34 protein-coding genes and 3 rRNA genes (2 of these 37 only partly in view) are annotated in these 57,671 nt (G+C 62.0%); 25 read left to right on the top strand and 12 right to left on the bottom strand.

Annotated elements, in window-relative coordinates; all coding sequences use genetic code 11:
- A protein-coding gene (gene ppk1, locus HU719_RS12970; protein ID WP_186520859.1) for a polyphosphate kinase 1 crosses the window boundary here: on the bottom strand, window positions 1-1,165 show its 5' portion. It extends 1,067 nt beyond the left edge of the window; only the first 1,165 of its 2,232 coding nucleotides appear in the window; the start codon lies at window positions 1,163-1,165; its stop codon lies beyond the left edge, outside the window.
- Window positions 1,166-1,186: 21 nt separating this feature from the next.
- Window positions 1,187-2,197 carry a porphobilinogen synthase gene (gene hemB / locus HU719_RS12965; RefSeq protein ID WP_186537387.1) on the bottom strand — a complete coding sequence of 337 codons (1,011 nt, stop codon included), beginning with the start codon at window positions 2,195-2,197 and terminating at the stop codon, window positions 1,187-1,189.
- A 208-nt stretch (window positions 2,198-2,405) separates the two neighbouring features.
- Between hemB and HU719_RS12960 the strand changes: the two genes are divergently transcribed.
- Together HU719_RS12960 and elbB are read left to right on the top strand one after the other, a co-directional pair.
- Window positions 2,406-3,041, top strand: a complete 636-nt coding sequence (locus tag HU719_RS12960) for a DedA family protein (RefSeq protein WP_186537386.1) — start codon at window positions 2,406-2,408, stop codon at window positions 3,039-3,041.
- A 143-nt stretch (window positions 3,042-3,184) separates the two neighbouring features.
- A complete protein-coding gene (elbB, locus tag HU719_RS12955; RefSeq protein WP_186520862.1) occupies window positions 3,185-3,850 on the top strand; it encodes an isoprenoid biosynthesis glyoxalase ElbB in 666 nt (221 codons plus the stop codon).
- Window positions 3,851-3,868: 18 nt separating this feature from the next.
- On the opposite strand, the gene HU719_RS12950 is transcribed toward elbB, so the two are convergent.
- Both HU719_RS12950 and HU719_RS12945 read right to left on the bottom strand, forming a co-directional pair.
- Complete coding sequence (locus tag HU719_RS12950) at window positions 3,869-4,351, bottom strand: YaiI/YqxD family protein (protein WP_186537385.1); 483 nt, start codon at window positions 4,349-4,351, stop codon at window positions 3,869-3,871.
- Window positions 4,352-4,645: 294 nt separating this feature from the next.
- Window positions 4,646-6,586 carry a cytochrome c/FTR1 family iron permease gene (locus HU719_RS12945; protein WP_186537384.1) on the bottom strand — a complete coding sequence of 647 codons (1,941 nt, stop codon included), beginning with the start codon at window positions 6,584-6,586 and terminating at the stop codon, window positions 4,646-4,648.
- 269 nt (window positions 6,587-6,855) lie between these two features.
- On the opposite strand from HU719_RS12945, the gene HU719_RS12940 reads away from it, so the two are divergent.
- Genes HU719_RS12940 through HU719_RS12925 form a run of 4 tightly spaced genes read left to right on the top strand, consistent with a single transcriptional unit; the run spans window position 6,856 to window position 9,990 of the window.
- Entirely contained in the window at window positions 6,856-8,247 is a 1,392-nt protein-coding gene (locus HU719_RS12940; RefSeq protein WP_186537383.1) for a COG3014 family protein, read from the top strand.
- Between the two features lie 15 nt (window positions 8,248-8,262).
- Window positions 8,263-8,634 carry a YcfL family putative periplasmic lipoprotein gene (locus HU719_RS12935; protein ID WP_186520866.1) on the top strand — a complete coding sequence of 124 codons (372 nt, stop codon included), beginning with the start codon at window positions 8,263-8,265 and terminating at the stop codon, window positions 8,632-8,634.
- A gap of 21 nt (window positions 8,635-8,655) precedes the next feature.
- Window positions 8,656-9,243, top strand: coding sequence for a penicillin-binding protein activator LpoB (gene lpoB / locus HU719_RS12930; RefSeq protein ID WP_186537382.1), 588 nt, complete (start codon window positions 8,656-8,658; stop codon window positions 9,241-9,243).
- 3 nt (window positions 9,244-9,246) lie between these two features.
- Window positions 9,247-9,990, top strand: coding sequence for a penicillin-binding protein activator LpoB (locus HU719_RS12925; protein ID WP_186520868.1), 744 nt, complete (start codon window positions 9,247-9,249; stop codon window positions 9,988-9,990).
- Window positions 9,991-10,148: 158 nt separating this feature from the next.
- Here the strand turns inward: HU719_RS12925 and HU719_RS12920 are convergent, their stop codons facing one another.
- Together HU719_RS12920 and HU719_RS12915 are read right to left on the bottom strand one after the other, a co-directional pair.
- Window positions 10,149-10,490 (bottom strand): tryptophan synthase subunit beta, encoded by a 342-nt coding sequence (locus HU719_RS12920; protein WP_186520870.1) that lies wholly within the window; start codon window positions 10,488-10,490, stop codon window positions 10,149-10,151.
- Window positions 10,491-10,650: 160 nt separating this feature from the next.
- Window positions 10,651-29,550, bottom strand: a complete 18,900-nt coding sequence (locus tag HU719_RS12915) for a retention module-containing protein (protein WP_217843716.1) — start codon at window positions 29,548-29,550, stop codon at window positions 10,651-10,653.
- Window positions 29,551-29,902: 352 nt separating this feature from the next.
- Between HU719_RS12915 and HU719_RS12910 the strand changes: the two genes are divergently transcribed.
- The 7 genes from HU719_RS12910 (at window position 29,903) to HU719_RS12880 (ending at window position 38,879) form a co-directional block, all read left to right on the top strand.
- Window positions 29,903-31,240 (top strand): TolC family outer membrane protein, encoded by a 1,338-nt coding sequence (locus HU719_RS12910; RefSeq protein ID WP_186521028.1) that lies wholly within the window; start codon window positions 29,903-29,905, stop codon window positions 31,238-31,240.
- A 45-nt stretch (window positions 31,241-31,285) separates the two neighbouring features.
- Window positions 31,286-33,442, top strand: coding sequence for a type I secretion system permease/ATPase (locus tag HU719_RS12905; protein ID WP_186521029.1), 2,157 nt, complete (start codon window positions 31,286-31,288; stop codon window positions 33,440-33,442).
- Window positions 33,432-34,808: an HlyD family type I secretion periplasmic adaptor subunit gene (locus HU719_RS12900; RefSeq protein WP_186536725.1), complete on the top strand. Its 1,377-nt coding sequence runs from the start codon at window positions 33,432-33,434 to the stop codon at window positions 34,806-34,808. Before HU719_RS12905 ends, HU719_RS12900 begins: the two co-directional genes overlap by 11 nt.
- Window positions 34,809-35,187: 379 nt before the next feature.
- Entirely contained in the window at window positions 35,188-36,087 is a 900-nt protein-coding gene (locus HU719_RS12895; RefSeq protein ID WP_186536726.1) for a TauD/TfdA dioxygenase family protein, read from the top strand.
- Window positions 36,088-36,112: 25 nt separating this feature from the next.
- Complete coding sequence (locus HU719_RS12890) at window positions 36,113-37,132, top strand: ABC transporter substrate-binding protein (RefSeq protein ID WP_186521031.1); 1,020 nt, start codon at window positions 36,113-36,115, stop codon at window positions 37,130-37,132.
- A gap of 6 nt (window positions 37,133-37,138) precedes the next feature.
- Window positions 37,139-38,002, top strand: coding sequence for an ABC transporter ATP-binding protein (locus HU719_RS12885; RefSeq protein ID WP_186536727.1), 864 nt, complete (start codon window positions 37,139-37,141; stop codon window positions 38,000-38,002).
- 13 nt (window positions 38,003-38,015) lie between these two features.
- Complete coding sequence (locus HU719_RS12880; RefSeq protein ID WP_186536728.1) at window positions 38,016-38,879, top strand: ABC transporter permease; 864 nt, start codon at window positions 38,016-38,018, stop codon at window positions 38,877-38,879.
- Window positions 38,880-39,045: 166 nt separating this feature from the next.
- On the opposite strand, the gene HU719_RS12875 is transcribed toward HU719_RS12880, so the two are convergent.
- Window positions 39,046-39,603: a WCX domain-containing protein gene (locus HU719_RS12875; RefSeq protein ID WP_186521034.1), complete on the bottom strand. Its 558-nt coding sequence runs from the start codon at window positions 39,601-39,603 to the stop codon at window positions 39,046-39,048.
- Window positions 39,604-39,806: 203 nt separating this feature from the next.
- Here HU719_RS12875 and HU719_RS12870 point away from each other — a divergent pair, with 203 nt between their 5' ends.
- The 6 genes from HU719_RS12870 to HU719_RS12845 all read left to right on the top strand — a co-directional run bounded on the left by HU719_RS12870 (window position 39,807) and on the right by HU719_RS12845 (window position 45,886).
- Entirely contained in the window at window positions 39,807-40,616 is an 810-nt protein-coding gene (locus tag HU719_RS12870) for a tetratricopeptide repeat protein (protein ID WP_186536729.1), read from the top strand.
- A gap of 252 nt (window positions 40,617-40,868) precedes the next feature.
- On the top strand, window positions 40,869-41,306 hold the full coding sequence (locus HU719_RS12865; protein WP_186536730.1) for a MarR family winged helix-turn-helix transcriptional regulator: 438 nt from the start codon (window positions 40,869-40,871) through the stop codon (window positions 41,304-41,306).
- Window positions 41,303-43,390 carry an FUSC family protein gene (locus HU719_RS12860; protein ID WP_186536731.1) on the top strand — a complete coding sequence of 696 codons (2,088 nt, stop codon included), beginning with the start codon at window positions 41,303-41,305 and terminating at the stop codon, window positions 43,388-43,390. Before HU719_RS12865 ends, HU719_RS12860 begins: the two co-directional genes overlap by 4 nt.
- On the top strand, window positions 43,387-43,599 hold the full coding sequence (locus HU719_RS12855) for a DUF1656 domain-containing protein (protein WP_186521038.1): 213 nt from the start codon (window positions 43,387-43,389) through the stop codon (window positions 43,597-43,599). Before HU719_RS12860 ends, HU719_RS12855 begins: the two co-directional genes overlap by 4 nt.
- Window positions 43,596-44,471 carry an efflux RND transporter periplasmic adaptor subunit gene (locus HU719_RS12850; RefSeq protein WP_186521039.1) on the top strand — a complete coding sequence of 292 codons (876 nt, stop codon included), beginning with the start codon at window positions 43,596-43,598 and terminating at the stop codon, window positions 44,469-44,471. The genes HU719_RS12855 and HU719_RS12850 overlap by 4 nt, the downstream gene beginning before the upstream one ends.
- Entirely contained in the window at window positions 44,468-45,886 is a 1,419-nt protein-coding gene (locus HU719_RS12845) for an efflux transporter outer membrane subunit (RefSeq protein WP_186536732.1), read from the top strand. The genes HU719_RS12850 and HU719_RS12845 overlap by 4 nt, the downstream gene beginning before the upstream one ends.
- A gap of 327 nt (window positions 45,887-46,213) precedes the next feature.
- Here the strand turns inward: HU719_RS12845 and lapD are convergent, their stop codons facing one another.
- Complete coding sequence (gene lapD, locus HU719_RS12840; protein ID WP_186536733.1) at window positions 46,214-48,160, bottom strand: cyclic di-GMP receptor LapD; 1,947 nt, start codon at window positions 48,158-48,160, stop codon at window positions 46,214-46,216.
- Between the two features lie 10 nt (window positions 48,161-48,170).
- Window positions 48,171-48,944 carry a cysteine protease LapG gene (lapG, locus tag HU719_RS12835; protein ID WP_189659955.1) on the bottom strand — a complete coding sequence of 258 codons (774 nt, stop codon included), beginning with the start codon at window positions 48,942-48,944 and terminating at the stop codon, window positions 48,171-48,173.
- Between the two features lie 190 nt (window positions 48,945-49,134).
- Here lapG and HU719_RS12830 point away from each other — a divergent pair, with 190 nt between their 5' ends.
- The 6 genes from HU719_RS12830 to HU719_RS12805 all read left to right on the top strand — a co-directional run bounded on the left by HU719_RS12830 (window position 49,135) and on the right by HU719_RS12805 (window position 56,634).
- Window positions 49,135-49,827: a GntR family transcriptional regulator gene (locus HU719_RS12830; RefSeq protein ID WP_186521042.1), complete on the top strand. Its 693-nt coding sequence runs from the start codon at window positions 49,135-49,137 to the stop codon at window positions 49,825-49,827.
- A gap of 39 nt (window positions 49,828-49,866) precedes the next feature.
- Window positions 49,867-50,418, top strand: coding sequence for a thioesterase domain-containing protein (locus HU719_RS12825; RefSeq protein ID WP_186521043.1), 552 nt, complete (start codon window positions 49,867-49,869; stop codon window positions 50,416-50,418).
- A gap of 586 nt (window positions 50,419-51,004) precedes the next feature.
- On the top strand, window positions 51,005-51,781 hold the full coding sequence (locus HU719_RS12820) for a DUF3050 domain-containing protein (RefSeq protein WP_186536735.1): 777 nt from the start codon (window positions 51,005-51,007) through the stop codon (window positions 51,779-51,781).
- Window positions 51,778-52,707 (top strand): diiron oxygenase, encoded by a 930-nt coding sequence (locus HU719_RS12815; RefSeq protein WP_186521045.1) that lies wholly within the window; start codon window positions 51,778-51,780, stop codon window positions 52,705-52,707. Before HU719_RS12820 ends, HU719_RS12815 begins: the two co-directional genes overlap by 4 nt.
- A gap of 10 nt (window positions 52,708-52,717) precedes the next feature.
- Window positions 52,718-56,137, top strand: coding sequence for an amino acid adenylation domain-containing protein (locus HU719_RS12810; protein WP_186536736.1), 3,420 nt, complete (start codon window positions 52,718-52,720; stop codon window positions 56,135-56,137).
- Window positions 56,138-56,166: 29 nt separating this feature from the next.
- A complete protein-coding gene (locus HU719_RS12805) occupies window positions 56,167-56,634 on the top strand; it encodes an SRPBCC family protein (protein WP_186536737.1) in 468 nt (155 codons plus the stop codon).
- Between the two features lie 110 nt (window positions 56,635-56,744).
- On the opposite strand, the gene rrf (HU719_RS12800) is transcribed toward HU719_RS12805, so the two are convergent.
- The 3 genes from rrf (HU719_RS12800) to HU719_RS12790 form a co-directional block, all read right to left on the bottom strand.
- A 5S ribosomal RNA gene (gene rrf, locus HU719_RS12800) occupies window positions 56,745-56,860 on the bottom strand.
- 109 nt (window positions 56,861-56,969) lie between these two features.
- Window positions 56,970-57,085: ribosomal RNA gene (gene rrf / locus HU719_RS12795) — 5S ribosomal RNA — on the bottom strand.
- 133 nt (window positions 57,086-57,218) lie between these two features.
- A 23S ribosomal RNA gene (locus tag HU719_RS12790) occupies window positions 57,219-57,671 on the bottom strand (it continues 2,441 nt past the right edge of the window).

The following is a 57,671-nucleotide window of genomic DNA, read 5'->3' as shown; positions in this document are numbered from 1 at the left end:
TCACGCTGAAGATGTTGTCGGCGTTTTGCAGCAGCTTGGGGATCGCCGGGGTGAATGGCGTGTATTGCAGCTCTGGGTGGCTGTCCAGGCCGGTGATGCTGAACAGCCGCGTCAGGTTGACCGGGCCGTTGACCTGATACAGCTCGCTCTCGCTCAGGCTGAACTGCTTGAGCAGGTAGTCCGACAGGGTTTTCGGGCAGGTATCGGCCACCTCAAGGCGCACCGCATCGCCGTAGCGCCGCGAGAACAGCTCGCCGCGCAGCGCGCGGGCCAGGTCGTCAACCTCTTCGGAGTCCAGCGCAAGGTCGGCGTTACGGGTCAGGCGGAACTGGTAGCAGCCCTTGACCTTCATGCCCTGGAACAGGTCATCGGCGTGGGCGTGGATCATCGATGACAGGAACACGTAGTTGGCACCCGGGCCGCCGACGTCTTCCGGCACCCGAATGACCCGTGGCAGCAGGCGCGGCGCCGGGATGATCGCCAGGCCCGAGTCGCGACCGAAGGCATCGACGCCTTCGAGCTCGACGATGAAGTTCAGACTCTTGTTCACCAGCAACGGGAACGGGTGGGTCGGGTCGAGGCCGATCGGGGTGATGATCGGCGCAATTTCGTCGCGGAAATACCGGCGCACCCAGCTTTTCAGCTTGGGCGTCCAGTGGCGGCGGCGAATGAAGCGAATGTGGTGTTTCTCCAGCTCCGGCAACAGCACATCGTTGAGGATCGCGTACTGGCGATCCACCTCGTAGTGCACCAGTTCGCTGATCCGCGCCAACGCCTGGTGCGGCTGCAAGCCGTCGGCGTCGGCCTGTTCGCGGGCAAAATTGATCTGTTTCTTCAGGCCCGCCACGCGGATCTCGAAGAACTCATCCAGGTTGCTGGAGAAGATCAACAGGAACTTCAAGCGCTCAAGCAGCGGGTAGGACTCATCCAGCGCCTGTTCCAGCACGCGGATGTTGAACTGCAGCTGCGAAAGCTCGCGATGAATGTACAGGCTGCTGTCGTCCAGGCTCGGCACGACAATCGCGGGCGCAGGGGCCGGAGCCGGGGCTTCGACCACAGGCTCAGGCGCCGCGGCGGCTGGCAGGTCTGGCGGGGTCTGCAGCATTTCTTCAGGCACCACCAGGGCATCCTTGCTCGCGACCGGGGTTGGCACTTCGTTATTCATCTGACGTTCCTGTTGAGGGCGTTACTGCCCTCTCATCAATTGAGCGGCACGCACGGCGAAATAGGTCAGGATGCCATCGGCGCCTGCCCTTTTGAATGCGGTAAGGGATTCGAGGATCACAGCCTCGCTGAGCCAGCCATTCTGGATGGCGGCCATGTGCATGGCGTATTCGCCACTGACCTGGTAGACGAAGGTCGGCACTTTGAACTCGGTTTTGACGCGGTAGAGGATGTCCAGGTACGGCATGCCCGGCTTGACCATGACCATGTCGGCGCCTTCGGCGAGGTCGGTGGCCACTTCGTGCAGGGCTTCATCGCTGTTGGCCGGGTCCATCTGGTAGGAGGCCTTGTTGGCCTTGCCCAGGTTCAACGCCGAGCCCACCGCATCGCGGAACGGGCCGTAGTAGGCGCTGGCATACTTGGCCGAATAGGCCATGATGCGCACGTTGACGTGGCCTGCCACTTCCAGAGCTTCGCGGATCGCGCCCAGGCGGCCGTCCATCATGTCCGAAGGGGCTACCACCTGGGCGCCAGCTTCGGCGTGCGACAGCGCCTGGCGGACCAGTGCATCGACGGTGATGTCGTTCTGAACGTAACCCTCTTCATCGAGGATCCCGTCCTGTCCGTGGGTGGTGAACGGGTCGAGGGCGACGTCGGTGATCACGCCCAGCTCCGGGAAGCGCGCGCGCAACGCGCGGGTGGCGCGCTGGGCAATGCCGTCGGGGTTCCAGGCTTCAGCGCCATCCAGGGATTTCTTTTCAACCGGGGTGACCGGGAACAGCGCCAGCGCCGGGATGCCCAGCTCGACCCAACCCTGTGCAGCTTCGAGCAGCAGGTCGATGGACAGGCGCTCGACGCCTGGCATGGACGGGATTTCTTCACGGCGGTATTCGCCATCGAGGACGAATACCGGAAGAATCAGGTCATCGACAGTCAGGGTGTTTTCGCGAACCAGGCGACGGGAGAATTCATCCCGGCGGTTGCGACGCAAACGGGTAGCAGGAAACATACGGTTGGCGGGGGTAAAGCTCACGGCAGACTCCTGAGCCCGCGCAGGCGGGCTAGCGCGACAGTTATAAGCGGCCATTATGACGCCTGTGTTACACCCTGAGGCAACCCTGCGACGTGTAGCCGCAGTCATTCTCCTTGTAGGAATTGTTCACGTCGAGACACATTTCGACACTTTCCCCAACGCCCGCGAAGGGGTAGGCTGCGCGTTCATTTCGCCAGCACGCCTGAAAATGCTTCAACAATTCCTGAACGATTTCGGCTACTTTGCCCTTTTTCTCGGCACGTTCTTCGAAGGCGAGACCATCCTGGTACTGGCCGGTTTTCTTGCGTTCCGCGAATACATGGACATCAAGCTGGTGGTAGCAGTCGCCTTCTGCGGCAGCTATGCCGGTGACCAGTTGTGGTACTTCATGGGCCGCCGCCACGGGCGCAAGATCCTTGCCCGCAAGCCGCGCTGGCAAGCCATGGGCGACCGCGCCCTCGAGCACATTCGCCGCCACCCGGACATCTGGGTGCTGAGCTTCCGCTTCGTCTACGGCCTGCGCACGGTAATGCCGGTCGCCATCGGCCTGTCGGGCTACCCGCCGCGCCGCTATCTGCTGCTCAACGGTATCGGTGCTGCAGTCTGGGCGCTGGCCTTGGGCCTTGCCGCCTATCACTTTGGCGCCATCCTCGAAGGCATGCTCGGCAGCATCAAGAAGTACGAGCTGTGGGTGCTGGGCGCGCTGCTGGTGCTGGGCCTCGGCCTGTGGCTGCGCCGCCGCTACCGCAACAGCCGCGCCGAGCGCCTGGCAGCCGAGCAAAGCCTGGCCGAACAGGCGGCAGCCGAGCAGCAAGACACGCCCCAAGGCCGCGACCCGCAATAAGCCGCGCCACTCCCCTGCCGGCTGTCGCAGGCAAACTCTGAACACGTCGCGCTGCTTGCGTTCCAAGCAGCATGGGCACGCGTTACGCGGCCACCTCTGCCAAACTGAAGGCCATTGAGTGCCTCGCCCCGGGAGTAACGAGCATGAAGAAAAAAGTTGCGGTGATTCTGTCCGGCTGCGGCGTGTACGACGGCGCCGAAATCCATGAAAGCGTGATTACCCTGCTGCGCCTCGACCAGCGCGGCGCCGAGGTGCAGTGCTTTGCGCCGAACATCGCGCAGAAGCATGTGATCAACCACCTGACCGGCGAAGAAATGCCAGAATCGCGCAACGTGCTGGTTGAGTCGGCGCGCATCGCACGCGGCCAGGTGCAGGACATCCGCGAGGCCAAGGCCGACGATTTCGATGCGCTGATCGTGCCTGGGGGCTTTGGCGCGGCGAAGAACCTGTCGGATTTCGCCGAAAAGGGCGCCGACTGCACGGTCAACCCCGACGTTTTGGCCCTGGCCGAGGCGTTCGCCGCTGACTGCAAGCCGGTCGGCATGATGTGCATCTCGCCGGCGCTGGCCGCGAAGATCTACGGCCCGGGGGTGGTCTGCACCATCGGTACTGATGCCGACACCGCCGGCGCGGTGGTGAAGATGGGCGGCACCCACGAAGAGTGCGACGTGCACGACATCGTCGAGGACGTGCCGCGCAAGCTGGTGACCACCCCGGCCTACATGACCGCTCAATCGATCAGCGATGCCGCGGGCGGTATCTACAAGCTGGTCGACCGGGTGCTGGAACTGACCCACGAGAACGACTGACACACACGGGCTTGCCGCCTACTCCGGCGAGCCCGACGTTGTGGTGGGGTATTGCTGCGACAGGCGTGTCAGAATCCGGTCCAGCGAGTTGGCGAAGGCCTGCTTCTCGCGCTCGCCGTAGGGCGGCTGCCCGCCCCCCACCTGGCCTTGCTCGCGCAGGTCGGTGAACAGGTTACGCACGGCCAGCCGGTCGCCCATGTTGCGCTCGTCGAACTCGCGACCACGCGGGTCGAGCGCCGCCACACCGTTTTTTACCAGCCGATCGGCCAAGGGCACGTCGCTGCAGATCACAAGCTCGCCGGGGATGGCGTTTTCTACCAGATAGTCATCGGCTGCATCCATGCCGCTGGGGACCACGATCAGCCGCACGCAGGCGAAGGCCGGCTTTATCTGCGGCTGGCCGGCGACCATCACCACTTCGAGCTTGCGCTTGAGGGCGAACTTGACGATCAGTTCCTTGGCCGCCTTGGGGCAGGCGTCGGCATCGATCCATATACGCATTGGGCATGTTCCGCTTTTCAAATCACAGGGCACTAGTGTCTGGCCTGGCCACGTTGCGGGCAAGCCCGCCGTGCAGCGCGCTAGCGTCAGGGCAGCCAACTTGGCTCGGCCTGCTGGCCTCTTCGCGGGGCAAGCCCGCTCCTACAGACCTCGCCAAGCCCTCTATCGATGCCGTTTACGCGTCCGTGTAGGAGCGGCCTTGTGTCGCGATGGGCTGCGCAGCAGCCCCAGGATCTGAGCACCCTGCAGAATTGCTGGGGCTGCTGCGCAGCCCATCGCGACACAAGGCCGCTCCTACGCAAGACCGCGGCGCTTCTCGGCCAGCCAGCTACGCCCGTACAGCACCACAATCGCCAGCAACGCCAGCGCTTGTGCACTGAGCGAATAGGCATCGGCATGAATCCCCAGCCAGTCGAACTCAAAGAACGCCAGCGGCCGCGTGCCCAACACCCCGGCCTCTTGCAGCGCCTTGATGCCGTGCCCGGCGAACACCACCGACAACGCACACAGCAACGCGGCGTTGATGCTGAAGAACAGCGACAACGGCAGTTTCGCCGAGCCGCGCAGAATCACCCAGGCCAGGCCCACCAGCAGCACCAGCGCCGTGGCACCACCGGCAAGCACCGCCTGGTGGCCGGCAGGCCCTGCCTGCAACCACAGGGTTTCGTAGAACAGGATCACCTCGAACAACTCGCGGTACACCGAGAAGAACGCCAGCATGGCAAAGCCGAAGCGCCCGCCACCGCTGACCAGGCTGCTCTTGATGTAATCCTGCCAGGCCGCCGCATGGCGCCGGTCGTGCATCCACACCCCCAGCCACAGCACCATCACCGCCGCAAACAGCGCGGTGCAGCCTTCCAGCAGCTCGCGCTGGGCGCCACCCACGTTGATCACATAGGCAGCCAGCGCCCAAGTGGCGAAACCTGCGACCAGCGCCAGGCCCCAGCCGATGTTGACGCTGCGCACCGCCGACTGCTGCCCGGTGTTGCGCAGGAACGCCAGGATTGCCGCCAGCACCAGAATCGCCTCAAGGCCCTCACGCAGCAGAATCAGCAAGCCTGAGATGTAGCTCAGCGACCAGCTCAAGCCGTCGCTGCCAAGCAACTTGGCGGCCTCTTCGAGCTTGGCCTTGGCCACGGCCAGGCGCTGTTCGGCCTGGGCGACGGGCAAACCATCCTGTAGCGCCTGGCGGTAGGCCATCAGGGTCTTTTCGGTGTCTCTGCGGGCCTGGGTGTCGATGTTGTCGAGTGAGCTTTCAACCAGCTCGAAGCCCTCCAGATACGCCGCCACCGACAGATCATACGCCTGGTCGTGATCACCGCTGCGGTAAGCCGCCAGGCTCTTGTCCAGGGTGCTGGCGGTGTAGTCGAGCAGTTGCGCCGGGCCACGCTGCACCTGCGGCGGTTGCGCGCGCTGGGCACGGAATGCAGCCAGGCTGGCGGTGCCTTCGCTGGCGGCCACCTCGGCCGGCGTCTGCCGGGCCAGCTCGGCGATGTTCCAGGTTTTCTCACCTTTGGCGGCCTGCGGGTCTGCAGTGAAGCTGGCGATGTAGGCCGCCACGTCCCAGCGCTGGCGCTCGTCGAGCTGGTCGGCAAACGACGGCATCTCGGTGCCTTCGATGCCCAGCCCAAGGGTGTTGTACAGGTCGAACAGGCTCAGCTGGTCGAGGCGCTCGGCGTTGCGCAGGTTAGCCGGTGCCGGCTCAAGGCCAACACCCGCCGGGCCATCGCCAAGCCCGCTGTCGCCGTGGCAGATCGAGCAGTTCTGCGCATACAACGCAGCGCCCCGCGCCGGGTCCGGGGTAATCACCGGCGCCTGGCTGACTTCATAGGCCACCGCCAGGCGTGCGCCCAGTTGACGGGCCTGGCGGGCAACCTGCGGCCCGTCCTGGCGTTGCTCGATGGCTTGGCGCAAGTGCTGCACCCCTTGCTCGAGCGCTGCACGCTCGGCGTGGGCCGGCAGGCCCTGGACCAGCTCGGCAAGCACCGCGCTGAACTCGACCTGCTCACGGTACTCGCCGGCATCCAGCACCTTGCCGCCAGCCACCGTCGGCGGGTAGTCGGCGCCGATGTAATCGAGCAGGTGCAAAGCCTTGGTAGCGTCGGCCGGCGCTTCGGCCTGGGCCAAGGTGCTGCACAGCGCCAGCACCGGGCCAAGCAGCAAAGCATGCAGCCACGTGCGCAGACGGAAACGGAATTTCATGGCGAGTCTCGATGCAGATACGAAAGTGAACATTGTTCACTTAGGTTCATGGCCACTCAAGGTTCGCCCGCGGGATTTCATGAAAAATCTTGAGACAAATTTCATTCCTTGGAATGGCGGATGTTTCCTACTCGGATTTCGGAAGCGACTGGCCATCTCAATGCCATCACTTTAGGTATACTCCGCCCCGCCGAAATAGCCCGTAGCGATCAAGGCCCCTCCAACGAGAGGTTCTGGTAATAACCAGAGGGACTGCCGCCCCGCCCCCGTGGCTCTACCGATTCAGGGAATGATGAAGTCCGATGGTATCCCGTGCTCTGACCCTGGCGACTCTGCTCGCCGCCGTGCAGCTGTCTGGCTGTTCGGTATTGCGCAGCTACGACAGCGAACTGCAGGAAACCAACCAGCAGCTCGCTGCGGGCAATATCGACGCCGCCCTGGCCTTGCTCGAAAGCAACAACAAGGGTGAGCAGAAAGACCTGCTCTACTACTTCGAGAAGGGCGAACTGCTGCGCTCCAAGGGCGACCTTGTCGGCAGCCAGCTGGCCTGGCTTTCCGCCGACAGCGTAGTGCTGCAGTGGGAAGACGCGGTCAAGCTCGACACCGGCAAGTACCTGAGCCAGTTCGGCAGCTACCTGGTCAACGACAAGGTGCGCCGCTACGAAGGCTACGACTACGAAAAAGTCATGCTCAGCACGCAAATGGCGCTGAACCTGCTGGCGCAGAACGATTTCGACGGTGCGCGTACCGAAATCAAGAAGACCCACGAGCGTGAAGCGGTCATCGCCGAGCTGCGCGACAAGGAATACCTCAAGCGCGAAGAAGACGCCGAGCGCCAAGGCATCAAGACCGAATACAAAGACCTGCAGGGTTACCCGGTCGCCAGCCTCGACGCCCCTGAAGTGGTCAGCCTGAAAAACAGCTACCAGAGCGCCTTCAGCCATTACCTGTCCGGTTTCGTCTACGAAGCCCTTGGCGAAAAAGGCCTGGCTGCGCCGGGCTACCGCAAGGCCGCCGAGCTGCGCCCGAACACCCCGTTGCTGGACCAGGCCCTGCTGGCGCTGGATAAAAACAGCGCCAAGCCCGGCGAAAGCGACGTGCTGGTCGTGGTGCAAAGCGGCCTGGCGCCCGCCCGCGATTCCATCCGCGTACCGCTCCCACTGCCCATCGACAACCAACTGGTGATCGTGCCGTTGTCGTTCCCGATCATCCGCGACGACACCTCCACCGCCCCGCTGAGCGAAATCTACCTGGACGACAAAGCCCTGGCCCTGACCTTGCTCAACAGCACCAACGCCATGTCGCGCCGCGCGCTGCGTGACGACATGCCGGGCATCATCCTGCGCACCAGCGTGCGCGGCATCAGCCGTGGCGTGGCGCAGCACAACCTGAACAAGACCAACCCCATGGCTGGCCTGGTGCTGGGCCTGGCCTCGGCCGTGGTCGAAGGTGCCGACACCCGCACCTGGCGCACCCTGCCCGACCAGACCCAGGTCGTACGCCTGCGCCTGGCGCCCGGCGAGCATCAGCTAAGCCTGCCGACCCGCCTCGGCGGCGCCCAAGTGAAGGTGAAGATCGACCGCCCGTACCAGGTGGTCAGCCTGCGCGTTGTCGGCAACCGTGTATTCGCTGGCGGCCCGGCTGTCGAAGTCGCTCCGCAAGCCCCGGCCCAGGCCGTGGCCGCACTCAAATAACCTCAAGGAACGAACATGCGCAGAACATGCCTCGCCCTGGCAGCCGCCGCCCTTCTGGCCGGCTGCGCCACCCCGCCGCCGCCTGCCCCTGGCAGCGCCGCCAGCAAGGTGGTGACCATGGGCCAGCTCGATGACATTGAAATCGGCCAGATGCGTGTGGCCCGCGAAAACGGGTTTCTGACCGTCAACGTGGCGCTGACCAACACCAGCCGCAGCAACCAGACCCTGTTCTACCGCTTCGCCTGGGTGGGCGATGACGGCTTCCCGGTCGCCGACGAAGAAAGCTGGAAGGCCCTGCCGCTGTATGGCAAGCAGGCCAAGTTCCTGCCGGCTATCGCGCCGACGCCTCAAGCCACTGACTTCCGCCTCGAAGTCCACACCCGGTAAACCCATTCAGGAGCAAGACCCATGTTTGCACGCATTTCCCTCGCCGCCATCGCCATTGCCCTGGTCAGCGGTTGCAGCACCCCGTCGCCGGTACTGGGCGGCAAGAACATCAGCTACGGCGACAACAAGGCCGTAGAGCTGGTCACCAACGAGTTCGGTTCGACCGACCTGCAGATGATCGCCGAGAGCATGACCCGCTCGCTGGCTCAGTCCGGCGTGCTCAGCGGCCGTCCGGTGGTGCAGGTGTACGACGTCAAGAACAAGACCAGCGAGTACATCGATACCCGCGAAATCACCACCTCGATCAAGACCCAACTGATGAAGAGCGGCGTCGCCCGCTTTGCCAGCGACAACAACGCCATGCAGAGCCAGGTCGACCAGCTGAAGCTGCAAAACCAGAGCGGCCTGTACAAGAAAAACACTGTGGCCAAGACCGGCAACATGATCGCCGCGCAATACCGACTGGAAGGCTCGATCAGCTCCATCGTCAAGCGCAGCAGCGACTACAAGGACGTGTTCTACAAGTTCAGCCTGCAGCTGATCGACGTCGAAAGCGGCTTGGCCGAGTGGATGGACGAGAAAGAAATCCGCAAGACCACGGAGCGCTGATCAATGCGTGCATGGATGGCAGTCATTGGCCTGGCTTGCGCGTTCGGCGCGCAGGCGGCCCCGAAGGTGGCGGTGACCGACCTCGCCTACCAGGCGCAGGTGGAGGAGTACATCCACACCGTCAATGCCCAGAACAGCTCGCAGTCGAGCCTGTATCACGGCAGCAGCCAGGCGAGCTACAGCGAGTACGAAAGCCTCAACAGCTATATCGAACAGACCGAGCTGCGCAAGTTTGGCGGTGATATCAAGGGCGAGATCCTCAAGACCGGCATGTTCCAGCTGGTGCAGGGCCGCCCTTATACCGCAGCCTCCAAGGAAGACGTCTACGACGTGATCCGCCGTATCAAGAACGGCGCGTTCCCCGGTGCCGACTATGTGCTGTTCGGCACGCTGTCGGATATCGACTTCCAGCAGGACACCAACGCGCTGGACCACACCGACAGTTATTCGGCGGTGCTGGGCCTGACCGTGGTGGCCGATTTCAGCCTGATCAACACCCGCACGTACGAAATCACCTCGGCGTTCACCGCCATGGGTGAAGGGCAGGACACCAAGCTGGTGAATGGCCAGGACCGCCGCGTGACGTTGAACCGTCCGCGCGTGGTGCGTGAAGTGTCGAAAGCGCTGGGTGAGGATGTTGCGCAGCAGCTGGCTGATCAGTTGGGTGGCTCGGTGCCGGGCAAGCCGCAGCGCCCGCGTGGGCACAGCAACCTGCCGCCGGATGAGCCGGCGCGGGTGTTGAACTGAGCTAAAACCTCACGCGATCCCGTGTAGGAGCGGCCTTGCGTCGCGAAAGGGCTGCGAAGCAGCCCCAGCTATGTTGCATGATGCAAAGATCTAGGGGCTGCTTCGCAGCCCTTTCGCGACGCAAGGCCGCTCCTACACGGGGTGTGGTGACTTTGGCCTCAGATCAACCCTTGCTCGTCTTCTTCTTCGATCAGATTGGTCAAACTGCCCAGCGCCTTACGCGCTGTGGAGCGGTTGAGCAGCTTGGACTGCGCACCAGCTGGCAAATCCGTGATGCTGATCACCCCTTTGGTGGTCAGCACCTCGATCAAGTCTTCAAGCACCCGGATCATGTCCAGGTCGCTCTGCTTTAGCTGACGAAGGCTGTTCTCGACCACATCGTCGGCAAACCACTCCTGAATTTCAGCGTGATCGGCTGGCAACGTCTCGGTACTTTCGTCAAAAGCAGCGGCTTCTACTCGCAGCAACCCGCCCTCGGCGTCGCGTTGCACGTAGAACATGGCCTCGTCCCTCGTCACGGTGATTCCTTCTTGGTAGTCAGCAGCATAGGCGAAGTTCCCGGGCACGCAGCCCCGGCGCGCGAGTATGCGCGTCAAGCGATGAGCGGGAAAGCCCAACGCCCCGCTGGCGGCCGGTAAAGGCCGCCAGCGGGAACGAGGGTCAGTTGTTGTCGATCTTGATGGTCGGGTCGGCACCGCTGATCAACGAGTTGATCGTGGTGTTGGACCAGTTGACCCCTTCAAGCTTGATGGTCACGTCGGCATTGCCAAGGCCGCCAGCGGCGTTTAGCTTGCCTTCAGTGCTCACCTGCAGGGTCGATTCGCCATTGACCGTGGTGATCTTCAGGTAGTTGTCGATGGTGCTGGCCTTCTCGCCCTGCAGCAGGTCGCTGAGGTCGAGGCGGTCGCCTTCCTTGACGTTGAAGTCCTTGATCACGTCGTTGCCCAGGTCACCGGCCTTCCACACGAAGGTATCGGCGCCGCTGCCACCGGCCATGATGTCGTTGCCTTTGCCGCCGATCAGGGTGTCGTTGCCGGCACCGCCAAACAGCAGGTCATTGCCTTCGCCACCGATGAGGATGTCGTTGCCGCTACCGCCCAGCAGGATGTCGTTGCCCTTGCCACCATCGATGTAGTCGTTGCCGCCCTGGCCAAAGATGATGTCGTCGCCAGCACCGCCAAGCAGGGTGTCGGCACCGTCATTGGTGCGCGACACGTCGAACTCGGTGTAGTGCTCGCTGACGTACTTGTGCATCGCCCGCGCATCGACATCGCCCGCGTCCACGCCCAGCTTGCCCGCCACATAGGCCTGGATAGCTTCTACGCCAGTACCGGCGATGCCATCGAAGGTCACCAGGTCGCCGAAGATGATGTCATTGCCATCACCGCCGCTGACCGTGTCGTTACCCGGCAGCGTGGCTTCGGTGTGGCCGAGGATGGCCTCGGCCAGTTTGCTCGGGTCGATGTTGGTCTGGGTCACGCCATCGGAGTCGTACGGCTTCAGGTCGCTGGCCTTGACGTCGCCGTTCAGCCCGATAGCCTCGACGTTGGACAGCCCCGAGAGCAGCTTGAAGCTGTCCAGAGAGTTGCTCAGCGTTGCCGAGTCAGTGCTGCTGCCAGTGCCGGCCAAGGTCGACACCTCGAAACCACCATTGCCTTCGGAGTGGATGACCCCAGAGCCGAAGTTGTACCAGCTGTTGCCATACTTGTACTCAACCTTCAAGTTGCCGTTGGCATCGATGGTAGCGCGGGTATAGGCGTCCACCGCACCGCGGTAGACGGTATCACCCAGCTTGTAGTTGATCGACGACAGGTAGCCGTCCAGCGTCGAGCCGTTGTAGCCCAGGGCCGGGTTGGTGGACTCGTTGGCCTGGTAGTAGGTCGGCTGGCCGTCGGTGATGAAGAACGTCTGGTTCTTGCCGGTGCTGCCGGAGTTCTGCAGGTTCTGGAACCAGTTGGCCGTGGTCTTGAAGGCGTCCTCGTAGTTGGTACCGCCGCCGGAGGTGAGTTTGCCGAGCGCATCGATCAGCGTCTGCAAGCCACCGTTGTTGAGGTTGACCGAGATGGACGTCTTGACCTGGGTGGCGAAGTCCACCAGCAGGATGTTCACGGTACCCGACTGGTCGCCCTTGACGCTGGCGGCCAGGGTCTTGAACACCGACTCCAGGGATTTCTTCGCCGCATCCACACCGCTCGAACCCATGCTGCCGGAGGTGTCGACGATGAACGCCAGGTTGTAGTCCTTGCCCGGTACCACGTGCAGGCCATTGACGTCGGCGACGACGATATCGTTGCCGTCGGTGCCGCTGAAGTTGTCGGAACCCGAGGTCAGGTTGCTGGTGGTGTAGGTTTGCGGGTAGACGGTGACCTTGATGCTGCCTTCAGTGGTGGCGGTGCTGCCGCCAACGCTTTCGGTGGCAGTCGAGGTGACCTTCACATCGAACTGGCCAGCGTAGTAGGCCGGCGGCTTGATGGTCAGGCTGCCCAGGTTCCAGCCAGTCACGTCCACAGCGGCGGTGCCGACGGTGAAGGTGTGGCCAGCGTTGTCAGCCACCACCGAGCCTGCCGGGATGCCGCTGAGCTTGACGCCCAGGGTCTCGGAGCCGTCGGTGTCGGTCAGGTTGGTGCTGATGCCCACCAGCTTGACCGGCGCGCCGTTCTCGCCGCCTTCGTTCATCTTGTAGCCGTCGTAGTAGCCCGTGCCGTTGCTGCCGTGCAGGTCGGAAACGGTCACACCGGCGTTGGCCAGCGCGGTGACGTTCGGGTACATCGGGATGTTGGCGCTGCTCAGGTCGGTGACCGGGCCGTTGCCTACCTTGATGTTGACGTCCAGGCTGCCAGGGCCGCTCTGGTTGGCGTTGTAGATTTCCAGGGTGTAGTAGCCGCTGGTGGTCGGCGTAAAGCTGCCGCTGATGGCACCGCTGTTCGAGCCCCAGGTGGCGCCGGCGACGTTCTTGCCACCCACGACGATCTGCAGGCTGTCATCGGCGGTGCCGCTGAAGGCGTAGGTCTTGCCCGCTTCCAGGTAGATCAGGCCGGAGGTTTTCGAGCCGGTACCGGCGGTCACGGAGGACGCGCTGTCGACGGTGGTGACCTGCTCGGTCTTGCCGGCGCTGCCGGAGTTGGCAAACACGTTTTTCAGGGTGTCGCCGGTGATGCCATTGCCGTTGGTACCCAGGCCGTTGAGGCTGGTCCAGGTTTCCTTGGTCAGGCCCAGCGAATTGACGTTGTTGTTGCCAATGCTCAGGTCTGGCTTGTCGGCCACCGGGGTGATGTCGACTTTCAAGGTCGACTCGCTACCGGCGTCCTTGCCATCGGTTGGCTTGTACTTGATCTGCGCGTAGTCGGCCTGCTTGTTGCCCACACCGGTGCCGCCATAGGCATCGACGCCAGACTGGTTGGCCAGCGGCACGAACTTGAGCTTGCCGGCAGCGATGTCGGCCTGGCTGATGGTCTGGCCCGCCTTGACGTCCACCCAGGTGTTGCCGCTGAGCAGCTTCAGCGTGCCAGCGCCTGGCAGTTGCGTGATGGTGACACCCAGGCTGCTGACCGGCGAATCGACGTCGCTGACGTTGAAGTTGCTCCAGTTCAGCACCAGGTCGGTGTCTTCGACGCCGGTCACGGCACCGCCAGTGCTGGTCGGTGCATCGTTGACCGCGATCACGTTGACCGTGGTGGTGGCGGTGTTCGAGGTGTTGACGCCATCGGTCACCGTCACCGTGATGATCCGCGGCGTAGTGCTCGGGTCTTCGCTGGTGTTGATGAAGGTGATGTTCTTGATCGCCTGGATGTAGTCAGCCAGCGACGCGGTGCCGCTGAGCACCAGGACCACTTTGCCTTCAGTGCTGTTGGCGTTGATGCTGATGCCATTGACGCTGTTGCCCAGGTTCAGCGCATCACCCGGCTGGCGGTTGGTGAGGATCACCGTGGCGCCAGTCAGTTGCGAGCTGTCGAAGTCGGTGATGGTCACATCGACGTCGCCGATCGACACACCGCTACCCGGCTGGTTCTCGGTGAAGGTGGTCTGGTAGTCGGCGCCGGTCTTGCCGCTGGAATCGTTGGCGTCCAGATCCAGCACCGGGGCTGGTTCGAAGATCTGCGTAGTGACGCTGCCGGCACTGCCGCTGACGTCGAGCTTCTCGAAGTTGCCACCGGTCGCCGAGTCGATCTTGACGGTGAAGTGCTCGGTGCCTTCGGTGATGTTGTCCTTGATCGTCGGGATGCTGAACTCGGCCTTGTCGCTGCCGGCCTTGATCACAACGGTGGCCACACCGGTGTAGTCCGCGCCATTGGTGGCGGTGCCGGAGTAGCTCAGCTTAACGGTCACATCGGTTTGAGCCTTGCTGGTCAAGGTCAGGGTGTAGGTGGCATTGCCGCCTTCAGCCACAGCAGTGGTGCCACCGATGCTCAGGGTGGTCGGGTTGATGGTGTCGGTCACCGCCGTTACTGCCGGGGTGCTGCTGACCACCAGGTTCTCGAAGTTGCCACCGGTGGTGCCGGTGATCTTCGCCGAAACATCCCCGGCATCGATGTACACATCATCCGCGGGCGCCGGCACGGTTATGGAACCTGTGGTCTTGCCCGCCTCGATGTTGATGACCGCGCCATTGCTCAGGGTCACGGTCATGGCGGTGCCGGCCTTGTTGGTCAAGGTGGCAACGTAGGTGATCTGGCCGCCTTCGGCAACGCTTGGCGTGGCGCTCAGTTTCAGGCCGGTGTCGTCGATGGTGTCGGTAACCTGGGTGACCGCAGGCGTGCTGCTGACCGCCAGGTTTTCGAAGTCGCCACCGGTGGTTTGCACCACGGTCACGCTGAGTTTTTCAGCATCGATATAAACGTCGTCGCTTGGCGCGTCGATGGTGATCTTGCCTTCGGACTGGCCTTTGGCAATGGTCACGGTTTCGCCGTTGCTCAGCTTGACGGTCATGTCGCTGCCAGCAGGGTTGGACAAGGTCACGGTATAGGTGATCTTGCCGCCTTCGGCCACGCTGCCTGGGGCGGTAACCGCCAGGGTGGTGGTGTCTTTGGTGCCTGGCACGTCGTTGACGACAGTGACCGGGCTGCCAGTGCTGACCAGCTTCTCGTAGTTGCCGCCCTTCATCTCGGTGATGCTGTTGTTGAGATTCGGGTTGGTGTTGTACGGGTTGTTTGGCGCGACGTAGTCCACGCTGCCGGTGGTCTGGCCGACCGGAATGGTGATCGACTGGCCGTTGGCGAGCTTCAGCACCAGGTCGCTGCCGGTGACTTTGTTGTCGACGGTGGCGGTGTAGGTGACGGTGCCGCCTTCGTTGACCGACGCGGTGCTGGCGGTCAGCTTCACGGTGCTGGTGTCGATGGTGTCGGTCACCTGGGTGACGGAGTAGGAACCATCGATCGCCAGCAGCTCGAAGTCACCCCCGGTAGAACCGTCGATCTTGGCCTGCACGGTGCCTGCATCGATGTACGGGTCATCCGCCGGGGCATTGATGGTGATCGCGCCAACAGACGCACCCTTGGCAATGGAGATGACCTCGCCATTGCTCAACTTGATGGTCATGTTGGTGCCAGCCGGGTTCGACAGCGTGGCGGTGTAGGTGATCTTGCCGCCCTCCTCGACCGACGGGGTCGCCGTCAGGGTCAGGGTGGTGACGTCCTTGGTGGCCGGGGTGTCGTTGACCACGGTGACCGGGCTGCCCGTGCTGACCAGCTTCTCGTAGTTGCCGCCCTTCATCTCGGTGATGCTGTTGGTGAGATTCGGGTTGGTGTTGTACGGGTTGTTTGGCGCTACGTAGTCAACGCTGCCGGTGGTTTGGCCGACCGGAATGGTGATCGACTGGCCGTTGGCAAGCTTCAGCACCAGGGCGCTGCCGGTGACGGCGTGGTCAACGGTTGCGGTATAGGTGATGGTGCCGCCTTCGTTGACCGAAGCGGTGCCAGTCAGCTTCACGGTGCTGGTGTCGATGGTGTCGGTCACCTGAGTGACCGCAGGCGTGCTGCTGACCGCCAGGTTCTCGAAGTCACCACCGGTGGTTTGCACCACGGTGACGCTGAGCTTCTCGGCGTCGATGTAGACGTCGTCAGCCGGCGCATTGATGGTGATCTTGCCTTCGGACTGGCCTTTGGCAATGGCGATTGTCTCGCCGTTGCTCAGCTTCACGGTCATGTCGCTGCCGGCCGGGTTGGACAAGGTCACGGTGTAGGTGATCTTGCCGCCTTCGGCCACGGTATCTGGCGCGGTGACGGCCAGGGTGGTGGTGTCTTTGGTGCCTGGCACGTCGTTGACGACGGTCACAGGGCTGCCAGTGCTCACCAGCTTCTCGTAGTTGCCGCCCTTCATCTCGGTGATGCTGTTGGTGAGATTCGGGTTGGTGTTGTACGGGTTGTTTGGCGCTACGTAATCCACGCTTGCGCTGGTTTGGCCGACCGGAATGGTGATCGACTGGCCGTTGGCGAGCTTCAGCACCAAGTCGCTGCCGGTGACTTTGTTGTCGACGGTGGCGGTGTAGGTGACGGTGCCGCCTTCGTTGACCGAAGCGGTGCCTACGGTCAGCTTCACGGTGCTGGTGTCGATGGTGTCGGTGACTTGGGTGACGGCTGGCGTGTTATCTACAACCAGCTTCTCGAAGTCGCCGCCAGTGGCTTTGTCCACAGTGACGCTGAGTTTTTCAGCATCGATGTAAACGTCATCAGCCGGGGCATTGATGGAGATGCTGTTCTCGGTCTGGCCTTTGGCGATGGTGATGGTTTCGCCATTGCTCAGCTTGATGGTGACGTCGCTGCCAGCCGGGTTGGTCAAGGTCACGGTGTACGTGATCTTGCCGCCTTCGGCCACGGTATCGGTCGCGGTCAGCTTCAGCCCGGTAGTGTCTTCAGTACCTGGACCTTGGGTCACGGAAGTAACTGGCTTACCTTCTCCGACGACTTTCTCGTAGTTACCACCCGTGATTTCAGTGATCGCGTTGCTCACGTCCGGTTTGGTCGTGTGGACGCTGTTCGGCACGGTGAAGTCCACCGAGCTCGAAGACTGGCCAACCGGGATAGTGATGGTCTGGCCGTTAGCCAGTTTCACTACCAGGTCGCTACCGGTAACTTCGTGGTTAACGGAGGCGGTGTAGGTGATGGTGCCGCCTTCGGCTACCGAGTTGCTACTGGCAGTCAGCGTGACAGTCGAAGTGTCGATGGTGTCAGTGACTTGGGTTTCCGCTGGATTCGGGTTGACTTCGAGCTTCTCGAAATCACCACCATCCACTTTATCCACAGTAACGCTGAGTTTCTCAGCATCGATGTAGACATCGTCAGCCGGCGCATCAATCGAGATGCTGTTTTCGGTCTGGCCTTTGGCAATGGTGATGGTTTCGCCATTGCTGAGCTTGATGGTTACGTCGCTGCCAGCCGGGTTCGACAAGGTGGCGGTGTAAGTGATCTTGCCGCCTTCAGCGACTTCGCCAGTGGCGGTCAGCTTCAGCTCGGTGGTGTCTTCAGTGCCTGGGCCCTGAGTTACGGAAGTAACTGGCTTGCCTTCACCGACGACTTTCTCGTAGTTACCACCCGTAATTTCGTCGATGCTGTTGCTTACGTCCGGCTTGGTGTTGTGGACGCTGTTCGGCACGGTGAAGTCCACCGAGCTCGAAGACTGACCAACCGGAATGGTGATGGTCTGGCCGTTGGCCAGTTTCACGACCAGGTCGCTACCGGTAACTTCGTGGTTCACGGAGGCGGTGTAGGTGATAGTGCCGCCTTCGGCTACCGAGTTGCTGCTGGCAGTCAGCGTGACAGTCGAAGTATCGATGGTGTCAGTGACTTCAGTAACGGCTGGGGTGTTATCCACAACCAGCTTCTCGAAGTCGCCACCAGTGGCTTTATCCACAGTGACGCTGAGTTTTTCAGCGTCGATGTAGACGTCATCAGCCGGGGCATCAATCGAGATGCTGTTTTCGGTCTGGCCTTTGGCAATGGTGATGGTTTCGCCATTGCTCAGTTTGACAGTGACATCGCTACCAGCTGGGTTGGTCAAGGTCACGGTATAAGTGATCTTGCCGCCTTCGGCCACAGTATCGGTCGCGGTCAGCTTCAGCTCGGTAGTGTCTTCAGTGCCTGGACCTTGGGTCACGGAAGTAACAGGCTTACCTTCGCCAACAACTTTCTCGTAGTTACCACCAGTGATTTCAGTGATCGCGTTGCTCACGTCCGGTTTGGTCGTGTGGACGCTGTTCGGCACGGTGAAGTCCACCGAGCTGGAAGACTGACCAACTGGAATAGTGATGGTCTGGCCGTTAGCCAGTTTCACTACCAGGTCGCTGCCGGTGACTTCGTGGTTTACCGAAGCGGTGTAGGTGATGGTGCCGCCTTCGGCTACCGAGCTGTTGCTGGCGGTCAGGGTCACCGTCGAAGTATCGATGGTGTCAGTGACTTGGGTTTCCGCTGGAGTCGGGTTGACTTCGAGCTTCTCGAAATCACCGCCATCCACTTTATCCACAGTGACGCTGAGTTTTTCAGCGTCGATGTAGACGTCATCAGCCGGGGCATCGATGGAGATGCTGCTCTCGGTCTGGCCCTTAGCGATGGTGATAGTTTCGCCATTGCTCAGCTTGATGGTGACGTCGCTGCCAGCCGGGTTCGACAGGGTGGCGGTGTAGGTGATCTTGCCACCTTCGGCCACGGTATCGGTCGCGGTCAGCTTAAGCTCGGTAGTGTCTTCCGTGCCTGGGCCCTGAGTTACGGAAGTGACTGGCTTACCTTCGCCAACCACTTTCTCGTAGTTACCACCGGTGATCTCAGTGATCGCGTTGCTAACGTCCGGTTTCGTGGTGTGGACGCTATTCGGCACGGTGTAATCAACCGAGCTCGACGACTGACCAACCGGGATAGTGATGGTCTGGCCGTTAGCCAGTTTCACAACCAGGTCGCTACCAGTCACTTCGTGGTTAACGGAGGCGGTGTAGGTGATAGTGCCGCCTTCGGCGACCGAGTTGCTGCTAGCAGTCAGGGTGACAGTCGAAGTGTCGATAGTGTCGGTGACTTGAGTTTCCGCTGGAGCCGGGTTGACTTCGAGCTTCTCGAAATCACCGCCATCCACTTTATCCACAGTGACGCTGAGTTTCTCAGCATCGATGTAGACGTCATCAGCCGGGGCATCGATGGAGATGCTGCTCTCGGTCTGGCCCTTAGCGATGGTGATAGTTTCGCCATTGCTGAGCTTGATGGTTACGTCGCTGCCAGCCGGGTTCGACAGGGTGGCGGTGTAGGTGATCTTGCCACCTTCCGCGACTTCGCCAGTGGCGGTCAGCTTCAGCTCGGTGGTGTCTTCCGTGCCTGGGCCCTGAGTTACCGAAGTAACTGGCTTGCTTTCGCCAACCACTTTCTCGTAGTTACCGCCAGTGATCTCGGTAATGGCGTTGCTCACGTCCGGTTTGGTCGTGTGGACGCTGTTCGGCACGGTGTAATCAACCGAGCTCGACGACTGACCAACCGGGATAGTGATGGTCTGGCCGTTAGCCAGTTTCACAACCAGGTCGCTACCAGTCACTTCGTGGTTAACGGAGGCGGTGTAGGTGATGGTGCCGCCTTCGGCTACCGAGCTGCTGCTGGCGGTCAGCGTGACAGTCGAAGTATCGATGGTGTCAGTGACTTGGGTTTCAGCCGGCGTCGGATTGACTTCGAGCTTCTCGAAATCGCCGCCATCCACTTTATCTACAGTAACGCTGAGTTTTTCAGCGTCGATGTAGACGTCATCAGCCGGGGCATCAATCGAGATGCTGTTTTCGGTCTGGCCTTTGGCAATGGTGATAGTTTCGCCATTGCTGAGCTTGATGGTTACGTCGCTGCCAGCCGGGTTCGACAGGGTGGCGGTGTAGGTGATCTTGCCGCCTTCAGCGACAGTATCGGTCGCGGTCAGCTTCAGTTCGGTAGTGTCTTCAGTGCCTGGGCCCTGAGTTACCGAAGTAACTGGCTTGCCTTCGCCAACCACTTTCTCGTAGTTACCGCCAGTGATCTCGGTAATGGCGTTGCTCACGTCCGGTTTGGTCGTGTGGACGCTGTTCGGCACGGTGAAGTCCACCGAGCTCGAAGACTGACCAACCGGAATGGTGATGGTCTGGCCGTTGGCCAGTTTCACAACCAGGTCGCTACCGGTAACTTCGTGGTTAACGGAGGCGGTGTAGGTAATCGTGCCGCCTTCGGCGACCGAGTTGCTGCTAGCAGTCAGGGTGACAGTCGAAGTGTCGATGGTGTCAGTGACTTGGGTTTCCGCTGGAGTCGGGTTGACTTCGAGCTTCTCGAAATCGCCGCCATCCACTTTATCCACAGTGACGCTGAGTTTCTCGGCGTCGATATAAACGTCGTCGGCTGGAGCATCAATCGAGATGCTGTTCTCGGTCTGGCCTTTGGCAATGGTGATGGTTTCGCCATTGCTCAGTTTGACAGTGACATCGCTGCCAGCTGGGTTGGTCAAGGTCACGGTGTAGGTGATCTTGCCGCCTTCAGCCACAGTATCGGTCGCGGTCAGCTTCAGTTCAGTAGTGTCTTCAGTGCCTGGACCCTGAGTTACGGAAGTAACTGGCTTACCTTCGCCGACGACTTTTTCGTAGTTACCGCCAGTGATCTCGGTAATGGCGTTGCTAACGTCCGGCTTGGTCGTGTGGACGCTGTTCGGCACGGTGAAGTCCACCGAGCTCGACGACTGACCAACCGGGATAGTGATGGTCTGGCCGTTAGCCAGTTTCACTACCAGGTCGCTGCCGGTGACTTCGTGATTAACCGAAGCGGTGTAGGTGATGGTGCCGCCTTCGGCAACCGAGTTGCTGTTGGCAGTCAGCGTGACAGTCGAAGTATCGATGGTGTCAGTGACTTGGGTTTCAGCCGGCGTCGGATTGACTTCGAGCTTCTCGAAATCGCCGCCATCCACTTTATCCACAGTAACGCTGAGCTTCTCGGCATCGATGTAGACGTCATCAGCCGGGGCATCAATCGAGATGCTGTTCTCGGTCTGGCCTTTGGCAATGGTGATGGTTTCGCCATTGCTCAGTTTGACAGTGACATCGCTGCCAGCTGGGTTGGTCAAGGTCACGGTGTAGGTGATCTTGCCGCCTTCAGCGACTTCACCAGTGGCGGTCAGCTTCAGTTCGGTAGTGTCTTCAGTGCCTGGGCCCTGAGTCACAGAAGTGACCGGCTTACCTTCACCAACAACCTTCTCGTAGTTACCGCCAGTGATCTCGGTAATGGCGTTGCTAACGTCCGGCTTGGTGTTGTGGACGCTATTCGGCACGGTGAAGTCCACCGAGCTCGAAGACTGACCAACCGGGATAGTGATGGTCTGGCCGTTGGCCAGTTTCACTACCAGGTCGCTGCCGGTTACTTCGTGGTTTACCGAAGCGGTGTAGGTGATGGTGCCGCCTTCGGCGACCGAGTTGCTGCTGGCAGTCAGGGTGACAGTCGAGGTGTCGATGGTATCAGTGACTTGGGTCTGGGCTGGAGTGCCGTCGACAACCAGCTTCGCGAAATCACCGCCCGTAGTTTTGTCTACAGTGACGCTGAGTGTTTCAGCGTCGATGTAAACGTCGTCAGCCGGCGCATCGATGGAGATGCTGTTTTCGGTCTGGCCTTTGGCAATGGTGATGGTTTCGCCATTGCTCAGCTTGACGGTCATGTCGCTGCCAGCTGGGTTGGTCAAGGTCACGGTGTAGGTGATCTTGCCGCCTTCAGCGACAGTATCGGTCGCCGTCAGCTTCAGCTCGGTGGTGTCATCGGTTGCTGGGTTACCAATGACAACCGTAGTCGGTTTGCCTTCCCCTACCACCTTCTCGTAATTACCACCGGTTATCTCGGTAATGCTGTTGCTTGCGTCCGGCTTGGTCGCATGGACAGTGCTCGGCACGGTGTAATCCACCGAGCTCGACGACTGGCCTACTGGAATAGTGATGGTTTGGCCGTTAGCCAACTTCACAACCAGATCACTGCCGGTCACTTCGTGGTTAACCGAAGCGGTGTAAGTGATGGTGCTGCCTTCGGCAACTGGACCATTGCTGGCAGTCAGGGTCACCGTCGAGGTATCGATAGTGTCGGTGACGTCAGTAACGGCTGGAGTTTTATCCACAACCAGCTTCTCGAAGTCGCCGCCGTCAGCCTTATCCACAGTGACGCTGAGTTTTTCAGCATCGATGTAAACGTCATCAGCCGGGGCATTGATGGAGATGCTGTTCTCGGTCTGGCCTTTGGCAATGGTGATGGTTTCGCCGTTGCTCAGCTTGATGGTCACATCGCTGCCAGCTGGGTTCGACAGGGTGGCGGTGTAGGTGATCTTTCCGCCTTCAGCGACTTCACCAGTGGCCGTCAGCTTCAGTTCGGTGGTGTCTTCGGTGCCTGAGCCCTGAGTTACCGAAGTAACTGGCTTACCTTCGCCGACGACTTTTTCGTAGTTACCGCCAGTGATCTCGGTAATGGCGTTGCTAACGTCCGGCTTGGTGTTGTGGACGCTGTTCGGCACGGTGAAGTCCACCGAGCTCGACGACTGGCCAACTGGGATGGTGATGGTCTGGCCGTTGGCCAGTTTCACCACGAGATCGCTACCGGTCACTTCGTGGTTAACGGAGGCGGTGTAGGTGATGGTGCCGCCTTCGGCTACCGAGCTGCTGCTGGCGGTCAGGGTGACAGTCGAAGTGTCGATAGTGTCGGTGACTTGGGTTTCAGCTGGAGTCGGATTGACTTCGAGCTTCTCGAAATTACCGCCATCCACTTTATCCACAGTGACGCTGAGTTTTTCAGCATCGATATAGACGTCATCAGCCGGAGCATCGATGGAGATGCTGCTCTCGGTCTGGCCCTTAGCGATGGTGATAGTTTCGCCATTGCTGAGCTTGATGGTTACGTCGCTGCCAGCTGGGTTCGACAAAGTGGCGGTGTAGGTGATCTTGCCACCTTCCGCGACTTCGCCAGTGGCGGTCAGCTTCAGTTCGGTAGTGTCTTCCGTGCCTGGGCCCTGAGTTACGGAAGTGACTGGCTTACCTTCGCCAACCACTTTCTCGTAGTTACCACCGGTGATCTCAGTGATCGCGTTGCTAACGTCCGGTTTCGTGGTGTGGACGCTATTCGGCACGGTGTAATCAACCGAGCTCGACGACTGACCAACCGGGATAGTGATGGTCTGGCCGTTAGCCAGTTTCACAACCAGGTCGCTACCAGTCACTTCGTGGTTAACGGAGGCGGTGTAGGTGATAGTGCCGCCTTCGGCGACGGAGTTGCTGCTAGCAGTCAGGGTGACAGTCGAAGTATCGATGGTGTCAGTGACTTCGGTAACGGCTGGGGTGTTATCCACAACCAGCTTCTCGAAGTCGCCACCAGTGGCTTTATCCACAGTAACGCTGAGTTTTTCAGCGTCGATGTAGACGTCATCAGCCGGGGCATCAATCGAAATGCTGTTCTCGGTCTGGCCTTTGGCAATGGTGATGGTTTCGCCATTGCTCAGTTTGACAGTGACATCGCTGCCGGCTGGGTTCGACAAAGTGGCGGTGTAGGTGATCTTTCCGCCTTCAGCGACTTCACCAGTGGCGGTCAGCTTCAGTTCGGTGGTGTCTTCGGTGCCTGGGCCCTGAGTTACCGAAGTAACTGGCTTACCTTCGCCAACGACTTTCTCGTAGTTACCACCAGTGATTTCAGTGATCGCGTTGCTCACGTCCGGTTTGGTCGTGTGGACGCTATTCGGCACGGTGTAATCAACCGAGCTCGACGACTGACCGACCGGAATGGTGATGGTCTGGCCGTTAGCCAGTTTCACGACCAGGTCGCTACCAGTCACTTCGTGGTTTACCGAAGCGGTGTAGGTGATGGTGCCGCCTTCGGCGACCGAGTTGTTGCTGGCGGTCAGGGTGACAGTCGAAGTGTCGATAGTGTCAGTGACTTGGGTTTCCGCTGGAGTCGGGTTGACTTCGAGCTTCTCGAAATCGCCGCCATCCACTTTATCCACAGTGACGCTGAGTTTTTCAGCATCGATGTAGACGTCATCAGCCGGGGCATCAATCGAGATGCTGTTTTCGGTCTGGCCTTTGGCAATGGTGATGGTTTCGCCATTGCTGAGCTTGATGGTCACATCGCTGCCAGCCGGGTTCGACAAGGTGGCGGTGTAGGTGATCTTGCCACCTTCCGCGACTTCGCCAGTGGCGGTCAGCTTCAGCTCGGTGGTGTCTTCAGTGCCTGGGCCCTGAGTTACGGAAGTGACTGGCTTACCTTCGCCAACCACTTTCTCGTAATTACCACCCGTAATTTCGTCGATGCTGTTGCTAACGTCCGGCTTGGTGTTGTGGACGCTGTTCGGCACGGTGAAGTCCACCGAGCTCGAAGATTGGCCAACTGGAATAGTGATGGTCTGGCCGTTGGCCAGTTTCACTACCAGGTCGCTGCCGGTTACTTCGTGGTTAACGGAGGCGGTGTAGGTGATAGTGCCGCCTTCGGCAACCGAGTTGCTGCTGGCAGTCAGCGTGACAGTCGAAGTATCGATGGTGTCAGTGACTTGGGTTTCAGCCGGCGTCGGATTGACTTCGAGCTTCTCGAAATCGCCGCCATCCACTTTATCTACAGTAACGCTGAGTTTTTCAGCGTCGATGTAGACGTCATCAGCCGGGGCATCAATCGAGATGCTGTTTTCGGTCTGGCCTTTGGCAATGGTGATGGTTTCGCCATTGCTGAGCTTGATGGTCACATCGCTGCCAGCCGGGTTCGACAAGGTGGCGGTGTAGGTGATCTTGCCACCTTCCGCGACTTCGCCAGTGGCGGTCAGCTTCAGCTCGGTGGTGTCTTCCGTGCCTGGGCCCTGAGTTACCGAAGTAACTGGCTTGCCTTCGCCAACCACTTTCTCGTAGTTACCGCCAGTGATCTCGGTAATGGCGTTGCTCACGTCCGGTTTGGTCGTGTGGACGCTGTTCGGCACGGTGAAGTCCACCGAGCTCGAAGACTGACCAACCGGAATGGTGATGGTCTGGCCGTTGGCCAGTTTCACGACCAGGTCGCTACCAGTCACTTCGTGGTTAACGGAGGCGGTGTAGGTGATAGTGCCGTCTTCGGCAACCGAGTTGCTGCTGGCAGTCAGGGTGACAGTCGAAGTGTCGATGGTGTCAGTGACTTGGGTTTCCGCTGGAGTCGGGTTGACTTCGAGCTTCTCGAAATCGCCGCCATCCACTTTATCCACAGTGACGCTGAGTTTCTCGGCATCGATGTAGACGTCATCAGCCGGAGCATCGATGGAGATGCTGTTCTCGGTCTGGCCCTTAGCGATGGTGATAGTTTCGCCATTGCTGAGCTTGATGGTTACGTCGCTGCCAGCCGGGTTCGACAAGGTGGCGGTGTAGGTGATCTTGCCGCCTTCAGCGACTTCGCCAGTGGCGGTCAGCTTCAGCTCAGTGGTGTCTTCAGTGCCTGGGCCCTGAGTTACGGAAGTAACTGGCTTACCTTCGCCAACCACTTTCTCGTAATTACCACCCGTAATTTCGTCGATGCTGTTGCTAACATCCGGCTTGGTGTTGTGGACGCTGTTCGGCACGGTGAAGTCCACCGAGCTCGACGACTGACCAACCGGAATGGTGATGGTCTGGCCGTTAGCCAGTTTCACCACGAGATCGCTACCGGTAACTTCGTGGTTAACGGAGGCGGTGTAGGTAATCGTGCCGCCTTCGGCGACCGAGTTGCTGCTAGCAGTCAGGGTGACAGTCGAAGTGTCGATGGTGTCAGTGACTTGGGTTTCCGCTGGAGTCGGGTTGACTTCGAGCTTCTCGAAATCGCCGCCATCCACTTTATCCACAGTGACGCTGAGTTTCTCGGCATCGATGTAGACGTCATCAGCCGGAGCATCGATGGAGATGCTGTTCTCGGTCTGGCCCTTAGCGATGGTGATAGTTTCGCCATTGCTGAGCTTGATGGTTACGTCGCTGCCAGCCGGGTTCGACAAGGTGGCGGTGTAGGTGATCTTGCCGCCTTCAGCGACTTCGCCAGTGGCGGTCAGCTTCAGCTCAGTGGTGTCTTCAGTGCCTGGGCCCTGAGTTACGGAAGTAACTGGCTTACCTTCGCCAACCACTTTCTCGTAATTACCACCCGTAATTTCGTCGATGCTGTTGCTAACATCCGGCTTGGTGTTGTGGACGCTGTTCGGCACGGTGTAGTCCACCGAGCTCGACGACTGACCAACTGGGATGGTGATGGTCTGGCCGTTAGCCAGTTTCACTACCAGGTCGCTGCCGGTTACTTCGTGGTTCACCGAAGCGGTGTAGGTGATGGTGCCGCCTTCGGCAACCGAGTTGCTGTTGGCAGTCAGCGTGACAGTCGAAGTGTCGATGGTGTCAGTGACTTCGGTAACGGCTGGGGTGTTATCCACAACCAGCTTCTCGAAGTCGCCACCAGTGGCTTTATCCACAGTGACGCTGAGCTTCTCGGCGTCGATGTAGACGTCATCAGCCGGGGCATCAATCGAGATGCTGTTCTCGGTCTGGCCTTTGGCAATGGTGATGGTTTCACCATTGCTCAGTTTGACAGTGACATCGCTGCCGGCTGGGTTGGTCAAGGTCACGGTATAGGTGATCTTCCCGCCTTCGGCCACAGTATCGGTCGCGGTCAGCTTCAGTTCAGTGGTGTCTTCAGTGCCTGGGCCCTGAGTTACGGAAGTAACTGGCTTGCCTTCACCGACGACTTTCTCGTAGTTACCACCAGTGATCTCGGTAATGGCGTTGCTAACGTCCGGTTTGGTCGTGTGGACGCTGTTCGGCACGGTGAAGTCCACCGAGCTCGACGACTGGCCAACCGGGATGGTGATGGTTTGGCCGTTGGCCAGTTTCACCACGAGATCGCTACCGGTCACTTCGTGGTTAACGGAGGCGGTGTAGGTGATGGTGCCGCCTTCGGCTACCGAGCTGCTGCTGGCGGTCAGCGTGACAGTCGAAGTATCGATGGTGTCAGTGACTTGGGTTTCAGCCGGCGTCGGATTGACTTCGAGCTTCTCGAAATCGCCGCCATCCACTTTATCTACAGTAACGCTGAGTTTTTCAGCGTCGATGTAGACGTCATCAGCCGGGGCATCAATCGAGATGCTGTTTTCGGTCTGGCCTTTGGCAATGGTGATGGTTTCGCCATTGCTGAGCTTGATGGTTACGTCGCTGCCAGCCGGGTTCGACAGGGTGGCGGTGTAGGTGATCTTGCCACCTTCCGCGACTTCACCAGTGGCGGTCAGCTTCAGCTCGGTGGTGTCTTCAGTGCCTGGGCCCTGAGTTACGGAAGTGACTGGCTTACCTTCGCCGACGACTTTCTCGTAGTTACCACCGGTGATTTCAGTGATCGCGTTGCTCACGTCCGGTTTGGTCGTGTGGACGCTGTTCGGCACGGTGTAATCCACCGAGCTCGACGACTGGCCAACTGGAATAGTGATGGTCTGGCCGTTGGCCAGTTTCACTACCAGATCGCTGCCTGTCACTTCGTGATTAACCGAAGCGGTGTAGGTGATGGTGCCGCCTTCGGCGACCGAGTTGTTGCTGGCGGTCAGCGTGACAGTCGAAGTGTCGATGGTGTCAGTGACTTGGGTTTCCGCTGGAGTCGGGTTGACTTCGAGCTTCTCGAAATCGCCGCCATCCACTTTATCCACAGTAACGCTGAGTTTTTCAGCGTCGATGTAGACGTCATCAGCCGGAGCATCGATGGAGATGCTGTTTTCGGTCTGGCCTTTGGCAATGGTGATGGTTTCGCCATTGCTCAGCTTGATGGTTACGTCGCTGCCAGCCGGGTTCGACAAAGTGGCGGTGTAGGTGATCTTGCCACCTTCAGCGACTTCGCCAGTGGCGGTCAGCTTCAGCTCGGTGGTGTCTTCAGTGCCGGGGCCCTGAGTTACGGAAGTAACTGGCTTACCTTCGCCAACGACTTTCTCGTAATTGCCACCCGAAATTTCGTCGATGCTGTTGCTTACGTCCGGCTTGGTGTTGTGGACGCTGTTCGGCACGGTGAAGTCCACCGAGCTCGACGACTGGCCAACTGGGATGGTGATGGTTTGGCCATTGGCCAGTTTCACCACGAGATCGCTACCGGTCACTTCGTGGTTAACGGAGGCGGTGTAGGTGATGGTGCCGCCTTCCGCTACCGAGTTGCTGCTGGCAGTCAGGGTGACAGTCGAAGTGTCGATAGTGTCAGTGACTTGGGTTTCCGCTGGAGTCGGGTTGACTTCGAGCTTCTCGAAATCGCCGCCATCCACTTTATCCACAGTGACGCTGAGTTTTTCAGCGTCGATATAAACGTCGTCAGCCGGTGCATCAATCGAGATGCTGTTCTCGGTCTGGCCTTTGGCGATGGTGGTGGTTTCACCATTGCTCAGCTTGATGGTTACGTCGCTGCCAGCCGGGTTCGACAAGGTGGCGGTGTAGGTGATCTTGCCACCTTCCGCGACTTCGCCAGTGGCGGTCAGCTTCAGCTCGGTAGTGTCTTCAGTGCCTGGCCCCTGGGTCACGGTGGTAACCGGTTTGCCTTCACCAACGATCTTCTCGTAATTGCCGCCGCTAATCTCCGTAATGCCGTTGCTGACATCAGGCTTGGTCGCATAAATGCTGTTCGGCACTGTGTATTCAGCGGTGCCGGACGACTTGCCCACCTCGATGGTGACGGTCTGCCCGTTGGCCAGTTTGACTACCAGGTCGCTACCGGTCACCGGGTTGTTCACCGACACGGTGTAGGTGATCACGCCACCCTCGTCGACGCTCGGCGTTGCGGTCAGCGTGGCGGTGGTGGTGTCGATGGTGTCGGTGATCTGGGTCACCGCAGGGGTCGGGTCGATGGTGACGATCAGGCCGGTGCCGCCGCTGGTGCCGGTGATGTGCGCGGAAAGCTCGCTGGCGTCGATGTACGGCGTGTCGTTAGGGGCGATCTCGACGTTTACGGTGCCGCTGGTCTGGCCCGGGGGGATCACAATGACGGCGCCGTTGGACAGGGTCACGGTCAGTGCGCTGGTCGGCGCCTGGCCAACGGTTGCGGTGTAAACGATAACGCCACCCGCCTCGGTAATCGAAGGGGTGGCGCTGAGTACGACATCGGTCGGTACCGGCGGGGGCGTGACCGCGGTGGCGCCAGCAGCGGCAGTGGTGGTGTCCTGCCCGCCGATTTCCAAAGTGTTCAGCCCAGTGGCAAAGCCAATCGGGGCAGTCTGGAAGCCGATGGTCGGGTCGACCACACCAGCCGTCTCTTCAAGCAGCACGAAGCTATGGCCGCCGCCAACCGCACCGCCGCTGCCTGCCGCGGTCGGGCCGGCGGCGGTAGCTTCAAGGTCGGTAGTCGGGTCAGCACCGGCGGCGATGGCTTGCTGCAGCTCTTCGACCGAAGGCGCGGCCTCGGCACTGGCCAGGCTCAGGTCGGTGCTGCTGTCGGGCGCATCGGCGCTCCATTGCGAGTCACGACCGAGGTCGAGCATGCGGCCATCGGCCAGTTCCAGAGTGACTGCGCCGCCAGCGCCGGTCTCTACGTGCTCCCCTGCGAGCAGGCGATCGCCTTCGATCAGAACGCGCCGGATGCCTTCAGGGGATACTGCGAAAACTTGGCCAACAATGCTTTTGACGATGGCGACAACAGTGCTCATTGGAATCTCCGGACTTACCGTTCAGTTTGGCTTCCATGCCCGGCCAACACGCGCTGGCGGCGACTGATGGAATGTTACGAAAATGTTTGTTGACGCCTGAAAGCGTCAAATTTACGTCTATAACTTCTGGCGATTAACTTTATGCCAAACTATTGACCTTCTGCCTGCCATCCTAAACAATCGGCACGGTAATGTCACATTGATATTTGGCCCTAAACAGCCCTTTCTTTCGTATTAATCGCACTGCCTTTTCGCAAGCGTCCTACCCACGGAAACGGGGTTGTCATTTTCCAGGGCGGGAGCGGGCTCGGTCGTGATTTACGACAACAGCACTCTCGGGAAACCAGCACAAATGCGCGCGTCACTGTTTATCGCTATCCCTTTCACCCTTGCCGCCTCGTTCGTACAAGCACAATCCTTGCCCGAAGCCATGCAAAAGGCCCTGGAAGTGCACCCGGAAATCCAGGCCGGGGTCAACGCCCGTACCGCTGCGGACTATCAAGTACGCGCCGCCCAGGGCGGTTACCTGCCCAAGGTCGACCTGACAGCCGGTTATGGCCGCGAAGGCAGCGACACCCCAGGCACTGGTAACCGCTGGGAGACCCTCAACCGAGGCGAGTCAGCAATCCGTCTGCGCCAGATGGTTTTTGACGGTTTTGCCACCTCCAGCGAAGTCGGGCGTCAACGCGCCACCGCCAATGCCCGCGCCTATTCCCTGCTGGGTACCTCCGAGCGCACCGCGCTGAATGTGGCCCAGGTCTACCTGGATGTGCTGTCGCGCCGCGAGATGGTGCGCCTGGCCGAAGAGAACCTGCGCAACCACGACCGTATCCTTGACCAGATCAAGCTGCGTACCGCCCGTGGCGTAGGCCGCATGGCCGACCTCGACCAGGCCGAAGCGCGCCAGGCCCAGGCCCGCAACAACCTGATCACCGAGCAAACCAACCTGGCCGACGCCAACACCAACTACCTCAGCGTGGTTGGGCAAATGCCGGACGAGCTAAGCACACCTGCGCCGTTTGTCGACTTGCTGCCAGCAACCCTGGATGAAGCCCGTCACCAGCTGATCGAGGAGAGCCCGATTCTGCGTTCTGCCGAATCCGACATCGCCGCTGCCGAGAAGCAGTACGATGCCGCCAAATCGACCTTCTATCCGCGTTTCGATATAGATGTCGGCCGTACTGCCGATAACAACCTTGACGGCACCGTCGGCCATAACAATGAATGGCAGGCTATGCTGCGCATGAACTTCAACCTCTATAACGGCGGCAGCAACAAGGCCGACCTGGAGTCGAAGTCGTACCTGGCCAACCAGGCGCTGGATATCCGCAACAACGCCCTGCGCCAGCTCAACGAGGAACTGGGCCTGGCCTGGAACGCCATGGACAACGCCAACGCGCAGTTGCCGATTGCCCAGCAGTACGTCGATCACAGCGTCAAGGTGCGCAGCGCCTACCAGCAGCAGTTCGGCCTGGGTGAGCGCACCCTGCTCGACTTGCTCGACAGTGAAAATGAAACCTTCACCGCCCAGCGTCGTCTGGTGGAAGTGAAGAACATACAAATGTTTACTCAGTATCGAATCAAGGCGACCATTGGCCAACTGCTCAGAAGTCAGGGTGTCGTAGCACCGCTGGCGACCGTTGTGCAGAACGATTTGAAACCCAAGGTGAACCTGCCAGGCATGAACTGATGGCGCACCTTGGCAAACCCCCGCAAGGATGAAAGAGAGCGCCGCGTGGAATCCGAAGTCAGTCGAGTCCAACTCAGCCACGATCCACGCAGTCAGCATGACGATCCGTTACTGGATAGCCTGCTGACCCTGTGTGTCCTGCACCAGAAGCCGGCCAGCCGGGCCATGCTTACCACTGGCCTGCCGTTGCCATCCCAACGCCTGAACATCGAGCTGCTGCCCCGTGCAGCGGCCCGTGCCGGGCTGCAGGGGCGGTTGCTGCAACGCAAGCTGGAGCAAATCCCCAGCATGGCCATGCCGGCCATGCTGCTGCTCAAGGAAGGCCGCAGCGCCATCCTGGTGGGCTGGGAAAACGACGACACCGCGCGCCTGCTGCTCAGCGAGAGCGATGGCGGTGAAGTGCTGATCAGCCGCGAGGCCCTCGAAGGCGACTACACCGGCAAGGTGTTCTTCGCCCAGCCCCAGCACAAGTACGACGTCAACCACGGCAACCTCATTCCGCGCGTGAACTCCTGGTTCCGCGACACCCTGATGCGCAGCAAATGGCTGTACATCGACGCCATCGCGGCGAGCCTTGTGATCAACCTGATCGCCATGGCCGCGCCCTTGTTCGTGATGAACGTGTATGACCGCGTAGTGCCCAACCAAGCCACCTCGACCCTGTGGGTGCTGGCTGTCGGCATTGTCGGCGCGTATATCTTCGACCTGATTCTCAAGGGTTTGCGCAGCTTGTGCCTGGACCTGGCGGGCAAGAAGACCGACCTGATCATCTCGGCCACGCTGTTCGAACGTATCGTCGGCATGTCGATGAAGCACCGCCCGGCGCGGGTCGGCAGCTTTGCGCAGAACATCCACGAATTTCAGGGCCTGCGCGATTTTCTCGCCTCGCTCACCCTCACCAGCCTGATCGACCTGCCGTTCACCATTCTGGTGCTGGTGGTCATCGCCATTATTGGCGGGCACCTGGTGTGGATCCCGGTGCTGGCCTTCCCGCTCGCGCTGGGCATTGGCTATGCCCTGCAGAAGCCGCTGATGGCCACCATGGAACGCACCATGGCCCTGGCCTCGGAGCGCCAGTCGAGCCTGATCGAGACCCTCGCCGGTCTGGATGCGGTGAAGGTCAACAACGCCGAAAGCGAGCGCCAGTACATGTGGGAGCAGACCCTCGGCACCCTCAGCCGCCTGGAGCTGCGGGTCAAGGTGCTGTCGGGCCTGGCCATGAACATCACCCTGCTGATCCAGCAACTGGCGGGCGTGGCGATGATCTGCGTCGGCGTGTACCTGATCATCGACGGCAACCTCAGCATGGGCGGCCTGGTGGCTTGCTACATGCTCAGCGGCCGTGCCCTTGGCCCGCTGGGCCAGCTCAATGGTTTGCTGGCCCGCTACCAGCAGGCCAAGGTGACCATGGTGTCGACCAACCAGATGATGGAGCTGCCGCAAGAGCGCAACTTCGATGAACGCCCGCTGAGCCGCCAGGTGCTGCAGGGCGCGGTGGAATTCCGCGGCGTCGAGTTCACCTACCCCAACCAGCAGAACCAGGCGCTCAAAGGCATCAACCTGACCATTCGCCCGGGCGAGAAGGTCGGCATCATTGGCCGCAGTGGCTCGGGCAAAAGCTCGCTGGCCAAGCTAATCGTCGGCCTTTACGAGCCGGACAACGGCTCGCTGCTGGTCGATGGCGTGGACATCCGCCAGATCGACGTCAGCGAGCTGCGCCACAACATCGGCTACGTGCCCCAGGACATCCAGCTGTTGGCCGGCACGCTGCGCGACAACCTGGTCAGCGGCGCCCGCTACATCGAAGACGAGCTGATTCTGCAAGCCGCCGAGCTTGCCGGCGTGCATGAGTTCGCTCGCCTGCACCCCGATGGCTACGAGCTGCAAGTCGGCGAGCGTGGGCAGAACCTCTCCGGCGGCCAGCGCCAGAACGTTGCCCTGGCCCGGGCGCTGCTGCTCAACCCGCAGATTCTGCTGCTCGACGAACCGACCAGCGCCATGGACAACACCGGCGAGGAGCGCCTCAAGCAGCGCCTGGCCGCCGTGGTCGAGGGCAAGACCGTACTGCTGGTCACCCACCGCGCCTCGTTGCTGTCGCTGGTGGACCGGTTGATCGTCATCGATCGTGGACAGATCGTCGCGGATGGCCCGAAAGCCGCCGTCATGGATGCGCTGAAGAAGGGGCAGATCAGTGTTGCATAAGCTCGATATAGGGCGTTTCAAGGACAACCTGCGCCGCTACTTCAAGGGCTCCGAGTCGCTGGCCGGGCAACCGCTGCCCGAGGTCAACAAGGCGCTGATCGAAGATGCGCCGCGCATCGTACGCCTGACCATCTGGGGCATCATCGCGTTCTTCGTGTTCATGATCATCTGGGCCAGCGTTGCGCCCATCGATGAAGTGACCCGCGGGGAAGGCAAGGCCATCCCGTCGTCCAAGGTGCAGAAGATTCAGAACCTCGAGGGCGGCATCGTCGCCCAGATCTACGCCAAGGAAGGGGAAATCGTCGAAATCGGCCAGCCCCTGCTGCGCCTGGATGAAACCCGTTTTGCCTCCAACGTCGACGAGTCCGAGGCCTCGCGCCTGGCCATGGCCTTGCGCGTGCAGCGCCTGAGCGCCGAGGTGGACGACCAGCCGCTGCAAATCGACGAAGAACTGCGCAAGGCAGCCCCAAGCCAGGCGGCCAGCGAACAGTCGCTGTACATCAGCCGTCGTCAGCAGTTGCAGGATGAGATCGGCGGCCTGCAGCAGCAATTGGTGCAAAAGCAGCAAGAGCTGCGCGAGTTCAACTCCAAGCGCGCCCAGTACGCCAACAGCCTGCAGCTGCTGCGCCAGGAGATCTCGATGTCCGAGCCGCTGGTGGCGCAGGGTGCCATTTCGCAGGTTGAAGTGCTGCGCCTGCGCCGCGCCGAGGTCGAGACCCGTGGCCAGATGGACTCCACCGCGCTGGCCATTCCGCGTGCAGAAGCTGCGATCAAGGAAGTGCAGAGCAAGATCGAGGAAACCCGTGGCAAGTTCCGCAGCGAAGCGCTGACCCAGCTCAACGAGGCGCGCACCGAGCTGAACAAGGCCACCGCCACCAGCAAGGCGCTGGACGACCGGGTTACCCGCACCATGGTCACCTCGCCGGTACGCGGCATCGTCAAGCAGCTGCTGGTGAACACCATCGGCGGCGTGATCCAGCCGGGCAGTGACATCATCGAGGTGGTGCCGCTGGATGACACCTTGGTGGTGGAGGCGAAAATCCTGCCCAAGGACATCGCTTTCCTGCACCCCGGCCAAGAGGCCACGGTGAAGTTCACCGCCTATGACTACACCATTTATGGCGGGCTGAAGGCCAAGCTTGAGCAGATCGGTGCCGATACCATCACCGACGAAGACAAGAAGACCACGTACTACCTGATCCGCCTGCGCACCGACAAAAGCCACCTGGGCACCGACGAGAAGCCGCTGCTGATCATCCCGGGCATGGTGGCGACGGTGGATATCATGACCGGCAAGAAGACCATCATGAGCTACCTGCTCAAACCGATCATGAAAGCCCGCAGCGAAGCCCTGCGCGAGCGGTGATGGCTGTTAGGCAGGCTGTGCAAGCCTGTCATGGCCTCATCGCAGGCTGGCGCCAGCTCCCACAGGGATTGGGGCCAGGCACCACTATCGCAGCTGACGCAGCCCCTATATCAAGGCTGGGCAAGTTCACTGTGGGAGCTGGCGCCAGCCTGCGATGAGGCCGGTGCAGGGTTACGCCGGCATCGTAAGCACACTTTCCTCACTACTATGCATATGCATTAAAGATATTTAAATTATCTTTCTTATGCACATATAGTCACCCCACTGCGTACCCGCTGACCAATCAGCGCGCCGCACGACTCGAACCCACACGGGTAAACCCCGTGCGTTTCTGAATCGTTGCGCGCCCTGAATGTCGCGCACTGCGTGGGAGTGAACAATGCCAGCCGCCTCGAACGCCTTGTCGAACATCGACAGCGCCCTGCCGCAAACCTTTGAAGTCCGCCCGTTCTCCGGTGCCGTCGGCGCCGAGATCATCGGCCTGGACCTGACTCGACCGGTCAACGCCGACGACTTCAGCCGAATTCACCGCGCCCACCTCGACCACCACGTCCTGGTGTTTCGCGACCAGCGCATCACCCCACAACAGCAAATCGACTTCAGCCGCCGCTTCGGCGAGCTGCAAATCCATGTGCTCAAGCAGTTTTTGCTGGCCGGCCACCCGGAAATCCTGATCGTTTCGAACATCATCGAAGACGGTCGCAACCTGGGCCTGGGCGATGCCGGCAAGTTCTGGCATTCGGACCTTTCTTATAAGGAGCTGCCCAGCCTCGGCTCGATGCTGCACGCCCAGGAACTGCCCAGCGAAGGCGGCGACACCCTGTTCGCTGACATGCACAAAGCCTGGGACGCCGTGCCCGATGCCCTGCGCAAGATCATCGCCGGGCGTGACGCCGCGCACTCCTACACCGCGCGTTACGCTGAAACCAAGTTCGCGGGCAACTGGCGCCCAACGCTCAGCGCCGAGCAACTGGCGCAGGTGCAGGAAGTCATCCACCCGGTGGTGCGCACCCACCCGGAAACCGGCCGCAAGGCGCTGTTCGTCAGTGAAGGCTTCACCACCCGCATTGTCGGCCTGCCCGACGACGAGAGCCGCGATGTGCTGCAGCAGCTGTACGCCCTGAGCGTGCTCGAACAGAACATCTACCGCCACCAGTGGCAGCCCCACGACCTGGTGTTCTGGGACAACCGCTCGCTGATCCACCTGGCCAGCGGCTGCCCGGCCCACCTGCGCCGCAAGCTCTACCGCACCACTATCCAGGGCGATGCCCCGTTCTGACTGACGACTGAAGGAACCCAAGATCATGCGTAAATCCATCAGCCGCCTGGCGGCAAGCATCGGCCTGGGCGCAAGCCTGGTCGTCGGCAGCCTGGCTGCACCCACCCTGGCCCACGCCGAGGGCAAGATCCGCATCGCCGAACAGTTCGGCATCGTCTACCTGCTGCTCAACGTGGTGCGTGATCAGCACTTGATCGAGAAACACGGCAAACAGCAGGGCATCGACATCGAAGTGGACTGGGCGCAGCTGTCGGGCGGCTCGGCGGTCAACGATGCGTTGCTGTCTGGGTCCGTGGACATAGCCGGTGCCGGCGTCGGCCCGCTGCTCACCGTGTGGGACCGCACCAAGGGCCGGCAGAACGTGAAGGCCGTGGCCTCGCTGGGTAACTTCCCGTACTACCTGGTCAGCAGCAACCCGAACGTGAAGACCATCGCCGATATAAGCGACAAGGACCGCATCGCCCTGCCGGCAGTGGGCGTGTCGGTGCAGTCGCGCTTCTTGCAATACGCCGCCGCCCAGCAGTGGGGCGACAAGCAATACAACCGCCTCGACAAGTACACCCTCGCCGTCCCCCACCCGGACGCCACCGCAGCCCTGCTGGCCGGCGGCACCGAGCTGAACGGGCACTTCTCCAACCCGCCGTTCCAGGACCAGGTGCTGGCCAACAAGAACGTGCATATCGTGCTCAACAGCTACGACCTGCTCGGCCCCAACTCGCCGACCCTGCTGTTTGCCACCGAGAAATTCCGCAACGACAACCCCAAGACCTACAAGGCCTTCGTCGATGCCCTGGCCGAAGCCGCCGAGTTTGCCCAGCACGACAAAGCCGCGGCGGCCGACACCTATATCCGCGTGACCAAGGCCAAGATCGACCGCGACGTGCTGATCAAGCTGATCGACAACCCGCAGTATGAATTCACCGTCACGCCCAAGAACACCTACAAGCTGGCCGATTTCCTTTATCGGGTCGGCGCGATCAAGAACAAGCCTGAATCGTGGAAGGACTACTTCTTCCAGGATGAACGCCCGCTGCAGGGGAGCTGACCGACCATGACCGCCCCATTGCCAGGCCACGCGGCCAGCAACCTGAGCCGTGTCGCCACCCCACCGCTGCTGACGGTGGACAACCTCAGCCTTGAATACCGCACCGCCCAGCGCGTGGTGCGGGCCACCCACCAGGTCAGCTTCGAAATCGACCGTGCCGACCGCTTTGTGCTGCTGGGCCCGTCGGGCTGCGGCAAGTCCACCTTGCTCAAGGCTGTGGCCGGTTTCATCGAGCCGCGGGAAGGGCAGATTCTGCTGCAAGGCCAGCCCGTGCGCGGCCCAGGGCCGGATCGCATCGTGGTGTTTCAGGAATTCGACCAGTTGCCGCCGTGGAAGACGGTCAAGCAGAACGTGATGTTTCCGTTGCTGGTGTCCGGCCAGCTCAAACGCGCCGAAGCCGAGGAGCGGGCGCTGCACTACCTGGACAAGGTCGGCTTGGCCGCCTTTGCCGATGCCTACCCGCATACGCTCTCAGGTGGCATGAAGGCGCGGGTGGCCATCGCCCGGGCACTGGCCACGCAGCCGAAGATCCTGCTGATGGACGAGCCGTTCGCCGCCCTCGACGCCCTCACCCGGCGCAAGATGCAAGAAGAGCTGTTGCTGTTGTGGGAAGAGGTGCGCTTTACCTTGCTGTTCGTCACCCACTCCATTGAAGAGGCGTTGGTGGTGGGCAACCGCATCCTGTTGCTGTCGCCGCACCCGGGCCGCGTGCGCGCCGAGGTGCACAGCCACCAGTACGACCTGGGCAGCCTGGGCGCCAGCGACTTCCAGGCCAGCGCCCGGCGCATCCACCGCTTGTTGTTCGATGAAGCCGAAACGCCGGAGCACAGCGCCGACCTGGGTTTCAACGACATCCGCATCGCCTACTGACAGGAGCCTTGGCATGACTATTACCTCTGCACGCCAGGAATACGAAGTTCAGTTACAGCCGCTGCCCGGCGTACCGCTGGAACGCGACCTGCCGCTGGCGCAACGGCTGTGGCAGCAAGGATGGCTGCGCAAAGCGGTGATCCTGGCAGCGCTGGCGGTGCTCTGGGAGTTGGTCGCGCGCTATACCGACAATGACCTGCTGCTGCCGAGCTTCTTGCAGACGGCTGCGGCGTTCTGGGACGGCATGCTCAGCGGCGAGTTGCCGGCCAAGGTCGGGGTATCGCTGGTGATACTGCTCAAGGGCTATGTGCTGGGCATCGTGCTGGCCTTCGGCCTGACCAGCCTTGCGGTATCGACGCAGATCGGCCGCGACCTGCTCGGCACCCTGACCTCGATGTTCAACCCGCTGCCGGCCATCGCGTTGCTGCCCCTGGCGCTGCTGTGGTTCGGGCTGGGTGATAACAGCCTGATTTTCGTGTTGGTGCACTCGGTGCTGTGGGCGCTGGCGCTGAATACCTATGCCGGGTTTCTGGGGGTTTCGGAAACCCTGCGCATGGCCGGGCGCAACTATGGTCTGGGCGGCCTGCGCCTGGTGTTGCATGTGCTGGTGCCGGCGGCGCTGCCGTCGATTCTCTCGGGGCTGAAGATTGGCTGGGCGTTCGCCTGGCGCACGCTGATCGCCGCCGAGCTGGTGTTTGGCGCCAGCAGTGGCAAGGGCGGGCTTGGCTGGTACATCTTCCAGAACCGCAACGAGCTGTACACCGACAAGGTGTTTGCCGGGTTGGCGGTGGTGATCTTCATCGGGCTACTGGTGGAGGGGCTGGTGTTCAATACCCTGGAGCGGCTGACGGTCAGGCGCTGGGGGATGCAGCGGTAGGCTTTGCCGGCTTTTGCTCGTGTAGGAGCGGCCTTGTGTCGCGATGGGGCGCGTAGCGGCCCCAGGATGTTGGTTTCATTCTAAATCGTCGGGGCTGCTGCGCAGCCCATTCGCGACGCAAGGCCGCTCCTACAGTTGGCGGCTCCTGCGATGAGGCCGGGGCAGGCTAAACCTGATACTGCGCGGCCGCGTTGGCCAGGGTCTTGCCGATTTCCTCGCGCAGGTCCACGGGCAGCTCCACCACCAAGCTTTCCCCCTGGCTCAGCAGCCACCAGCGCAATGGCCAGCCGTCCATCACCGTTGCCCGCAAGCGGTGCCCCTGCTCCAGCGCCGTCAGCTGCATATCTGCCGTCAGCGGCGCCTCGCGCAACTGCCGCGCCAGGTTATCGCTGACCCGCGCCTGCAACTCGACGCCCGCGCCGGGCACCGGCTGCAACAAATCGCCACGCAAATACCCCTGCAGATCAAAATTGCCGCGCAACTCCCCGCCAGCGCTGGCCGACCAGTGCCAGCCAAACGGGATGCTCTTGTCGTTGCGCTCCAACGGGAAAATCAGCGACAGCTCGTTGAGGTCACGCTCAACCGTGCGTTTGCTGACCGTGAACCCCACATCACGCAGGCGCCAGACCAGTTCAGCGCTGGTAATACCGGGGGAGCGGCCGGGCAGTTGACGAAGCAACGCCCATTGGCGGCTGAGGGTGGCGCGAGTGGTGGCGAACGGCAAAAGGGAACGTCCTTGTCTAGGCTTGCCGCCTAGAATGGCGGCACAAGCAGGTCATGGCAATTGGCCACAGCGTGCTCAGATCAATCAACTGACAATTGGTTGCCTACGATGTGATCGTTCGCGACAGGTTTTGACGTGTCGTCGCGCAGAATCACGCTCCAGCGCAGTCGAGGTCGGGGCTGTAACGTTCAATGAGGATGAACATGTCTGCTGCCAGCAATATCCATTCACTGCTTGCGCGGCTGCTGCCCGAGCGCATAGTCCCGGCGCCAGCACGCCCTGGCGTGCGCCATCGGCTGTTCGCCGGCATCGGCCTGCCCAGCCAGCCGGCGCTGGGCGAGCGCTTTGGCCTGATCGACCGCCTTGATGAAGCGACCGACCTGCATGCCGTCTACGTCGACCTCAGCCGCCAGGCCCTGATGGGCAATGTGGCGGCGCTCAACGACCTGGGCTGGATCTGGCTCAACGGCAAGTACTGGCGCGGCGATACCGCGCTGGCCGGTCATCTGCTGCGCATGGCAGCGCTGCAAGGCGATGCCGCTGCGTGGTTCAACCTCGGACAGCAGCATTACTTCGGCAAGGGCGTGGATGTTTCCTACGCCAACGCTGCCGAGTATTACCGCCATGCCTTCGAGCGCGGGCTGCTGCATGCGGCGGCAGCGCTGGGCGATCTGTACGAGGAAGAGGTCTGCGACGGCGAGCAGGACTGGCAGGTGAACCCGACCGAGGCGTACCAGTGGTTCCTGCGCGGCGCCATGCGCGGCGAGACGCGCTGCCGTTTCGAGGTGGGCTACCGCCTGCTGCATGGGCTGTACGTAGAGCCGGACACCAAGGCGGCGCTGTACTGGCTGGAGCTGGCCGCAGCCACCGGGGTGATGCAGGCCGCCGAGGAGTTGGCGGTGTACTTCAGCCATGTCGATGCGGCCCGTTACATGGGCTGGCGTGATCAAGCGATACAGCTGGGCAGCTCCCTGGCGCTGACCATGAAGCTGGAAGACCAGATACAGCCCTGAACCGGCGTGGCCCTCATCGCAGAATGACGCGGTCAGTGTAGGAGCGGCCTTGTGTCGCGAACGGGTCGCAAAGCGGCCCCGGCGATATCAATTTTCAAGCACACATTTTGGGGGTGCTTCGCACCCCTTTCGCGACACAAGGCCGCTCCTACATAAACCGCATCCACGCGGATATTGATATGCCCGGTTGACGGCAGGGGGAGGGCCGGGCGTATATTGATAGTTAGCAAACTATGAATATCCCGGAACCTCATGTCCCTCGATGCACTGCAACTGAAAATCAGCAGCGGCATGGTCGTTGCCGCTCGGCACTGGCGCCGCCTGTGCCAGGGCGCGCTGACCCGCTATGGCATTTCCGAAGCCTGTGCCGTACCGCTGTTGATGATCGTGCGCCTGGGTGATGGCGTGCACCAGGTGGCCGTGGCTCAGGCTGCCGGCCTTGAAAGCCCATCGCTGGTGCGCCTGCTCGACCAACTGTGCAAGGCGGGCCTGGTGCGCCGCAGCGAAGACCCGCACGACCGCCGCGCCAAGGCCCTGAGCCTGACGGCCAGCGGCCGCACCCTGGCTGAATCCATCGAAACCGAGTTGGTGCGCCTGCGCCAGCAAGTGCTGCACGGCATCGCCCCCGCGGACCTTGAAGCCACGCTGCGCGTCATCCGCGCCTTCGAAGCTGCCGGGGATGCGCCGTGAACGGTTTTTTCAGCTCGGTGCCGCCGGCTCGTGACTGGTTCTACGGCGTGCGCACCTTCACCGCCTCCATGATCGCCCTCTACATCGCCCTGCTGATGCAGCTGCCACGCCCCTATTGGGCGATGGCCACGGTGTACATCGTCTCCAGCCCGTTCCTCGGCCCCACCACCTCCAAGGCGCTGTACCGCGCCCTCGGCACCTTGCTCGGTGCGGGCGGGGCGATCTTTCTGGTGCCGCCGCTGGTGCAGTCGCCGGTGCTGTTGAGCATCGCCATCGCGCTGTGGACCGGCACCTTGCTGTTCCTCTCGCTGAACCTGCGCACGGCCAACAGCTACGTGCTGATGCTGGCCGGCTACACCTTGCCGATGATCGCCCTGGCGGTGGTCGACAACCCCCTGGCGGTGTTCGACGTCGCCTCCTCGCGGGCCCAGGAAATCTGCCTGGGCATCGTCTGCGCGGCAGTGGTCGGGGCAATCTTCTGGCCACGCCGGCTGGCCCCGGTGGTGGTCGGCGCCACCGGCAACTGGTTCAACGAAGCGATCCGCTACAGCGATACCTACCTGGCACGCGACGTGGCTGCCGAGCACGTCGGGGCCATGCGCGGCACCATGGTCGCCACGTTCAATTCGCTGGAAATGATGATCGGCCAGCTTGGCCACGAGGGCGCCGGCCCGCACACCTTGAAGAACGCCCGCGAGCTGCGCGGGCGGATGATTCACCTGCTGCCCGTCATCGATGCCCTCGACGATGCCCTGACCGCCCTCCAAGGCCGCGCCCCAGCGCAGTACGCCCAGGTGCAGCCGCTGCTCGCCAGCGCCCGCGATTGGCTCAAAGGCACCGCCGACAGCGCCTCAGTGGCGCGCTGGGCGGCCCTGCACGAGCAGATCGACCGCCTGCAACCCAGCGCTGCGGCGCTAGACCAACGCGTCGAACTATTACTCTCCAACGCCCTGTACCGCCTGGGCGAGTGGGCCGACCTGTGGCAGGACTGCTGCACCTTGCAGCACGCCCTGCGCCTGGACGACGCCAAACCCTGGCGAGCCGTTTATCGCCACTGGCGCCTGGGCCGGCTGACGGCCTTCTTCGACCGCGGCCTGATGCTGTATTCGGTGGCATCCACGGTACTGGCAATCATCGTTGCCTGCGGCCTGTGGATTGGCCTTGGCTGGAACGACGGCGCCAGCGCGGTGATTCTGGCAGCCGTTTCGTGCAGCTTCTTCGCTGCCATGGACGACCCCGCGCCGCAGATCTACCGGTTTTTCTTCTGGACCCTGCTGTCGGTGGTGTTCTCCAGCCTGTATCTGTTTCTGGTGCTGCCCAACCTGCACGACTTCCCGATGCTGGTGCTGGCCTTCGCCGTGCCGTTCATTTGCGTCGGTACCTTGACCGTGCAGCCGCGGTTCTACCTCGGCACCCTGCTGACCATCGTCAACACCTCGACCTTCATCAGCATCCAGGGCGCCTACGACGCCGACTTCTTCGCCTTCCTCAATGCCAACATCGCCGGCCCCGTAGGCTTGCTGTTCGCCTTTGTCTGGACCTTGGTGATGCGCCCGTTCGGCGTTGAGCTGGCGGCCAAGCGCATGACCCGCTTTGCCTGGCGCGACATCGTCGGCATGACCGAACCTGCAACCCTGGCCGAGCACCGCAAGGTCGGCGTGCAGATGCTCGACCGCCTGATGCAGCACCTGCCGCGCCTGTCGCAAACCGGCCAGGACAGCGGCGTGGCGCTGCGCGACCTGCGCGTGGGGCTGAACCTGCTCGACCTGCTGGCCTACCTGCCGCGCGCCGGGGCCCAGGCCCGCGAGCGCCTGCAAACCGTGGTCGAGGAAGTGGGCGGGCATTACGCCGCCTGCCTGCGCGCCGGTGAACGCCTGCATGCGCCGCCTGCGCTGCTGCGCAACATGGAGCGCGCGCGCCTGGCGCTGAACCTGGATGAACGCTACGAACGCGGCGACGCTCGCACCCACCTGCTGCACGCCCTTGCCGGCCTGCGCCTGGCGCTGTTGCCGGGCGTGGAGGTGATGCTTGAGCCTGCCGAACAATCGCAACTGCCCCCGGGCCTGGACGGAGCGCCGCTGTGATCGGTGAACTGGATATCAGCGGGGTGTTCCTGCCCACGCTACTGGTGATGATGGTGGGGACCTACCTGCTGTTTCTTGGGGTGCACGCGCTGCTGGTGCGGGTGCACTTCTATCGCCTGGTCTGGCACCGGGCGCTGTTCAACGTTGCCCTGTATGCCGTGCTGCTTGGCGCGGTGGACCACTTTTGCCGAAGCCTGATGCTGCCATGAAAAAACCTTTGCTGACCCTGGGCCGTGTGGTCCTGACCCTGCTGGTAGTGACCCTCGCCACCGTACTGGTGTGGCAGATGGTGGTGTACTACCTGTTCGCCCCCTGGACCCGCGATGGCCATATCCGCGCCGACGTGATCCAGATCGCCCCGGACGTGTCCGGGCTGATCCAGAAGGTCGAGGTGCGCGACAACCAGACCATCAAGCGCGGCGACGTGCTGTTCACCATCGACCAGGACCGCTTCACCTTGGCCCTGCGCCAGGCCCAGGCGACCCTGGCCGAGCGCCAGGAAACCCTGGCCCAGGCCAGCCGCGAGGCGCGGCGCAACCGCAAGCTGGGCAACCTGGTGGCTGCCGAGCAGCTCGAAGAAAGCCAGTCCCGCGAAGCCCGCGCCCGTTCGGCCATGAGCGAGGCGCAGGTGCAGGTGGACGTGGCCCAGCTCAACCTTGACCGCTCGGTGGTGCGCAGCCCGGTGGACGGCTACCTCAACGACCGCGCCCCCCGCGCCCACGAGTTCGTCAGCGCCGGCCACCCGGTGTTGTCGGTGGTCGACAGCGCCTCTTACCACGTCGATGGCTATTTCGAAGAGACCAAGCTTGGCGGCATCCATATCGGGGACGCCGTGGACATCCGCGTGATGGGCGACAACACCCGCCTGCGTGGCCGCGTGCAGAGCCTGGCCGCCGGCATCGAGGACCGCGACCGCAGCAGCGGCGCCAACCTGCTGCCCAACGTCAACCCGGCATTCAGCTGGGTACGCCTGGCCCAGCGGATTCCGGTACGCATCGCCTTCGACGAAGTGCCGCAGGACTTCCGCATGATCGCCGGCCGCACTGCCACGGTGTCGATCATCGAGGGTACGCAGCCATGAAACAGCTGGTCTTGGCGGGCCTGTGCCTGGCCCTTGGCGCCTGCACGATGGTCGGGCCGGATTACACAGTGCCTGCCGACGCCGCCGTGCAGCGTGACGACCTCAAAGGCCCGCTGCGCCAGGACGCGGCCAACGTGGTGTCGGCGCCGGTGCCCGAAGACTGGTGGCAGTTGTACCAGGACCCGCGCCTGAACCAGCTGGTGCGCCAAGCGCTTGCCGCCAACAGCGACCTGCGCGTGGCTGCCGCCAACCTGGCCAAGGCCCGCGCCCAGGTGGAGGTGGCCGAATCCGCAGGGGGCTTCAATGCCGGCGTCAAAGCCGGCGCCCAGCGCCTGCAGGAGTCCGGCGAAGCCTTCCTGCAACCGGAGAAAGTGCCGGTGGCCAACATAGGTGAAGCCGTGATCAGCGCCAGCTATCAGTTCGACCTGTGGGGCACGCTCAAGCGCGGCACCGAGGCCGCCAAGGCCAACGCCGATGCGGTGCAGGCAGCCGCCGACACCGCGCGTATCACCTTGGTGGCGGACGTGGTCAAGGCTTATACCCAGGTGTGTTCGGCCAACGAGGAATATCACCTGGCCCGCGAGTCGCTGGACCTGCAACGCCAGAGCGTGCAGCTGACCCAGCGCCTGCGCGATGCCGGGCGCGGCGACGACTCCCAAGTCACCCGCTCGCAAACCCAGTTCAAGTCGCTGAGCGCGGAACTGCCGCGCTTCAAGGCCGAGCGTGAAACCGGCCTGTATGCCCTCGCGGCACTGCTGGCCAAGCCGGTCGAGCAATTACCCGCCGGCACTGGCGATTGCGCCGAGCTGCCGCACCTTGCGCAGCGCGTACCGGTGGGCGATGGCGCCGCGCTGCTCAAACGCCGCCCGGACGTGCGCCAGGCCGAGCGCCAGCTGGCGGCCGCCACGGCCAATATCGGTGTCGCCACTGGCGCGTTGTACCCCGACATCAGCATCGGCGCGCAGGTGGGCACCATCGGCATACTGGACAACCTCGGCGAACCTTCGACCAACCGTTGGGGCATAGGCCCACAGATCAGCTGGAGCATTCCCACCAACGGTACCCGCGCGCGCATCCGCATGGCCGAAGCCTCGACCCAGGCGGCGCTGGCGCATTTTGACGGTGTGGTGCTCAACGCCATTCGTGAAACCCAGACACGGCTCGCGCAGTACAGCGCCTTGCTGGACCGGCGTGATGCGCTGGCTGAAGCGGAACGTTCGGCAAAAGAGTCGGCAGACCAGACGCACCTGCGCTATCAGGTGGGGCGCGAGTCATTTCTGGCGGACTTGCAGGCGACGCGGACCTACACCGATGTCAGGGCGCAGCTGGCGGCGGCGAATGGGCAGGTGGCGATGGGGCAGGTGGCGGTGTTTCTGGCCTTGGGTGGCGGGTGGAAGGGCGGCGCTGAGCGTTGAGCGCGATTAGCCTAAAACCCAGCGTGGGAGATTCTATGGTTTCGGGCAAGTCGCTTTTGATTGTGTAGGAGCGGCCTTGCGCCGCGAAAGGGCTGCGAAGCAGCCCCAGCGATTCTGGTGGATGCTCAGATCCTGGGGCTGCTTCGCAGCCCTTTAGCGACGCAAGGCCGCTCCTACACTGACCGCGTAGACGGCATCGATATGGGGATGGGCGATCCCTGTGGGAGCGGGCTTGACCCGCGATTGGGCATCAAACCCAGTCGAGGCTGCTGGCCCTATCGCGGGGCAAGCCCGCTCCCACGCCGCTCCACGCCCTTGCTGCGATAGTCAGCGCCAAGGCGCAGGCTCGCCGACCAGCTGGCCCTGAATACCTTGCACGCCCATCCCGCGTAGCACCTGCAACTCCCCTTCGGTCTCGACCCGCTCGGCAATCAGCGGCAAATCGATGCTGTGCGCAGCGCGCTGAATGGCTTCGATGAACAGGCGTTTGTGCTGTTCCTGATCGATATTGCGGATATACCCGCCATCGATCTTCAGGTACGCCAAGCCCAGGTGCGCCAGGTTGCCGATCATGCTGAAACGCCCGCCAAAGCGCTGCAACGCCAGGCTGAAGCCAAGCCCGCGCAGGCGCCGGGTCAGTTGTTCGAGCATCGACTGGTCGGGCAACTGCTCCTCGCCAATCTCGAAAGTCAGCCGTGGGCCCTGCGCGCGGTGGTGGCCCAGCAGGTCGTAGACGCGCTGCAGCGCTTGCGGGTCGGCCAGGGTGGCGGCCGAAAGGTTGAGCGCCAGGTTTTCACTGTGGTTGTGCAGGTGGTTCAGCACCTTTTCCAGCACCAGCAGGTCAAGCCGCGCCATCCAGCCGAAACGCTCCAGCCACGGCAGGAAACGCCCAGCGGCAACCGCCTCGCCGTGCTCGTCATGCAGCCGCGAAATGACCTTGTAATGCAGCACCTTTTCCGGCGCCTGGACATCGACCACTGGTTGGAAGAACAGCTCGAACTGGCCCTTGTTCAGTGCCTGTTCCAGGCGCGTATGCCAGGCGTGATGGCTGTCAGCGGCCTGTGCTGCGGCGCCTTGCTCAAGGCACACCCAGCCAGGTTGGGGCTGGCTTTCGGCGCGGGCCAGGGCTTCGTCGGCGAGTTTGAGCAACGCCTGTGGCGCATCGCCCGGGCTATAAGGGGCCAGGCCGATGCAGGCCACCGGGTCAACATCGCTGGCACCGGTTACATGCAGGCTCTGCAAGGTGGCGGCCAGCGCCTGGGCCAGTTGGGTCGCTTCCTCGTGGACCATGCCCGGCGCCAGCACGGCAAACTCGCCGCCACGGCTGCGGGTGATCAGGTCGTTGGTTTCCGGGAACTGCGCGCAGGTGCGCCGCAGCTGCTCGCCCACCGCTTGCAGCAACTGGTCCGTGCGCTGCCCGCCCAGGCGGGCGTTGAGGCCGGCCAGGTCTTGCACGCGCAACAGCAGCAGGTAACCGGCGCGGGCGTCCTCGGCGTTGCTCACGCGGGCATTGAGCTGCATCTCGAAGTAGCGGCGGTTGGCAAGGCCGGTGAGGCTGTCTTGGTACGACTCGCTGCGCAGCTTCTCGCTGCGTTCGGCCTGCTCGTTGAACAGCGCCTTGAGCTTCTCGACCATCTGGTTCATGGCCTGCACCACGCGGCGCAGTTCAGGGGTGCGCGGCAGCTCCGGCAGGCTGAGGAACTCGCGCCGGGCGATGGCGTGGGACTGCGCCACCATGTAGTCCAGCGGGCGCAACTGGCGGCGCAGCAGCAGCGCGCCGAGCACCGCACTGACCGCGCCGCACAGCAGCAGCCAACCCAGGCTGCCCAGCGCGCTCTGCCACAGCTTGGCCAGGGCGAACATCGGGTGGCTGATCACCTCGACCCGCGCCGCCTGCTGCCAGCCGCGGCTGACAATGGCATCGCCACCGGCCGGCTCCAGGCCGGTCATGTGGATGAACCAGGCCGGCACGCCGCCGCTGTCGGGCTCGGCGTGGCGCTCCACCAACACGGCGTTGGACTCGATGTCGACCACCTTGATGCTGGAGTAGTAGCCACTGTCAAAGATCGAGCTGACCATCAGCTCGACCATCGCCGGGTCGTCGATGTTCGGCGTCAGGGTCAGCGCCAGCGCAGTCGCGGCATCCTGGGCGTGGGAGCGCAGTTGGTTGACGTACTGGCTACGTGAGCTTTCCAGGCTGACCATGAAGCTGCCACTGAAGGCGACCACCAGGAACAGGCAAATGGCTAGCAGCAATTGTTTGAACAGTGACATCTGTGCTCCTTCAGTAAACCGGTTCGGCCGGGAAGCCTTCGGCCTGCATTTTTTTCAGCAAGTCCTGCCAACGTGACAGGCGCTTGGTGTCGCCCACCTTCTTGTTGCCGCCTGCTCCAGTCAGCCACAGGCCTTCGCCGTTGAAGGCGTAGACCGGCAGCAAGTCGGTGCGCTGGCTGGCCGGCTTGATCGCGTCCATCAGGCTGTCGAGCACCAGGGGCTGCGCCTGTGGGCTTGAATAATAGGTCAGCACCATGTGCGCCCGGTTCTGGCGCAGCGCCTTGACGTAGGTGATGCGCAGCTTCTCGGCGGGGATGCCCATGCGCCGAAGGCTGAAGTATTTGGCAATGGCGTAGTCTTCGCAGTCGCCGGCGCCTTTGATCAGCGATTGCACAGGCGTCGCCCAGTAATCCACTTCATGCCACAGGTCGATGTCTTCCATGTAGCGCAGTTGCTTGTTGAAGAACAGGTTGACCACCTTCAACTGCTCAAGCTCGCTGGCCTGCTTTTGCGTGGCCATGAGGTTCTGCCAGGCATCGATGCGCCCCTGCCCCGCCCCAAGCGGCCCATACAGCGCCTGGGCGCGGCGGCTGATCTGGTTGAAGTCCCAGTCAGCCTGGGTACCGCCCAGCAGCAGGCAGCCGAAGACCACGGCCAGGCCGAGGCGGCGAAAATTGCTGATGAGCGCCCAAGGTATCGCCACTGCGAAAACCCGTTCAGATCCGTCGAAGGCCTGCGATGTTGCAAGCTGGCGTGAGAAAAGACAACGGCACAATGCAATCATACTGCCAGCTGTCGGCAAACCCGCTTCATGCAAGGGGTCAGCATGCGCTGGCGCTTCCCAACACGGGCGTCTTCATTCACGATAGCCGTGTTTGCAAAACCGGCATTATCGGGCGTTAGATGATGCCATTTGACAAGCCACCCCTTCTCTCTCTAGTGTTATTGGATCCAATCCTTGCGAGACGACGCGCGTGGCTGAAAAAAACAAACTGCTGAGCACCGTACTCGGCAGTGAACAGGTCCCCCCACACCTCGCCCGCAGCGTTATAGAAGAGCGCTTGCGCAGCGCCATTCTGGACGGTCGCCTGCCTGCCGGTACTGCGGTGCGTCAGCAAGAGCTGGCCACGCTGTTTGGCGTCAGCCGCATGCCGGTGCGCGAAGCACTGCGCCAGCTCGAGGCGCAGTCGTTGCTGCAGGTCGAACTGCACAAGGGCGCAGTGGTTGCCCCACTGATCGGCGAAGACGCCGTGCATACCTACGGCCTGCGTGTGCTGCTCGAAACCGAAGCGCTGCGCCAGTCGATCCCCCGGCTCGATGCCGATGACATCGCTCAGGCCCGGGGTTACATCCGCCAGCTTGAAAGCGAAACCCGCCACGCCGAAATCGGCCGCCTCAACCGCCTGTTCCACATGGCGCTGTACAGCAAGTCGCCGAACCTCAAGCTGCTGCGCCTGATCGAGATCGAGCTGAACGAAGAGGAGCGCTTCCTGCGCTTCCACCTGTCGACCATGGGCCTGGGCAAGCTCACCCAGGATGACCACATCGCACTGGTCGATGCCGCCAGCGACAAGCTGGTCGACGAAGCCGTCAAGCTGCTGGAAGCGCACCTGAACAACGCTGCACGCGCCATCAGAAATTATCTCGACAAGCAATCGGCCACCTGACCCCGCCAACGGCTCAGGTAACAAGGAATGGCAGCGCACGTGCAGACCCGAGCCCAACCGATCAGCGAACCCCCTATCCGGATCCGCCTCATCTGCCTGGCTTGCAGCCGAGCGCAACTGGCGCAGTATCGCCGCTGGGCCGAAGCCCTGAGCGAGTCTGCCGAACTGATCGCCGTTGACCTGCCGCCCAGCGCCTTTCAAGCCACCTCGGCAGAACTGGCCCGCTCCCTCGCAGAACGCCTTCGACCCTACCTCGAAACGCCCCATGCGCTGTTCGGCCAAAGCCAGGGCGCGTTGGCGGCATTGGCACTGGCGCAACTGGCGCAGCGCATCTGGCCAGGCCAGACGCGCCATTTGTTTGTTGCTGGTTGTGACAGCCCGAACGCGGCCAGCCGCCCCGATACCGCCGTCCAAGTACCGATGACCGTGGTCTACCCACCCGGCGCGCTGGCGACCATGCTCGGCTGGAATCCGCTGGCCGGCCGCGGCCTGGAGCTGATCGAGCTGGCCGCAAGTGGGGCCGACGACCCGGTATTCAGCGAGCGTATCGTGCGGATCTTCAACACCCACCTCGGCTTGCTCAGCCTCTAACCCGGCCTTTTGCCGGCAGCCTGGCGCTGAGCCACTGGTGCTGCCAGCCATGGCAGTGCCCGCATTTTCAGCACACTCTACCTGCGCAGCGGCCGCTGATCATCAGTAGCGGGCCCGGCCGCCTGCCACCCACCCACTAGCAGAAGGAGCCTGCCACCGGGGCAAGGACCGCCAGCCGATCAGACGCCCCCCTAATAGCCAAACTTTCTACTTATTGTTCACCAGTGCTCTATATGAGGCATTCACTGTCTATTTTTTTCTGATTGTTAATTATCGGAAGGGACAGCGGCTGCCCAATTAAAACAACGACGTTGTTTTGATTTGCACTTCATCAACCACAATAAAGTGCCCTCTTCAAATAAATAAAAAAAACAATTGCAACTTCTTTTGCACTTGCTCTAGTTTTTATATCGCCAGCTACCGCGGCACGGCCTCCCTGTGAACCGTAGCCTGCACCGCGCTGTACGGCCCATGCACAGTGTTCGGCATCGATATTCAATCGACGTACCCGCTCGCCTGAATATCGGCAACCGACGGCTGCGCGTGGCATTAACGCACCAATAACTTAGCCACGATGGATATCAACATGAGCACATTGAAGCGCACACTGACCGATAACAAATTGGTACTTTCGCAGCACCCGCTGTTCTCTGAAATCAAGACACTGCCGATTCTGCGCACCTTCATGGAAACCCATGTTTTTGCAGTCTGGGACTTCATGTCGCTGACCAAGCGCCTGCAACGGGAACTGACCTGTGTCAGCTTGCCGTGGCTGCCGCCCACCGACCCCGCCGCCGCGCGCCTGATCAACGAGATCGTGCTGGGTGAAGAGTCCGATGATCGCCCAGGCCATGGCCATTACAGCCATTTCGAACTGTATCAGGACGCCATGCGTGAAGTCGGTGCCAGCACCCAGGCCATCGAGCGTTTCGTCAGCCTGATGCATGAGGGTGTGCCGCATGACGAGGCCCTGCTTCGCGCCGAGGCCAGCGAGGCGGCGCAGCGCTTCGTGTGCGACACCCTTGAAGTTGCCCTGCATGCCCCGGCGCATCGCGTCGCAGCGGCCTTCCTGCATGGGCGCGAAAGCGTCATCCCGACCATGTTCCAGCAAATTCTCGACGAGTGGGGCATCGGCATCGAGCAGGCGCCGATCTTCCGTTACTACCTGCAACGCCACATCGAGGTGGACTCCGAAGACCACGGCCCGGCCGCCGAGCAGTTGCTGGCGCGCCTGGTAAACCATGACCCGGTCCGCGAAGAGGAGGTCTATGTGGCCGCCATTGCCGCAGTGGACAGCCGCATGGCGCTGTGGGACAGCCTGCGCGCTTCGTTGCAGGCCTCGGTCGCCGGGGCCAGCGCATGAACGCCCTCGACTACCGCTCATTTGCCGACGCCTGGGAAGCGCGCGCGACCATCCGCACGCGGCCCAGGCGCAAGGTCGAGGATGACCAGCGGTTGATCTACCCGCTGAGCCGCCAGCCGCTGGTGCTCGGCGCCACGTTTCAGCGCGAATGCCCGCAACTGCGCGATTTCGTGCTGGTGCAGAGCCTCTACAAGTTCATCAACGACGTGGTGATCTTCGAGACCGAAATCGTCGACCGCACCGCCCGGCGCATCGCCAAGGACCGCTTCGCCGTGCGCTTTCCGTTTGCTTGCCGCTATGACGCCATGACCGTGGTCGTGGATGAGGACTACCACGCCCTGGTGGCGATGGACTTCCTGCAGCAGACCATCGCCCTGACCGGTGTCGAGCCGATTGCCCTGCCGCAGGAGATCGAGCTGAGCCGGGCCATCCCCGCGGCGCTGGCGCAGGTGCCCCAGGCGCTGCGCGATGCCATGGAGCTGATCTGCGTGGGCATCGCCGAGAGCACCCTGACCGACGATGTCGCGGCGTTTGCCCGCGACGACTCGGTCAAGCCTTCGGTGAAGGGCCTTATGGCTGACCACCTGCTCGATGAAGGCCGGCATTCGACGTTCTGGGCACGCCTGACGCGCATCTACTGGCACAGCGCCTGCGAGGCAGACCGGCGAGCGCTCGCCGAGGTGCTGCCGGTATTCCTGCGCCAGTACCTGACCAACGACATCCAGCAGGCCTTCGACCTTGCCTTGATCGCCGCGTTGCCGGTGAGCGAGGCGGTACGCCAGGCGTTGCGTGATGAGGTGTGCGCGCTGGCCTTCCCGATCAACCACCAGCACCCGCTGCTGGGCAACATCCTGCGCTTCATGCGCAGCAGCTCGCTGCTTGAGTCTGCCTGCGTGCAGGACGCGTTGCGCGACTACCTGCCCTGAGGAACACATCATGAGACGCCTCGAGATACTCCTGGTGGGCACCAGCCCCGCCCTGCTCGCCCTGGCCTGCCAGCTGGACGAACAGGGCCATGGCGCCGCCACCGCAGCCAGCGCCGACGCCTTGCGCCGACAACTGGCCAACGCCCCTGACCTGGTGCTGGAAGACGGCAGCCTGGCCCTGGCCAGCGGCGACTGGCAGACGCTGGGCAACGCCCCGCTGCTGCGCCTGCGCCTAGGTGCAAGCTTTGCCGAAACCCTGCCACGGCTGGAAATCCTGTGCTGGTGCGGCAGCGCCACCGCCCAGCGGCTGATCGAACGCCAAGCCGTGCCATCACCGCAATCGGGCAATGGCCAGCAACTGCGTGCAGACGCCGTGCAGGCGCTGGGCGACCTGCTGGCCATGCAGGTCAACCAGTTCGCCCGCAACCCGCTACACCTGCAGCAAGCGCAGGCAGTCAGTACCGGCGTGCATGAGCGCGAGCACAGCCTGGATTGGCTTGAAGCGCTGGCTTACCGGCACCCGTTCAATCGCACCTTGCGCGCAGACCTGCTGGAGCAGGCCGAGCAGCCGTTGATCGGGCTGCTTGAGCAGAGCTTGCGCCGACACGCCGGGCTCCCCGCCGTTGAGGGCGAGCCTTATCGAAAACTGCACGCACGTGTGGTCGGTATTCAGCGCGCGCTGTTGCCACTGTTGCCGGCAGGCGGCGCCCAGCCGCCGGTGGTCGCCGTGTGCCTGGGCAAGTCGCCTGCGCTGTATGCAAGCCTGCTGGCCATTCTGGGTTGCGCGGCCATCTACCTGCCGCTCGACCCGGCCACGCCCGCCGAGCGCCTGCAGCGCATTGTCGAAGATGCCGGCGCCTGCGTGCTGCTGCATGACGGCAGGGTGCTTGACGGCCTTGTGGGCGTGGATGTACGCGACATCGCCCTGGCCGATGATTCGGCTCTGCCTAGCCTGGCCCTGCGCCAGACGGCCCCTGAGCAGCCCTGCGTGGCGATCTACACCTCAGGCACCACGGGCACGCCCAAGGGGGTGCTGCTGAGCCAGCGCAACCTGGCGCACTTCGTTGCCTGGTATCGCGAGCATGTGGCGCTGGATCAACACAGCCGGGTGTTGCAGTTCTCGACCATCGGCTTCGATGCCTCGCTGCTGGATATTCTGCCAACCTTCGCCTGCGGCGCCACATTGGTACTGCCGAGCGAGGATCAGCGGCGCGATCCGCAGCAACTGGTCGAGCTTATCCACAGCCGCGAGGTCAGCCATGCGTTTCTGCCCCCTGCACTGCTGAGCATCCTGCCGCGCGAGGTGCATCTGGGCTTGCAGCACCTGATCACCGGGGGCGATGTTTGTGAGCCCGAGGTCATTGCACGGCTGGGAGCGCAGTGCCACCTGCACAACATCTACGGCCCGACCGAGACCACAGTGCTGGCCACCACGCGGGTGTTGAGCGCCGGTGACAGCAATCGCAACCTGGGGGTGCCGATTGCCAACAGCCAGGTGCTGATCCTGGATGAGCAACTGCGGCCGGTGCCTGAGCAAACCCCTGGTGAGCTGTATCTGAGCGGGCCGGGTGTCGGGGTGGGTTACTTGAACAACCCCGCGCTGACTGCCGAGCGCTTCGTCGAACTTGCGCTGCCCGAGGGGCGCACCTTGCGTGCCTATCGCAGCGGCGATATCGGCAAGTGGACGGCGCAGGGTATCGAGCTGTGTGGGCGGCGTGACAACCAGGTGAAGATTCGCGGCTTTCGGGTCGAGCCTGAGGAGATCGAGCACAGCCTGCGCAGCAGCGGCCTGTTTGCGCAGGTGGCCGTGGTAATCGACCCTCAGCGGCGTGTGCTGGCGTTCGTGACGGGGCCGCGTGTTGAGGATGCCGGGCAGCACCTGCGCGAGCATGCCGAACGTGTCCTGCCCGACTACATGCGCCCGGCGTTCTACCAAGTGCTGGAGCGTATGCCGGCCACCGCCAATGGCAAGGTCGACCGCCAGGCGTTGTTGCGCCAGCCGCTGGCCTTGCCAAGCAGCCAGCGCCTGCAACCGGCGACCAGCACCGAGCAGAGCCTGCGCAGCTTGTGGAGCGAGCTGCTGGAGCTGCCCGAGGCCGATATTTCGACCGACGACAGCTTCTTCAACCTGGGTGGGCATTCGATCCTGTTGTCGCGGTTGTTGCTGGAGGTGCGCGAGCGATTCGGCCAGGGCGTGGCGATCAACCGGTTTATCGAACTGCCGACCCTGCAACGCCTGGGCGCGCTGCTCGATGGCGTTGATGAGCCGCAACACGAGGGGCTGGCGCGCCTGGAACAGGACGCCAACCGCGAGCTGGGCCTGCAGGTGCGTTCTGTAGAGCACATGGGCGATGTGCACAAGGTGATCGTCACGGGGGCCAACAGCTTCCTGGGCGTGCATCTGGTGGAGGCGCTGCTGGGATGGGGCGCCACCGAGGTGGCTTGCCTGGTGCGCAGCAGCGCTGGAATGACCGCTGCACAGCGTTTTGCCCAGGCGCTGGCCGAGAACCATGTGGCGCTGGACATGGACCGTGTGCGGGTATTCGACGCCGACCTGCGCAAGCCGCTGCTGGGCCTTGAGCCGGGGGTCTACGACTACCTGGACAGCCATTACGGCGCACTGCTGCACAACGCAGCGCAGGTGAACCATGTGCTCGACTATCAGGTGCTGGCTGCCGACAACGTCGAGCCGCTGTTCGAGTGCCTGCGGCTGTGCGAGGGGCGGCGCAAGAAGATCTTCAACTTCATCTCGACGTTGTCCGCTTGCAGCGCGGTGGATGCCGCTGGGCGGGTGCTTGAGGACGACCCAGCGAGCACCCCGCCGATCTACATCCGTAATGGCTACAACCTGAGCAAATGGGTAGGCGAGCGCATCCTGCAACGGGCACGCGAGCAAGGGGTGTGGGTCAACCTGTTCCGCCCCGGCAACATCACCTTCGACAGCCGCACCGGTGCCTGCCAGCCGCAGCGCAACCGCTTGATGCTGATGCTCAAGGGGTCGCTGCAATTGGGGCAGGTGCCGGGGCTTGAGATCGACTTTGACCTCATGCCGGTGGACTTCCTCTCCCGCTTTATCGCCTTCCACGCCAGCCGCCATCAGCCCGGGCAATGCGTGTTCAACCTGCACAACCCCGAACCGCTGCGCTGGCGCGAGTACCTCGCGTCGTTCCGCGAACAGGGCCATGCCTTTGAGTTGGTGAGTGTCGAGCAATGGCAGCAGCAACTGCGCCGGGTCGACCGTGACAACGCGCTGTATGACGTCCTGGGCTTCTATCTGGACGGTTTCGAAGAGGACATCGGCGACATCGCCGGTATCGCCCATGACAACGCCCGTGCCGGTGTACAGCGCATGGGCAGCCATTACCCCAGCAAGAGCCCGGAACTGCTACGCCGTGGCTGCCGTTATCTGGCCGACATCGGCTTTATCTGACCGTTTTTACCCATAAGGAGCAACACAACATGCAAGCACTCAAGCCCGATACCCTGATCCGCAACCCTGAAGGCTGCCTGGTGGTTTCCACCGTCGAGATCGCAGCACCTGCGGCCAGTGTGTGGAACATCGTCGGTAACTTTGCCGGTTTCCCGGTGTTCATTCCGGCGCTGGCCCACATCGAGATGACCGGCAACGGTGTGCGCTCGGTGCGCAAGAAACTGTTCAAGGATGGCAACGTGGTGATCGAACAGCTCAACTCACGTGATGACCAGGCAATGAACATGACCTGGAGCCTGATCTACACCAGCCTGAACATCGGCAACCTGTGGGCGGCCATGGAGGTGGTGGCCATTGATGGGCAACGTAGCCGCGCTACCTGGACCATCCAAGCCGAGCCTTGGGAAGGCGGGTCAGAAGCGCTACCTGGTTTCCAGGCGTTCCTGCAGGCGTTTGCCGATGGGGCGATGGGCAATGTGAAGAACCTGCTGGGCTAACACCGGCAACAGGGCCGCCCCACTGGGGCGGCTTTTTTGTGCCCGGACTATTCCAGGCCCACAAAGACAAAGCCCCCGACCGCAATGCGATCAGGGGCTTCGGAATTGAATCTTGACGATGACCTACTCTCACATGGGGAAACCCCACACTACCATCGGCGATGCATCGTTTCACTGCTGAGTTCGGGATGGGATCAGGTGGTTCCAATGCTCTATGGTCGTCAAGAAATTCTGTGTGCTGAACCGTCCAGGGGACGTGTCAGCGAATTTCTGTACTCTCTACTTAAAGACAAAACCCCTACCTGCATGCGCAGATAGGGGTTTTGCGAAATGAATCTTGACGATGACCTACTCTCACATGGGGAAACCCCACACTACCATCGGCGATGCATCGTTTCACTACTGAGTTCGGGATGGGATCAGGTGGTTCCAATGCTCTATGGTCGTCAAGAAATTCGGTAGCCAGTCCGTTCAGATGAACAGCCCAGCGAATTCGGATATGTGATTTGTGTGTGCCGCGAACTTTCGGTTCATGCGTCTTCACCACCACAATTCGGCTTACGCGCAAATTGCTTGGGTGTTATATGGTCAAGCCTCACGGGCAATTAGTATTGGTTAGCTCAACGCCTCACAGCGCTTACACACCCAACCTATCAACGTCGTAGTCTTCGACGGCCCTTTAGGGGATTCAAGATCCCAGTGAGATCTCATCTTGAGGCAAGTTTCCCGCTTAGATGCTTTCAGCGGTTATCTCTTCCGAACATAGCTACCCGGCAATGCCACTGGCGTGACAACCGGAACACCAGAGGTTCGTCCACTCCGGTCCTCTCGTACTAGGAGCAGCCCCTCTCAAATCTCAAACGTCCACGGCAGATAGGGACCGAACTGTCTCACGACGTTCTAAACCCAGCTCGCGTACCACTTTAAATGGCGAACAGCCATACCCTTGGGACCGGCTTCAGCCCCAGGATGTGATGAGCCGACATCGAGGTGCCAAACACCGCCGTCGATATGAACTCTTGGGCGGTATCAGCCTG

It is taken from the genome of Pseudomonas farsensis, assembly GCF_014268805.2.
Taxonomy (GTDB): domain Bacteria; phylum Pseudomonadota; class Gammaproteobacteria; order Pseudomonadales; family Pseudomonadaceae; genus Aquipseudomonas; species Aquipseudomonas farsensis.
Note: the sequence above shows the minus strand (reverse complement) of the source record. Positions and strands in the feature narration are given on the sequence as shown.

Excerpts from the sequence above, each read along its gene's own strand:
- HU719_RS12960 (WP_186537386.1), top strand. The coding sequence starts at position 2,406 with ATGCTTCAACAATTCCTGAACGATTTCGGCTACTTTGCCCTTTTTCTC.
- elbB (WP_186520862.1), top strand. The coding sequence starts at position 3,185 with ATGAAGAAAAAAGTTGCGGTGATTCTGTCCGGCTGCGGCGTGTACGAC.
- HU719_RS12950 (WP_186537385.1), bottom strand. The coding sequence starts at position 4,351 with ATGCGTATATGGATCGATGCCGACGCCTGCCCCAAGGCGGCCAAGGAA.
- HU719_RS12945 (WP_186537384.1), bottom strand. The coding sequence starts at position 6,586 with ATGTTCACTTTCGTATCTGCATCGAGACTCGCCATGAAATTCCGTTTC.
- HU719_RS12940 (WP_186537383.1), top strand. The coding sequence starts at position 6,856 with ATGGTATCCCGTGCTCTGACCCTGGCGACTCTGCTCGCCGCCGTGCAG.
- HU719_RS12935 (WP_186520866.1), top strand. The coding sequence starts at position 8,263 with ATGCGCAGAACATGCCTCGCCCTGGCAGCCGCCGCCCTTCTGGCCGGC.
- lpoB (WP_186537382.1), top strand. The coding sequence starts at position 8,656 with ATGTTTGCACGCATTTCCCTCGCCGCCATCGCCATTGCCCTGGTCAGC.
- HU719_RS12925 (WP_186520868.1), top strand. The coding sequence starts at position 9,247 with ATGCGTGCATGGATGGCAGTCATTGGCCTGGCTTGCGCGTTCGGCGCG.
- HU719_RS12920 (WP_186520870.1), bottom strand. The coding sequence starts at position 10,490 with ATGTTCTACGTGCAACGCGACGCCGAGGGCGGGTTGCTGCGAGTAGAA.
- HU719_RS12915 (WP_217843716.1), bottom strand. The coding sequence starts at position 29,550 with ATGAGCACTGTTGTCGCCATCGTCAAAAGCATTGTTGGCCAAGTTTTC.
- HU719_RS12910 (WP_186521028.1), top strand. The coding sequence starts at position 29,903 with ATGCGCGCGTCACTGTTTATCGCTATCCCTTTCACCCTTGCCGCCTCG.
- HU719_RS12895 (WP_186536726.1), top strand. The coding sequence starts at position 35,188 with ATGCCAGCCGCCTCGAACGCCTTGTCGAACATCGACAGCGCCCTGCCG.
- HU719_RS12890 (WP_186521031.1), top strand. The coding sequence starts at position 36,113 with ATGCGTAAATCCATCAGCCGCCTGGCGGCAAGCATCGGCCTGGGCGCA.
- HU719_RS12885 (WP_186536727.1), top strand. The coding sequence starts at position 37,139 with ATGACCGCCCCATTGCCAGGCCACGCGGCCAGCAACCTGAGCCGTGTC.
- HU719_RS12880 (WP_186536728.1), top strand. The coding sequence starts at position 38,016 with ATGACTATTACCTCTGCACGCCAGGAATACGAAGTTCAGTTACAGCCG.
- HU719_RS12870 (WP_186536729.1), top strand. The coding sequence starts at position 39,807 with ATGTCTGCTGCCAGCAATATCCATTCACTGCTTGCGCGGCTGCTGCCC.
- HU719_RS12865 (WP_186536730.1), top strand. The coding sequence starts at position 40,869 with ATGTCCCTCGATGCACTGCAACTGAAAATCAGCAGCGGCATGGTCGTT.
- HU719_RS12850 (WP_186521039.1), top strand. The coding sequence starts at position 43,596 with ATGAAAAAACCTTTGCTGACCCTGGGCCGTGTGGTCCTGACCCTGCTG.
- HU719_RS12845 (WP_186536732.1), top strand. The coding sequence starts at position 44,468 with ATGAAACAGCTGGTCTTGGCGGGCCTGTGCCTGGCCCTTGGCGCCTGC.
- lapD (WP_186536733.1), bottom strand. The coding sequence starts at position 48,160 with ATGTCACTGTTCAAACAATTGCTGCTAGCCATTTGCCTGTTCCTGGTG.
- lapG (WP_189659955.1), bottom strand. The coding sequence starts at position 48,944 with ATGATTGCATTGTGCCGTTGTCTTTTCTCACGCCAGCTTGCAACATCG.
- HU719_RS12820 (WP_186536735.1), top strand. The coding sequence starts at position 51,005 with ATGAGCACATTGAAGCGCACACTGACCGATAACAAATTGGTACTTTCG.
- HU719_RS12815 (WP_186521045.1), top strand. The coding sequence starts at position 51,778 with ATGAACGCCCTCGACTACCGCTCATTTGCCGACGCCTGGGAAGCGCGC.
- HU719_RS12810 (WP_186536736.1), top strand. The coding sequence starts at position 52,718 with ATGAGACGCCTCGAGATACTCCTGGTGGGCACCAGCCCCGCCCTGCTC.
- HU719_RS12805 (WP_186536737.1), top strand. The coding sequence starts at position 56,167 with ATGCAAGCACTCAAGCCCGATACCCTGATCCGCAACCCTGAAGGCTGC.